Annotated in this window: 56 protein-coding genes and 1 pseudogene (2 of these 57 only partly in view); 20 read left to right on the top strand and 37 right to left on the bottom strand. The window is 60.2% G+C overall.

What is annotated here, in order from left to right; all coding sequences use genetic code 11:
- The 3 genes from HU739_RS11510 to HU739_RS11500 all read right to left on the bottom strand — a co-directional run.
- Positions 1 to 1,594: the 5' portion of a proline--tRNA ligase gene (locus HU739_RS11510; protein WP_186552411.1), read on the bottom strand. Its footprint begins 122 nt before the window's first position; the window shows 1,594 of its 1,716 coding nt (coding positions 1-1,594); it begins with the start codon at positions 1,592 to 1,594; the stop codon falls past the left edge of the window.
- A 129-nt stretch (positions 1,595 to 1,723) separates the two neighbouring features.
- A complete protein-coding gene (locus HU739_RS11505; RefSeq protein ID WP_186552412.1) occupies positions 1,724 to 3,283 on the bottom strand; it encodes an AmpG family muropeptide MFS transporter in 1,560 nt (519 codons plus the stop codon).
- A 43-nt stretch (positions 3,284 to 3,326) separates the two neighbouring features.
- A complete protein-coding gene (locus HU739_RS11500) occupies positions 3,327 to 3,680 on the bottom strand; it encodes an MGMT family protein (RefSeq protein WP_186552413.1) in 354 nt (117 codons plus the stop codon).
- Between the two features lie 166 nt (positions 3,681 to 3,846).
- On the opposite strand from HU739_RS11500, the gene HU739_RS11495 reads away from it, so the two are divergent.
- The gene (locus HU739_RS11495) at positions 3,847 to 4,854 is read left to right on the top strand and encodes a DUF481 domain-containing protein (RefSeq protein ID WP_186552414.1); all 1,008 of its coding nucleotides are present in this window, start codon (positions 3,847 to 3,849) and stop codon (positions 4,852 to 4,854) included.
- A gap of 116 nt (positions 4,855 to 4,970) precedes the next feature.
- On the opposite strand, the gene HU739_RS11490 is transcribed toward HU739_RS11495, so the two are convergent.
- Complete coding sequence (locus HU739_RS11490) at positions 4,971 to 5,180, bottom strand: cold-shock protein (RefSeq protein ID WP_002554837.1); 210 nt, start codon at positions 5,178 to 5,180, stop codon at positions 4,971 to 4,973.
- Between the two features lie 355 nt (positions 5,181 to 5,535).
- Here HU739_RS11490 and dcd point away from each other — a divergent pair, with 355 nt between their 5' ends.
- Together dcd and HU739_RS11480 are read left to right on the top strand one after the other, a co-directional pair.
- The gene (gene dcd / locus HU739_RS11485; RefSeq protein WP_007904652.1) at positions 5,536 to 6,102 is read left to right on the top strand and encodes a dCTP deaminase; all 567 of its coding nucleotides are present in this window, start codon (positions 5,536 to 5,538) and stop codon (positions 6,100 to 6,102) included.
- A 107-nt stretch (positions 6,103 to 6,209) separates the two neighbouring features.
- Complete coding sequence (locus tag HU739_RS11480; RefSeq protein WP_186552415.1) at positions 6,210 to 6,416, top strand: hypothetical protein; 207 nt, start codon at positions 6,210 to 6,212, stop codon at positions 6,414 to 6,416.
- Positions 6,417 to 6,461: 45 nt separating this feature from the next.
- On the opposite strand, the gene pdeM is transcribed toward HU739_RS11480, so the two are convergent.
- The 10 genes from pdeM to HU739_RS11430 form a co-directional block, all read right to left on the bottom strand.
- Positions 6,462 to 7,118, bottom strand: a complete 657-nt coding sequence (pdeM, locus tag HU739_RS11475) for a ligase-associated DNA damage response endonuclease PdeM (protein WP_186552416.1) — start codon at positions 7,116 to 7,118, stop codon at positions 6,462 to 6,464.
- Positions 7,115 to 9,604 carry a ligase-associated DNA damage response DEXH box helicase gene (locus HU739_RS11470; protein WP_186552417.1) on the bottom strand — a complete coding sequence of 830 codons (2,490 nt, stop codon included), beginning with the start codon at positions 9,602 to 9,604 and terminating at the stop codon, positions 7,115 to 7,117. The genes pdeM and HU739_RS11470 overlap by 4 nt, the downstream gene beginning before the upstream one ends.
- A gap of 187 nt (positions 9,605 to 9,791) precedes the next feature.
- Positions 9,792 to 10,556, bottom strand: coding sequence for an ABC transporter ATP-binding protein (locus HU739_RS11465; RefSeq protein WP_186552418.1), 765 nt, complete (start codon positions 10,554 to 10,556; stop codon positions 9,792 to 9,794).
- Between the two features lie 13 nt (positions 10,557 to 10,569).
- Positions 10,570 to 11,688 (bottom strand): succinylglutamate desuccinylase/aspartoacylase family protein, encoded by a 1,119-nt coding sequence (locus tag HU739_RS11460; protein WP_186552419.1) that lies wholly within the window; start codon positions 11,686 to 11,688, stop codon positions 10,570 to 10,572.
- 12 nt (positions 11,689 to 11,700) lie between these two features.
- Complete coding sequence (locus HU739_RS11455) at positions 11,701 to 12,411, bottom strand: ABC transporter permease (protein WP_186552420.1); 711 nt, start codon at positions 12,409 to 12,411, stop codon at positions 11,701 to 11,703.
- On the bottom strand, positions 12,408 to 13,136 hold the full coding sequence (locus HU739_RS11450) for an ABC transporter permease (RefSeq protein ID WP_186552421.1): 729 nt from the start codon (positions 13,134 to 13,136) through the stop codon (positions 12,408 to 12,410). The genes HU739_RS11455 and HU739_RS11450 overlap by 4 nt, the downstream gene beginning before the upstream one ends.
- 56 nt (positions 13,137 to 13,192) lie before the next feature.
- A complete protein-coding gene (locus HU739_RS11445) occupies positions 13,193 to 13,975 on the bottom strand; it encodes a transporter substrate-binding domain-containing protein (RefSeq protein WP_186552422.1) in 783 nt (260 codons plus the stop codon).
- 372 nt (positions 13,976 to 14,347) lie between these two features.
- Positions 14,348 to 16,036: an ATP-dependent DNA ligase gene (locus HU739_RS11440; RefSeq protein ID WP_186552423.1), complete on the bottom strand. Its 1,689-nt coding sequence runs from the start codon at positions 16,034 to 16,036 to the stop codon at positions 14,348 to 14,350.
- Positions 16,033 to 17,067, bottom strand: a complete 1,035-nt coding sequence (locus HU739_RS11435; protein ID WP_186552424.1) for a ligase-associated DNA damage response exonuclease — start codon at positions 17,065 to 17,067, stop codon at positions 16,033 to 16,035. The genes HU739_RS11440 and HU739_RS11435 overlap by 4 nt, the downstream gene beginning before the upstream one ends.
- Before the next feature lie 188 nt (positions 17,068 to 17,255).
- On the bottom strand, positions 17,256 to 19,706 hold the full coding sequence (locus HU739_RS11430; RefSeq protein WP_186552425.1) for a penicillin acylase family protein: 2,451 nt from the start codon (positions 19,704 to 19,706) through the stop codon (positions 17,256 to 17,258).
- Positions 19,707 to 19,905: 199 nt separating this feature from the next.
- Here HU739_RS11430 and HU739_RS11425 point away from each other — a divergent pair, with 199 nt between their 5' ends.
- The 3 genes and pseudogenes from HU739_RS11425 to HU739_RS11415 all read left to right on the top strand — a co-directional run.
- Positions 19,906 to 20,463 carry a cysteine hydrolase family protein gene (locus HU739_RS11425; protein ID WP_186552426.1) on the top strand — a complete coding sequence of 186 codons (558 nt, stop codon included), beginning with the start codon at positions 19,906 to 19,908 and terminating at the stop codon, positions 20,461 to 20,463.
- A 442-nt stretch (positions 20,464 to 20,905) separates the two neighbouring features.
- Positions 20,906 to 21,901 (top strand): IS110 family RNA-guided transposase, encoded by a 996-nt coding sequence (locus HU739_RS11420; protein ID WP_217844294.1) that lies wholly within the window; start codon positions 20,906 to 20,908, stop codon positions 21,899 to 21,901.
- A gap of 13 nt (positions 21,902 to 21,914) precedes the next feature.
- Positions 21,915 to 22,313 (top strand): annotated as a pseudogene (locus HU739_RS11415) (transposase); the annotation flags it as partial.
- Between the two features lie 369 nt (positions 22,314 to 22,682).
- Here the strand turns inward: HU739_RS11415 and HU739_RS11410 are convergent.
- The 4 genes from HU739_RS11410 to HU739_RS11395 form a co-directional block, all read right to left on the bottom strand.
- Positions 22,683 to 22,886, bottom strand: a complete 204-nt coding sequence (locus HU739_RS11410; RefSeq protein ID WP_003198420.1) for an SEC-C metal-binding domain-containing protein — start codon at positions 22,884 to 22,886, stop codon at positions 22,683 to 22,685.
- Entirely contained in the window at positions 22,883 to 23,377 is a 495-nt protein-coding gene (locus HU739_RS11405; RefSeq protein ID WP_186552032.1) for an LEA type 2 family protein, read from the bottom strand. The genes HU739_RS11410 and HU739_RS11405 overlap by 4 nt, the downstream gene beginning before the upstream one ends.
- Positions 23,378 to 23,499: 122 nt before the next feature.
- The gene (locus tag HU739_RS11400; RefSeq protein WP_186552031.1) at positions 23,500 to 23,976 is read right to left on the bottom strand and encodes a YchJ family protein; all 477 of its coding nucleotides are present in this window, start codon (positions 23,974 to 23,976) and stop codon (positions 23,500 to 23,502) included.
- Positions 23,977 to 23,980: 4 nt separating this feature from the next.
- Positions 23,981 to 24,478, bottom strand: a complete 498-nt coding sequence (locus tag HU739_RS11395; protein ID WP_186552030.1) for a DUF6231 family protein — start codon at positions 24,476 to 24,478, stop codon at positions 23,981 to 23,983.
- Between the two features lie 199 nt (positions 24,479 to 24,677).
- On the opposite strand from HU739_RS11395, the gene HU739_RS11390 reads away from it, so the two are divergent.
- From HU739_RS11390 to HU739_RS11375, 4 genes are all read left to right on the top strand, one after another.
- The gene (locus tag HU739_RS11390; protein WP_186552029.1) at positions 24,678 to 25,373 is read left to right on the top strand and encodes an OmpA family protein; all 696 of its coding nucleotides are present in this window, start codon (positions 24,678 to 24,680) and stop codon (positions 25,371 to 25,373) included.
- 90 nt (positions 25,374 to 25,463) lie between these two features.
- Complete coding sequence (locus tag HU739_RS11385; protein WP_186552028.1) at positions 25,464 to 26,186, top strand: OmpA family protein; 723 nt, start codon at positions 25,464 to 25,466, stop codon at positions 26,184 to 26,186.
- Positions 26,187 to 26,346: 160 nt separating this feature from the next.
- The gene (locus HU739_RS11380; protein WP_186552027.1) at positions 26,347 to 26,628 is read left to right on the top strand and encodes a DUF1145 domain-containing protein; all 282 of its coding nucleotides are present in this window, start codon (positions 26,347 to 26,349) and stop codon (positions 26,626 to 26,628) included.
- The gene (locus HU739_RS11375; protein WP_186552026.1) at positions 26,621 to 27,379 is read left to right on the top strand and encodes a collagen-like protein; all 759 of its coding nucleotides are present in this window, start codon (positions 26,621 to 26,623) and stop codon (positions 27,377 to 27,379) included. Before HU739_RS11380 ends, HU739_RS11375 begins: the two co-directional genes overlap by 8 nt.
- A gap of 170 nt (positions 27,380 to 27,549) precedes the next feature.
- On the opposite strand, the gene HU739_RS11370 is transcribed toward HU739_RS11375, so the two are convergent.
- Complete coding sequence (locus HU739_RS11370) at positions 27,550 to 28,014, bottom strand: CopD family protein (protein ID WP_186552025.1); 465 nt, start codon at positions 28,012 to 28,014, stop codon at positions 27,550 to 27,552.
- A 99-nt stretch (positions 28,015 to 28,113) separates the two neighbouring features.
- Between HU739_RS11370 and dinG the strand changes: the two genes are divergently transcribed.
- The 6 genes from dinG to HU739_RS11340 all read left to right on the top strand — a co-directional run bounded on the left by dinG (position 28,114) and on the right by HU739_RS11340 (position 36,720).
- Positions 28,114 to 30,258 carry an ATP-dependent DNA helicase DinG gene (gene dinG / locus HU739_RS11365; protein WP_186552024.1) on the top strand — a complete coding sequence of 715 codons (2,145 nt, stop codon included), beginning with the start codon at positions 28,114 to 28,116 and terminating at the stop codon, positions 30,256 to 30,258.
- A gap of 95 nt (positions 30,259 to 30,353) precedes the next feature.
- Positions 30,354 to 32,822, top strand: coding sequence for a beta-galactosidase (locus HU739_RS11360; RefSeq protein WP_186552023.1), 2,469 nt, complete (start codon positions 30,354 to 30,356; stop codon positions 32,820 to 32,822).
- 218 nt (positions 32,823 to 33,040) lie between these two features.
- Positions 33,041 to 34,186 (top strand): serine hydrolase domain-containing protein, encoded by a 1,146-nt coding sequence (locus tag HU739_RS11355; protein ID WP_186552022.1) that lies wholly within the window; start codon positions 33,041 to 33,043, stop codon positions 34,184 to 34,186.
- A gap of 113 nt (positions 34,187 to 34,299) precedes the next feature.
- On the top strand, positions 34,300 to 35,403 hold the full coding sequence (locus tag HU739_RS11350) for an OmpA family protein (protein ID WP_186552021.1): 1,104 nt from the start codon (positions 34,300 to 34,302) through the stop codon (positions 35,401 to 35,403).
- 24 nt (positions 35,404 to 35,427) lie between these two features.
- Positions 35,428 to 36,075 carry a pyridoxamine 5'-phosphate oxidase gene (pdxH, locus tag HU739_RS11345; protein ID WP_186552020.1) on the top strand — a complete coding sequence of 216 codons (648 nt, stop codon included), beginning with the start codon at positions 35,428 to 35,430 and terminating at the stop codon, positions 36,073 to 36,075.
- Positions 36,076 to 36,255: 180 nt separating this feature from the next.
- Positions 36,256 to 36,720: an outer membrane lipoprotein gene (locus HU739_RS11340; RefSeq protein ID WP_007969461.1), complete on the top strand. Its 465-nt coding sequence runs from the start codon at positions 36,256 to 36,258 to the stop codon at positions 36,718 to 36,720.
- Positions 36,721 to 36,783: 63 nt separating this feature from the next.
- Here HU739_RS11340 and HU739_RS11335 read toward each other — a convergent pair whose 3' ends face one another.
- The 5 genes from HU739_RS11335 to nhaA form a co-directional block, all read right to left on the bottom strand.
- Complete coding sequence (locus HU739_RS11335) at positions 36,784 to 37,041, bottom strand: DUF7683 domain-containing protein (RefSeq protein WP_225922830.1); 258 nt, start codon at positions 37,039 to 37,041, stop codon at positions 36,784 to 36,786.
- The gene (locus tag HU739_RS11330; protein WP_186552019.1) at positions 37,038 to 37,268 is read right to left on the bottom strand and encodes a DUF7683 domain-containing protein; all 231 of its coding nucleotides are present in this window, start codon (positions 37,266 to 37,268) and stop codon (positions 37,038 to 37,040) included. The genes HU739_RS11335 and HU739_RS11330 overlap by 4 nt, the downstream gene beginning before the upstream one ends.
- On the bottom strand, positions 37,265 to 38,452 hold the full coding sequence (locus HU739_RS11325; RefSeq protein ID WP_186552018.1) for a colicin E3/pyocin S6 family cytotoxin: 1,188 nt from the start codon (positions 38,450 to 38,452) through the stop codon (positions 37,265 to 37,267). Before HU739_RS11325 ends, HU739_RS11330 begins: the two co-directional genes overlap by 4 nt.
- 196 nt (positions 38,453 to 38,648) lie before the next feature.
- Entirely contained in the window at positions 38,649 to 38,918 is a 270-nt protein-coding gene (locus tag HU739_RS11320) for a hypothetical protein (protein ID WP_186552017.1), read from the bottom strand.
- Positions 38,919 to 39,038: 120 nt separating this feature from the next.
- Positions 39,039 to 40,226 carry a Na+/H+ antiporter NhaA gene (gene nhaA / locus HU739_RS11315; RefSeq protein WP_186552016.1) on the bottom strand — a complete coding sequence of 396 codons (1,188 nt, stop codon included), beginning with the start codon at positions 40,224 to 40,226 and terminating at the stop codon, positions 39,039 to 39,041.
- A 250-nt stretch (positions 40,227 to 40,476) separates the two neighbouring features.
- Here nhaA and HU739_RS11310 point away from each other — a divergent pair, with 250 nt between their 5' ends.
- A complete protein-coding gene (locus tag HU739_RS11310; RefSeq protein ID WP_186552015.1) occupies positions 40,477 to 41,571 on the top strand; it encodes a PLP-dependent cysteine synthase family protein in 1,095 nt (364 codons plus the stop codon).
- A gap of 116 nt (positions 41,572 to 41,687) precedes the next feature.
- Here the strand turns inward: HU739_RS11310 and HU739_RS11305 are convergent, their stop codons facing one another.
- The 3 genes from HU739_RS11305 to HU739_RS11295 form a co-directional block, all read right to left on the bottom strand.
- Complete coding sequence (locus HU739_RS11305) at positions 41,688 to 43,301, bottom strand: NAD(P)/FAD-dependent oxidoreductase (protein WP_186552014.1); 1,614 nt, start codon at positions 43,299 to 43,301, stop codon at positions 41,688 to 41,690.
- 96 nt (positions 43,302 to 43,397) lie between these two features.
- A complete protein-coding gene (locus HU739_RS11300) occupies positions 43,398 to 44,051 on the bottom strand; it encodes a COG3650 family protein (RefSeq protein ID WP_186552013.1) in 654 nt (217 codons plus the stop codon).
- A gap of 59 nt (positions 44,052 to 44,110) precedes the next feature.
- Positions 44,111 to 44,710, bottom strand: coding sequence for a short chain dehydrogenase (locus tag HU739_RS11295; protein ID WP_186552012.1), 600 nt, complete (start codon positions 44,708 to 44,710; stop codon positions 44,111 to 44,113).
- 104 nt (positions 44,711 to 44,814) lie between these two features.
- Here HU739_RS11295 and HU739_RS11290 point away from each other — a divergent pair, with 104 nt between their 5' ends.
- Positions 44,815 to 45,729, top strand: a complete 915-nt coding sequence (locus tag HU739_RS11290) for a LysR family transcriptional regulator (RefSeq protein WP_186552011.1) — start codon at positions 44,815 to 44,817, stop codon at positions 45,727 to 45,729.
- 108 nt (positions 45,730 to 45,837) lie between these two features.
- On the opposite strand, the gene HU739_RS11285 is transcribed toward HU739_RS11290, so the two are convergent.
- The 4 genes from HU739_RS11285 to HU739_RS11270 are packed head-to-tail and all read right to left on the bottom strand — an operon-like array spanning position 45,838 to position 48,284.
- Positions 45,838 to 46,314, bottom strand: a complete 477-nt coding sequence (locus HU739_RS11285) for a DoxX family protein (protein ID WP_186552010.1) — start codon at positions 46,312 to 46,314, stop codon at positions 45,838 to 45,840.
- Positions 46,311 to 47,069: an HvfC/BufC N-terminal domain-containing protein gene (locus HU739_RS11280; RefSeq protein WP_186552009.1), complete on the bottom strand. Its 759-nt coding sequence runs from the start codon at positions 47,067 to 47,069 to the stop codon at positions 46,311 to 46,313. The genes HU739_RS11285 and HU739_RS11280 overlap by 4 nt, the downstream gene beginning before the upstream one ends.
- Positions 47,066 to 47,953, bottom strand: a complete 888-nt coding sequence (gene bufB / locus HU739_RS11275; RefSeq protein ID WP_186552008.1) for an MNIO family bufferin maturase — start codon at positions 47,951 to 47,953, stop codon at positions 47,066 to 47,068. Before bufB ends, HU739_RS11280 begins: the two co-directional genes overlap by 4 nt.
- A 25-nt stretch (positions 47,954 to 47,978) precedes the next feature.
- Complete coding sequence (locus HU739_RS11270; protein ID WP_186552007.1) at positions 47,979 to 48,284, bottom strand: BufA1 family periplasmic bufferin-type metallophore; 306 nt, start codon at positions 48,282 to 48,284, stop codon at positions 47,979 to 47,981.
- Positions 48,285 to 48,850: 566 nt separating this feature from the next.
- Between HU739_RS11270 and acpP the strand changes: the two genes are divergently transcribed.
- Positions 48,851 to 49,090 (top strand): acyl carrier protein, encoded by a 240-nt coding sequence (gene acpP / locus HU739_RS11265; RefSeq protein WP_186552006.1) that lies wholly within the window; start codon positions 48,851 to 48,853, stop codon positions 49,088 to 49,090.
- A gap of 79 nt (positions 49,091 to 49,169) precedes the next feature.
- On the opposite strand, the gene HU739_RS11260 is transcribed toward acpP, so the two are convergent.
- The 5 genes from HU739_RS11260 to HU739_RS11240 all read right to left on the bottom strand — a co-directional run bounded on the left by HU739_RS11260 (position 49,170) and on the right by HU739_RS11240 (position 54,171).
- Positions 49,170 to 49,871: an ABC transporter ATP-binding protein gene (locus HU739_RS11260; protein ID WP_003222380.1), complete on the bottom strand. Its 702-nt coding sequence runs from the start codon at positions 49,869 to 49,871 to the stop codon at positions 49,170 to 49,172.
- A complete protein-coding gene (gene livG, locus HU739_RS11255) occupies positions 49,872 to 50,639 on the bottom strand; it encodes a high-affinity branched-chain amino acid ABC transporter ATP-binding protein LivG (protein WP_016771357.1) in 768 nt (255 codons plus the stop codon).
- Positions 50,636 to 51,892, bottom strand: coding sequence for a high-affinity branched-chain amino acid ABC transporter permease LivM (locus tag HU739_RS11250; protein WP_186552005.1), 1,257 nt, complete (start codon positions 51,890 to 51,892; stop codon positions 50,636 to 50,638). Before HU739_RS11250 ends, livG begins: the two co-directional genes overlap by 4 nt.
- A complete protein-coding gene (livH, locus tag HU739_RS11245) occupies positions 51,889 to 52,812 on the bottom strand; it encodes a high-affinity branched-chain amino acid ABC transporter permease LivH (RefSeq protein ID WP_186552004.1) in 924 nt (307 codons plus the stop codon). Before livH ends, HU739_RS11250 begins: the two co-directional genes overlap by 4 nt.
- Positions 52,813 to 53,043: 231 nt before the next feature.
- Complete coding sequence (locus HU739_RS11240; protein WP_186552003.1) at positions 53,044 to 54,171, bottom strand: branched-chain amino acid ABC transporter substrate-binding protein; 1,128 nt, start codon at positions 54,169 to 54,171, stop codon at positions 53,044 to 53,046.
- Positions 54,172 to 54,523: 352 nt separating this feature from the next.
- Between HU739_RS11240 and HU739_RS11235 the strand changes: the two genes are divergently transcribed.
- On the top strand, positions 54,524 to 54,829 hold the full coding sequence (locus HU739_RS11235) for a DUF2288 domain-containing protein (protein ID WP_186552002.1): 306 nt from the start codon (positions 54,524 to 54,526) through the stop codon (positions 54,827 to 54,829).
- A gap of 326 nt (positions 54,830 to 55,155) precedes the next feature.
- Here the strand turns inward: HU739_RS11235 and HU739_RS11230 are convergent, their stop codons facing one another.
- A protein-coding gene (locus HU739_RS11230; RefSeq protein WP_186552001.1) for a hypothetical protein crosses the window boundary here: on the bottom strand, positions 55,156 to 55,721 show its final stretch. The gene runs 1,633 nt beyond the window's last position; 566 of the gene's 2,199 nt are visible here — the last part of the coding sequence; its start codon lies beyond the right edge, outside the window; the stop codon is at positions 55,156 to 55,158.

Here is a 55,721-nt window from a genome sequence, read left to right as displayed (position 1 = left end):
CGATCCGGTGTGGAATGCCGATCAGCTCCATGTCCGCGAACTTGATGCCCGGGCTGGTTTTCTTGTCGCGATCGTCCAGCAGCACTTCGAAGCCGGCCGCCGTCAGTTCGGCGTACAGCTTGTCGGTGGCCTCGCGCACCTGTTCGGTTTCATAGCGCAGCGGGACCAGGGCAATCTGGAACGGCGCCAGGGTGTCGCTCCAGATGATGCCGTTTTCGTCGTTGTTCTGCTCGATGGCGGCAGCCACCACGCGCGACACGCCAATGCCGTAGCAGCCCATTTCCAGGGTCACCGGCTTGCCGTTCTCGCCCAGCACTTCGCACTTCATCGCCTTGCTGTACTTGTTGCCCAGCTGGAAGATGTGCCCGACTTCGATGCCGCGCTTGATTTCCAGCGTGCCCTTGCCGTCCGGGCTTGGGTCGCCGGCGACCACGTTGCGCAGGTCGGCGACGGTCGGAATCGGCAGATCACGCTCCCAGTTCACGCCGAAGTAGTGCTTGTCGTCGATGTTCGCGCCAATGCCGAAGTCGCTCATCATCTCCACCGAGCGATCGATGATGATCGGCAGCGGCAGGTTCAGCGGGCCGAGCGAGCCGGCGCCGGCGCCAATGGCGTCACGCAGTTCGGCATCCGACGCCATGACCAGCGGGCTGGCAACGCCTGGCTGGTTGGCCGCCTTGATCTCGTTCAGTTCGTGATCGCCACGAATCACCAGCGCGATCAGCTTGCCTTCTTCTTCAGCGTGGACGATCAGCGTCTTGATGGTCTTTTCAATCGGCAGATTGAATTTTTCCACCAGGGCCGCGATGGTTTTGGTATCCGGTGTGTCGACCAGGCGCAGTTCTTCGGTCGGTGCAGGGCGCGAGGTCTCGCGTGGCACCGCTTCGGCTTTTTCGATATTCGCCGCGTAGTCGGAACCGTTGCTGAAAACGATATCGTCTTCGCCGGACTCGGCCAGCACATGGAACTCGTGGGAGCCGGCGCCGCCGATCGAGCCGTTGTCGGCTTCAACCGGACGGAATTTCAGGCCCAGACGCGTGAACACGTTGCAGTACGCCTGATGCATGCGGTCATAGGTGACCTGCAGCGAGGCTTGATCGGCGTGAAACGAGTAGGCGTCCTTCATGATGAATTCGCGGCCGCGCATCAAACCGAAGCGTGGACGGATTTCATCGCGGAATTTGGTCTGGATCTGGTACAGGTTGATTGGCAGCTGTTTGTAGCTGCTCAACTCGTTGCGCATCAGATCGGTGATGACTTCTTCGTGGGTCGGGCCCGCGCAGAAATCGCGACCGTGGCGGTCTTTGATGCGCAGCAGCTCAGGGCCGTATTCTTCCCAACGCCCCGATTCCTGCCACAGCTCGGCCGGTTGGGTGCTCGGCATCAACACTTCCAGAGAACCGGCAGCGTTCATTTCTTCGCGAACGATGGCTTCGACCTTGCGCATGACTCGCAGGCCCATCGGCAGCCAGGTGTACAGGCCCGAGGCAAGCTTGCGGATCATGCCGGCGCGCAGCATCAGCTGATGGCTGATCACGACCGCATCGGAAGGCGTTTCTTTCTGTGTGGCGAGCAAAAATTGACTGGTGCGCATGGTTGGCCGTTGTCGGTTGCTATGACTGGAAATGACGCAGCAGTGTACCGGCGAGTGCTGCCGACGTACAGGCGTGCGGTCGGTGGGGCGGTACGACGGCAGGATTCCTCCCGCCGCCGATGAAACGTCTTACGACTCTTCGCTGACCGGGGCCGCGGCAGGCTCGGGCGTCGGCGTCGGGCCTTCGCGGCGGCTTTCCTGAAACCAGTGCAGCGCAATAAGGATCAGTGTCGGTACGCCGAGCAGTGCGGTGATAAGAAAGAAGCTGTGATAGCCGAATTTTTCCACCAGCACCCCGGAATAGCCACCCATCAGGCGTGGCAGCAGCAGCATGATCGAGCTGAGCAGGGCGTATTGCGTGGCGGAGAACTTCAGGTTGGTCAGGCTCGACAGGTAGGCGACGAACGCCGACGTGGCCAGGCCCGAGCTGAAGTTGTCGAGGGAAATGGTCACCACCAGCATTTGCAGGTTCGGGCCCATGTCGGCAAGCATCACAAACAACAGGTTGGTCCCCGCCGAGGCTACGCCGCCGATAAACAGAATCGGCAGGATGCCGAAACGCACGATCAACAGGCCGCCCATGCCAGCCCCGACAAGGGTCATGATCAGGCCGAAGATCTTGCTGACACTGGCGATCTGGTCCTTGGTGAAGCCCTGGTCGATGTAGAACACGTTGGCCATTACGCCCATCACCGTATCCGACATGCGATAGGTGGCGATCAGGCCCAGCAGCAGCAGGGCCTGCCAGCGATAACGCAGGATGAAGTCATTGATCGGTGTCAGCACCGGCGCCAATCCTCGCCGGCCCATGGCCGACAGGCACAGGCCGGTAAGCAGCGTATAGAGAATGGCGCGCAGGAAGGCGCGGTCTTCGAGCAGCAGGTCCAGAGGACTCATGTCGCCGAACAGCACGCCGGCGAAATCGGTGTTGTACAGCTGGGTGAACATCGCCGGTACCGACACCAGCAAAATGATCAGCACAAACACCGACATCAATTGGTGCATGAACGTGTAACGCCCGGCCTGCAACTGCGTGCGCAGCGGCACGGGCGGCTCACGCATGAACAGCGTGGTCAACAGTGCGGGCACCATCAAGGCGCCGAACAGGACATAAGTGCCGGTCCAGGCTGCGTGTTTATAGTTGAAACCGGTGGAGCCGAAACCTTCGGCGAAAAACAAGGCGCCGGCGGTGGCGAGCAGGGCGGCGACGCGGTAGCCGGACATGTAACTGGCGGCAAGGGCGGCCTGGCGGCTGTCGTCGGCGATTTCCAGGCGATAGGCGTCGACCGCAATATCCTGGGTGGCAGAGGCGAACGCGACGACGACGGCAATCGCGATCAGCCAGGACAAGTGTTTCTGTGGATCACAGAAGCCCATGCCGATCAGTCCGAGAATCACCAGCGCCTGCGAGAGCACCAGCCAAGAACGACGACGGCCCAGCTTGCCCAGCAACGGCAGGCGCCATTGGTCGAGCAGGGGCGACCAGACCCATTTGAACGCATAAGCCAGACCGATCAGGCTGGCATAGCCGATGGTTTCTCGGGCCACACCGGCTTCACGCAGCCAGACGGAAAGCGTTGAAAACACCAGCATGTACGGCAGGCCGGCAGCAAAACCGAGCAACAACAGCACGAGCGTCGAAGGACTGGCATAGGCGGCGAGCGCGGCGCGCCAGGTTTTACGGGGCATGGGCTGAAGTCTGCCTCAAAATTGCGAAAACAAAGCGCGCACTCTAACCGCTGTGCTCTACCGGACGCCAGCCATGACGCTGAATATCCACACGATTGTTCAGGACGGTAATGCCTTCCATGCGCAATCGCGCCCTTTGTTCATCGCCGGAAGGGCTGCCCACCGGCAGGCTGATCCGCCCACCGGCGCCCAGCACACGGTGCCAGGGCAGTCTGGTATCGCTCGGCAACTGGCTCAAGGTGCGGCCGACCCAGCGGGCGGCGCGTCCCAGCCCCGCCAGTTCAGCCAGTTGGCCGTAGCTGACCACTTTGCCTTCAGGCACTTGCGCGAGGGTCGAGTAGAGCGCCGTGCGTCGGATTTGCGCTTCGCTCTCGTGGGCATGGATCGCGTCTGTCACGGGCCGGGTTCCTGAGCATCGTCGTGATTGATGTCCCAAGGGTAATCCGTGATCGGGCAGATGAGAAATGAACTCAATAGAAATAGTCCGGTCAGTCCTTGTCATGGGCAGGATCCTGCGGATAATGCCGACTTTTTTTCGCCAACTCTGAGCCCCTGACCCGCTTATGTTCTCCAGAACCCTGTTGTGCCTCGCTGTTTGCAGCACGTCCACGCCCCTGCTTGCCGACACCGTCTGGTTGAAAAACGGCGACAAGCTGAGCGGCACTATCACGGTATTCGATGGCGGCAAGCTGTTGATCCAGACCAAATATGCCGGTGCGGTCGCGATTGACTGGAAAGAGGTCAAGACCCTCGATAGCGATCAGCACCTGCTGGTCAAGCAGGACGCCTACACCGGTGAAGTATCGAAGTCGCTCACCGCGGCGGATGACGGCAAAGTCACGCTGGCTAACGGTGATGCGCCGAAAACTGTCGAGCTGGCCAGCATTCAGCAGATTCTCAAGCCCAAGCCGATCGTTACCGACCTGGTGTGGAAGGGCAATGTCGACCTGGCGCTGGACTATCAGCGCGCGGAGAAGGACACCGACGACTACGATGTCGGCTTCAAGACTTCGGCGCGTCATGGCCGCTGGCGGCATACCGCTGAAGGCGAGTACAACCGCGAAGTACAGGATACGGAAACCACCACCAACAACTGGCGTGCCGAATACTCCCTCGACCGCTTCCTGACCGATCAGTGGTTCTGGCAAGGGCGCCTGAACTACAAGCGCGATCATATCGAAGAGCTGGCGCGCCAGCGTGTGGTCGGTACCGGTCCGGGCTACCAGTTCTGGGATGACGAGCTGGGCGCGTTCTCGCTGGGTTCGCTGCTCAACCGCACCGATTACGAATACCGCGATGGCAGCAAGGACAACTTCTATTCCGTTGCCATGAAATGGGATTACAACCGCTACCTGATTGGCAAGAAGGTTGAGTTCTTCACCAACGGTGAGGTCGGCAAGCCATTGTCGGGTGTAGCTGATTACGCGCTGGACGCCGAGTTGGGGCTGCGTTACAAGGTCACTGACTGGGCATCGCTGAACCTCAAGGCCGAGCGCGACATTATCAGCGGCACCAACGATGCGGATTTGAACAAGACGCGCTACACCGCTGGGTTTGGCGTGGCCTGGTAAAGCACAAACATAAAATCGCAGCCTTTCGCGCTGCGATTTTTTTGCCTGAACAAAACAGGCGCCCACAAAAAAGCCCCGCTTTTAAGGGCGGGGCTTTTTTCTAAAGACGCTACAAGTTAGATAACTTGTACTTCTTCAGCTTGCATGCCTTTCTGACCGCGGGTAGCGATGAAAGAAACCTGTTGGCCTTCTTTCAGGCTTTTGAAGCCGTCGGATTGGATAGCTTTGAAGTGAACGAACAGGTCGTCACCGGATTGTGGGGTGATGAAGCCGAAGCCTTTTTCATCGTTGAACCACTTAACGGTACCGGTTTGGCGATTAGACATGGTGTAACTCCTTGAACAAAGATAACTGCGACTCAGGAAGAACCCTGGCCGAGACTGAGTGCAAAGAGCAGGAAAAATTCTTGTAGATGGTTGGATCGAAATTCAACATATCGTGTAGAGATTCTCAGTGACACAAGCAACACAGTGACGCCACCTTAACCCTTTTTCAGGAACGTGCCAATGGTTCTTGCGAAGGTTTCTCCGATTTCGGGATCGACGGTCTGCCAGTTCGTCGCCAGAACGCGTAATTACGGGGTGTTCGCCGAGAATTGCGATGTGCACTTTGAACGCAGCGGCGCGCCCGGTAAGATGCCGGACAGAATTTTTCCACCTCGCTATTCAGGACAAACCCGCCATGAGCATCAAATCGGACAAGTGGATTCGCCGCATGGCGCAGGAACACGGCATGATCGAACCGTTCGTCGAGCGCCAGGTGCGCGGCAGCGATGACAGCCGGGTGATTTCCTACGGCGTGTCGAGCTACGGCTACGATGTGCGCTGCACTAACCACTTCAAGGTGTTCACCAACATCAACTCCGCCATTGTCGACCCGAAAAATTTCGACGCCGGCAGCTTCGTCGACATTCACAGCGATGTCTGCATCATTCCGCCGAACTCCTTCGCGCTGGCCAGCACCGTTGAATACTTCCGCATTCCGCGCAATGTGCTGACCATCTGCCTGGGTAAAAGCACCTACGCGCGTTGCGGCATCATCGTCAACGTCACCCCGCTCGAGCCTGAGTGGGAAGGTCACGTGACCCTGGAATTCTCCAACACCACCAACCTGCCGGCGAAGATCTACGCCAATGAAGGCGTGGCGCAGATGCTCTTCCTCGAGTCCGATGAGGAATGCGAAGTGTCCTACAAGGATCGTGGCGGCAAGTACCAGGGCCAGCGTGGCGTGACATTGCCGCGTACCTGATTTGCCATCCGACGGGCGTCGGGAATTCTTTGGCGGGCAGACACTCTATGGGGTGTACTGCCCGTTTTTGTTACAGACAAATACGGGCCTTCAATGAGGAGTGCCCTATGAAGATCGATCCGCGAATCAGCGCTGAACTGGCAAGGCTTGAGCCCAATCAGATAGGCGTCCTGGCCTGGTCGTTATTGGCGAATCCGTCTTTGAACCTGTCTGGCGTGCCGGGTCAGCCCGATCCCGATACTCCCAACGAACAGCCGACCGAACCGGGTGAACCGACACTGCCGGACGAACCGCCTCCGGCGCCTGTCGCCTGATTTGCCTGTAGGTCGATGGCTCGTCTATCGAGGTCGGTGAGGACTTCAGTTGACGGGCCATATTTCGTTGTCACCGATGACAAAAATCCTGCAGGTGTCGTCCCGCTCGACCGCATAGCCGCCAGTGAACGCGCCGAAGGCCGGTAGCAGGCTGACCTGTTCGCCCAGCCTGAAGCACGCCAGTCTTAGCCGTTGCCGTCCCTTGCCATGCAAGTGATAAACGGGGTGTACGTGCCCGGCGAGGACGTGTCGCTCCGGATGCGGGTCCGGCTCGTGCTGTAAGGCGAACGGCCCCAGCAGCATGGGCTCGGGCACCACACGAATGTTCAGCGAGGCCGGTGGATCGCCGGCGCGCTTGTCGTGATTGCCGCGAATCAGCGTCATCGGCAACGCGGTGTGCCGAGCTCGCCATTCGGCTAATGCGCTCAGCGTGGCCGGCGCATGCGAGCCAGGGCCATGGAGAAAATCCCCTAGGAAGATCAACTGGCGGCACGGCAGCCTCGCCAGCAGCGCGTCGATCACCGCGATATTGCTCGCAGTGGTGCCATGCGGCACTGGCTGACCAAGGCTGCGATAGGCCGCTGCTTTGCCAAAATGCACGTCGGCAATCAGCAGGGCCTCCTGCGCTGGCCAGTACAACGCCTTCTCCGGCAGCAGCCACAATTCTTCGCCTGCCAGACGCACCGGGTACGCCGCGCTCATGCTGACTGCGCCTTGTCAGCGGTTTTTTCCAGATCTCCAACCATTCTTCTGATCCTGTCCGCGAGTTTTTCCGAACTCATGCTTTCGCGCATCCGCTCCACCAGCAGGGGGAATCCCAGCGGGGTAGGACGTTTAACCTGATGCACGTCCAGTTTCATCCGCTTGATGCGTTCCAATGTCTGTTCCAGGCGAAGAATATCCAGCTCTTCGCGCAGGACTTCTTCCCCGGCCTGCGCCAGCAGCAAGTTGTCGGCGTCGTATTGTTTGAACACTTCGAAGAACAAGCCGCTCGACGCTTGCACTTGGCGGGTGCTTTTCGGTGCACCGGGATAACCGGCGAACACCAGTCCGGCAATGCGCGCAATTTCGCGAAAACGGCGCAGCGCCAACTCGCCAGCATTGAGGCTGGCCAGCACATCCAGCAACAGGTCATCGGCGTTGAACAGTCGTGCGTCGAGATGCGTCGCCCAATCCAGCGGCGTGGCGCTGAGCAGTTCCAGCCCGTAATCATTCACCGCTATCGAAAAGGTCACCGGCTGGCGCTGGCTGACCCGCCATGCCAGCAGACTCGCCAGGCCCAAATGCACCTGGCGCCCGGCAAACGGGTAGAGGAAAAGGTGCCAGCCCTCGCGGGATTTCAGCACCTCGGCCAGCAGATTCTCGCTGGTAGGCAAGCCGGACCAACGCATCTGTGTTTCCAGCAGCGGTCGCAGCGCCTGCATTTCCGGGCCGGCAAACTCACCACGGGCTGCCGCGCTGAAACGCGCGACCACCGCTTCGGCCAGTTCATTGGATAACGGCATGCGACCGCCATTCCAGCGCGGCACCGCGGCTTTTTTCGCGGTGCTGCGCTTGACGTAGGCGGTCATGTTCTCCACCCGTACCAGTTCCAGCAGGCGGCCAGCGAAGAGGAAGCCATCGCCGGGTTTGAGTCGAGCGATGAAGCCTTCCTCGACACTGCCCAACTGTTTACCCCCACCCCCCTTGCTCCAGAACTTCAGATTGATGCTCGCGTCGCTGACAATGGTGCCGATGCTCATTCGGTGGCGTCGCGCCAGACGAGCATCCGGCACCCGCCAGACGCCATGTTCATCCGGCTCGACCCGGCGGTAATCCGGGTAAGCCGTCAGCGACATCCCGCCATGGCGTACGAAAGCCAGCGCCCAGGCCCAGTCGGCAGGTGTCAGGTCGCGGTAGGCCCAGGCGCCACGGACTTGTTTGTACAAATCTTGAGGAATAAACCCACCGCCAAGGGCCATGCTGACCAAATGTTGCACCAGTACATCCAGAGGCTTTTCCGGCGACAGGCGCGGTTCGATGCGGCGTTGCTCGACGGCATCACGAGCCGCGACCGCTTCGATCAGCTCCAGGCTGTGGGTCGGCACCAGCGTCACGCGCGACGTGCGTCCCGGTGCATGGCCGGAGCGCCCGGCGCGCTGCATCAAACGCGCGACGCCTTTGGCCGAGCCAATCTGCAACACGCGCTCGACCGGCAAGAAATCCACACCCAAGTCCAGGCTTGAGGTACACACCACGGCTTTCAATTGACCATTCTTCAGGGCCTGTTCGACCCAGTCACGGGTCTGGCGCGACAGCGAACTGTGGTGCAAGGCTATCAGCCCGGCCCAATCCGGCCGCGCTTCAAGCAGTGCCTGATACCAGATTTCCGATTGCGCCCGGGTGTTGGTGAACACCAGGCTGCTGGCGCAAGCGTCCAGTTCGGCGACCACCTGCGGCAGCATCTTCAGACCGATATGCCCGGCCCAGGGAAAACGCTCGATGGCCGGCGGGAGAAGGGTGTCGACCAGCAGGTTTTTTTCGCTTTTGCCCTGAACACTGATGCCGCCGCCCTGTGGGATCAGCACTTGCTCGGCGTGGGATTGATTACCGAGGGTGGCGGACACGCCCCAAACGATCAGTTCCGGCTGCCAATGCCGCAGGCGGGCGAGGGCCAGTTGCAATTGCACGCCGCGTTTGTTGCCGAGCAATTCGTGCCATTCATCCACGACGATCATGCGCAGGGTCGACAACGCGGTGCGCGCATCGGCGCGGGCCAGTAGCAGAGTCAGGCTTTCCGGGGTGGTGATCAGCGTCGTCGGCAGACGTCGGCCCTGGCGGGCGCGTTCGCTGCTGCTGGTATCGCCGGTGCGCAGGCCGATGGACCACGGAATCTGTAAATCATCCACCGGGATTTGCAGCGCGCGGGCGGTATCGGCGGCGAGGGCGCGCATCGGCGTGATCCACAGCACCGTCAACGGCTCGGCCGGCGGTTTGCGTTTGCGCGGTGTAGCCTCGGGCGGTTGCAGGCGGGCGAAGCGGTTGAGCGCGGCAAACCACACCGCATAGGTTTTACCGGCGCCGGTGCTGGCGTGGAGCAACCCGGATTCGCCGTTTTTCACCGCCGCCCACACCTGTTTCTGAAAGGCAAACGGCTTCCAGTCGCGGGCGTTGAACCAGATTTTTGCGTGGTCGGGGGATCTCGCCATGCCGGCTGCGTGCGCTCTGGAGGGGTTGTTTCAGAGACAGCGAAGCGGGGGGGCAAGTTTAACTTTTTGGCTCGCCCCGCCCCCTGTAGGAGAGCCTGCTCGCGATAGCGTCATCACATCCAGCATTGATGTGACTGACATACCACTATCGCGAGCAGGCTCACTCCTACAGGGAATGTGTATGGCGTTATTTCAGGTTTCCGCTCAGGAATTGCTTCAGGCGTTCGCTTTTCGGATTGCCCAGCACTTCTTCCGGCGCACCTTCTTCTTCCACCAGGCCCTGATGCAGAAACAGCACCTGGCTGGACACCTTGCGCGCAAAGCTCATCTCGTGCGTGACCATGATCATCGTCCGGCCTTCCTCGGCCAAGCCTTGAATCACTTTCAACACCTCACCCACCAATTCCGGATCGAGCGCCGAGGTCGGTTCATCGAACAGCATCACTTCCGGCTCCATCGCCAGCGCCCGGGCAATGGCCACGCGTTGCTGCTGACCACCGGAAAGAAAGGCCGGGTATTGATCGGCAACCCGTGCCTGCAAGCCGACCTTGTCCAGATACCGGCGGGCGCGGTCCTCGGCCTCCTGTTTGCTGCAGCCCAGCACCCGGCGTGGGGCCATGGTGATGTTTTCCAGCACGGTCATGTGGCTCCACAGGTTGAAATGCTGGAACACCATCGCCAGCCGTGTGCGCAGGCGTTGCAGTTCATCGGCATCCGCCACGTGCATGCCGTGGCGATCGGTGACCATGCGGATCGCCTGGCCGTCGAGGCTCATGGCGCCGTCGTTGGGTTGTTCGAGAAAGTTGATGCAGCGCAAAAAGGTGCTTTTGCCCGAGCCGCTGGCGCCGATCAGGCTGATCACGTCGCCGGTTCTGGCCTTGAGCGAAACGCCTTTGAGCACCTGATGATCGCCATAGCTTTTGTGCAGGCCTTCAACGGTCAGTTTGTACATGGGACGAGCATCCTCAAGGCGAAAGTAGGTAACCGCTGCGATAGGCTTCGGCGCCTGCGACGTGGGCGATGACCATGCCGGCAGTGGCCATGCGCCGCAGCGAGCGCGCATACAGCAGGCCGGCGGCGGTGCAGTGAATGGGGGTGACCTTGTCGTGGATCGGGTCGATGATTTCGGCAATCTGCTGTCCGGCTTCCAGGTATTGGCCGGGCGCCGCGCAGTACACCAGCAGGCCGCCGACCGGTGTGGTCACAGGTTCCACGCCGGCCAGCGGCGTGGCCGGGGATGGCAGCGGTGGTTGCGGTTTGGTTTCGCCGACGATGGCGTCGAACTGCACCAGATAATCGATCAGTGCCTGGCAGTCGCGACTGGCCATCGGATGGTTGACGTCACCCTGACCGCGCAACTCGACGGTGACCGAGAAACTGCCCAGCGGAATGTCGAACTGCTCGGCAAAACGTTCTTTCAGTTGCCACCACAGCAGGGTGAAGCATTCGTCAAACGACTGGCCGCCGGAATCGGTGGCCAGCAGGCTCGCCCGAGACTCGATGTAGCGCGCCAGAGGTTCGACCTGCGGCCACGCTTCAGGCGTGGTGTAAAGATGCACCACCGATTCGAAGTCGCAGTGCAAGTCCAGCACCATGTCGGCGTCGCAGGCCAGCCGTTGCAGGGTCAGGCGCTGAGACTGTAATTGCGTCGTCGGGGTCTGTCGGGCGAGCGCGTGGCGCAGGCTGGCGCGAATCAGTTCGAGGTTGTGCTGCGGGTCGTCGTTCAGTTGACCTTCGATGGCGTTGCCGATCTCTTCACTGAGGTCGACGAACCAGCGATTGAAGTTCTGCCCGCTCTCCAGCTCATAGCGGCCCAGCGGCACATCCATCAGCACTTGTTCGAGGCCGACCGGGTTGGCTACCGGCACCAGCACGATCTCGCTACGCAGGCGGCCGGCCGCTTCCAGCTCCGCCAGGCGTTGCTTGAGGTGCCAGGCGACGAGCATGCCCGGCAGTTCGTCGGCATGCAGCGAGGACTGGATATAAACCTTGCCCTTGGCCTGCTCCGGGCCGAAGTGGAAGCTGTGAATCTGCCGTGCGGTCCCCGGCAGCGGGGCCAGCAAGTCATGAATCTTGTGGCGCATTACAAAAGAGTCCTAGTGAGTCGGGCCGAGGAAGGCCAGCCAGCGGCGTTCGGCGAGGCGGAACAGGCCGACCAGGGCGAAGGTGATGGTCAGGTAGATCAGCGCGGCGATGCCGAACGACTGAAACGTCAGGAAGGTCGCCGAATTGGCGTCCCGAGCGACTTTCAGGATGTCGGGGATGGTCGCGGTGAAAGCCACCGTGGTCGAGTGCAGCATCAGAATCACTTCGTTGCTGTAATAAGGCAACGAGCGGCGCAGCGCCGACGGCATGATCACGTAGGCATACAATTTCCAGCCGGTCAGGCCGTACGCCTTGGCCGCTTCGACTTCGCCGTGGTTCATGCTGCGAATCGCTCCGGCGAAAATCTCCGTGGTGTACGCGCAGGTGTTGAGGGCGAAGGCGAGGATCGTGCAGTTCATCGCATCGCGAAAGAAACTGTCGAGGATCGGCTGTTCGCGCACGGAGGCAAGGCTGTAGATCCCCGTGTAGCAGATCAGCAACTGGATATAGAGCGGCGTGCCGCGGAACAGGTAGGTGTAGAACTGCACCGGCCAGCGAACATAGAAGTGCGGCGAGACGCGGGCGATCGACAGCGGAATCGAGACGATAAAGCCGATGCAGATCGAGGCGGTCAGCAGCCACATCGTCATCGCCAGGCCGGTGATGTTCTGGCCGTCGGTATAAAGGAAGGCTTTCCAGTATTCCTGCAAGAGTTCGATCATCGCACGGCCTCCCGGGCGCCGGCAGCGTAGCGGCGTTCGAGCCAGCGCAGAATGAAGTTCGAGGCGCTGGTGATCAGCAGATAGATCAACGCCGCAAGGACCAGAAAGTAAAACAGCTGATAGGTACTTTTGCCGGCGTCCTGCGCAGCCTTGACCAGATCGGCCAGGCCGATGATCGACACCAGCGCGGTGGCCTTGAGCATGACCATCCAGTTATTGCCGATGCCCGGCAGGGCGAAGCGCATCATTTGCGGGAACACCACGAAGCGAAAGCGCTGGCCGCGTTTAAGACCATAAGCGGTGGCCGCTTCGACCTGACCACGGGGCACGGCGAGGATGGCCCCGCGGAAGGTTTCGGTGAAGTAGGCGCCATAGATGAAGCCCAGCGTCAGCACGCCGGCGCTGAACGGGTCAATCTCGATGTATTCCCATTCCATGTAATCGGTCAGCGTGGTCAGCCAGGTTTGCAGGCTGTAGAAAATCAGCAGCATCAGTACCAGGTCCGGCACGCCGCGAATCAGCGTGGTGTAGAGCTGGGCGGGCAGGCGCACCAGTTTGACTTTCGACAGTTTGGCACTGGCGCCGAGCAGACCGAGCAACACGGCCACCAGCAGCGACATCGCCGATAATTTGATGGTCATCCAGGTGCCTTGCAGCAGCAACGGGCCGAAGCCGTGCAGACTGAAGGAGGCAAGCCCCAGACTTTGCAGAAGGGTTTCGAACATAAATCAGCAACCTGAGCGGATGGAAAAGGCGCCCATCGTGGATGGGCGCCGGAGCATTATTTGCCGCTGTACAAATTCAGATCGCCAAAGTGTTTCTTTTGAATCTCGGCGTACTTGCCGTCGTCGTGTAACGCTTTGATACCTTTATCCAAAAGTGCTTTCAGCTCAGTGTTACCTTTCTTGATACCGATCGCGGTTTTCGACGGCAGCAATTCGCTGTCCACTGGCTGGCTGATTTCATAATCGGCGCCTTTTGGCGACTTCAAAAAGCCCAGCTCGGCTTGCAACATGTCCTGGATGCCTGCGTCGAGACGGCCGGAGGTCAGGTCGGAATACACCTGATCCTGGTTCTGGTAGGCCTGGGTTTTCACGCCGGCCTTGTCCAGCACGGCTTTGGCGTAGGCTTCCTGAATGGTGCCCTGCTCATAACCGACCGTTTTGCCCTTCAGCGAGGCGGCATCAGCGGTGATGCCGGAGCCCTTCTTGAATACGTACGCGGTCGGGCCGGAAAACAACTCGTTGGAGAAGTCGATGACTTTTTCGCGGGCCGGGGTCACGGTCATCGACGAGATCACACCGTCGAATTTGTTGGCCTTGAGGCCCGGAATCATGCCGTCGAAGTCGCTTTCGACCCACTTGCACTTGACCTTCAATTCGGCGCAGATCGCGTTGCCCAGGTCAATGTCGAACCCGACCAGGCTGCCGTCGGCCGCTTTCGACTCGAACGGTGCGTACGAAGGGTCGACGCCAAAGCGCAGCTCTTTGTATTCCTTGGCCAGCGCGGAGCCGGCGGCCATGCACAACGCCAGTGCAGAAAGGGTCAGCAATGCTTTTTTCATTATTCAATCCCTAAGAACCAATATGAGCGCTTGTGGCGCAGAATTATTGTTACTGCAACGCTTACGACCTAGAGAAAGTAGCAATTTCCGAACCAGAGTCCCGAACAAGTGTTTTAAAAGGTTGAGCGGGGAGGCAGGAGGACGATTGAATGCCCGGAAACGGGCGTTGCGATTTCGGTGCACCGCTTTGGATCAAGCGCGAAGCAGAGGGTAGTCAGTAAACTGTGGCGAGGGGATTTATCCCCGATCGACTGCGCAGCAGGCGCCAAAAACTGAGTGCACGATTTCAGGGGGACATTGCTGGGGGCCGCTGCGCAGCCCATCGGGGATAAATCCCCTCGCCACAGGGTTCTGCGTTGTCTCGAGAACCAATCAGGCCAACAGGTCCTGCAGGGTAGCGAGGCTGTCGGCTTCTTCCACGGTTTTGTCCTTGCGCCAGCGCAGCATCCGCGGGAAACGCACGGCGATTCCGCTCTTGTGCCGGCGCGAAAGGGCGATGCCTTCGAAGCCCAATTCGAACACCAGGCTGGGTTTCACGCTGCTCACCGGACCGAATTTCTCCACCGTCGTTTTGCGCACGATGCTGTCGACCTGGCGCATTTCTTCGTCGGTCAGGCCCGAATACGCCTTGGCAAACGGCACCAGCGTGCGTTGGCTCGACTCCGGCGGGCCGTCCCACACGGCAAAAGTGTAATCGCTGTACAGACTGGCGCGGCGGCCATGCCCGCGCTGGGCATAGATCAATACCGCATCGACACTGAACGGGTCGACCTTCCACTTCCACCACACGCCCATGTCCTTGGTCCGACCGACGCCATACAACGAATCGCGCGCCTTGAGCATCATGCCCTCGACCCCCAGTTTGCGCGACGCTTCGCGCTGGCGACCGAGGTCGAACCAGTCTGTGCCGGTCAGCACTGGCGAGGGCAGCAGCACCGGGCTGTTGCAGCGGGCGATCACCTGCTCCAGTTGCGCACGACGTTTGACTTGAGGCTGGTTGCGCCAGTCTTCGCCTTGCCATTCCAACAGGTCGTAGGCAAGCACCACCACCGGCACTTCATCGAGGATTTTCTTGTCGAGGGTCTTGCGGCCGATGCGTTGTTGCAGCAGGGCGAAGGGCTGCACCGCCGGCGGCTCGCTGGATTGCGGGTCGAAGGCATCTTCGGTGGTTGGATGGGTGCTTTTCCACACGACGATTTCGCCGTCGATCACCGTGCCGTCGGGCAAACCGTGCACCAGCACATCGAACTCAGGGAAACGCTCGGTCACCAGCTCTTCACCGCGCGACCACACCCACAATTTGCCGTCACGCTTGACCACTTGGGCGCGGATGCCATCCCACTTCCATTCCACCTGCCAGTCGCTGGCGGGCCCGAGCAACGCGTCGAACTCCTCGACTGGTTGCGACAAGGCGTGGGCGAGAAAAAAGGGGTAGGGCTGACCGCCACGTTGGGCATGCTCGTCGGCGGATTCCGCGGCGATCAGTTTCAGATAACTGGCGGCGCTGGGCCGGTTCGACAGATCGGTGTAACCGACCAGACGCTGGGCCACGCGTTTGCTGTCCAGCCCGGCCATCGACGCCAGCGCGCGGGTGACCAGCAGTTTCGATACTCCGACGCGGAAGCTGCCGGTGATCAGTTTGATGCACAGCATCAGGCTGGGCCGGTCCAGTTGCGCCCACAACGCCGGCAGTTGCCGCGCCAGGTATTCAGGGCTTTCGCCGCGCAGTGGCAGCAGTTTGTCTTCGATCCATTCGGCGAGACCGGCCTCGGAGCTGTGCGAATTCTCCGGCAGCACAAGAGAAATGGTCTCGGCCAGATCGCCGACCGCTTGATAGCTCTCTTCGAACAACCATGGCTGCAGCCCGGACACCTCGACGGCCAGCTCGCGCAGAATACGCACCGGCACCAACTGCCGTGGGCGCCCACCGGACAAGAAATACACCGCCCACCCGGCATCTTCCGGTGCAGCCTGGGCGAAGTACGCCTGCATCGCCGCCAGTTTGGCGTTGCTGGACGTGGTCGCGTCGAGTTCGGCGTACAACTCGGCGAAAGCTTTCATGCGGACGTCTCGGTAACGGTGGGCTCGACGGCGATGTTGTCCTCTTCGTCATCGCCGTATTCGGTGTTGAAGCCTTGTGCGTCCAGACCCTGTTCGCGCAGGTGACGCACGAGCACGCCGATCGAACCGTGCGTGACCATCACCCGTTCTGCGCCGGTCTGGTTGATCGCCCAGAGCAGGCCGGGCCAGTCGGCGTGATCAGATAAGACAAAGCCGCGATCCACACCACGCCGCCGACGAGTACCGCGCAGGCGCATCCAGCCGCTGGCGAAGGCATCGCTGAAATCGCCGAAACGGCGCATCCAGCTACTGCCGCCCGCCGAGGGCGGGGCAATAACCAGGGCCTGACGCATCATCGGGTCGGTTTTTTTCACATCGCCGGCGTAAAGGGTTTGCGGCAGATACACGCCGGCTTCGCGATAAACCCGGTTGAGCGGTTCCACCGCACCGTGGCTAAGGATCGGCCCGAGGCTTTCGTCGATGCCGTGGAGAATCCGCTGGGCCTTGCCGAACGAGTAGCAGAACAACACGCTGGCCTTGCCGGCGGCGATATTGGCGGCCCACCACTGATTGATTTCGTCGAAAATCTGCGCCTGCGGTTGCCAGCGGTAGATCGGCAGGCCGAAGGTCGATTCGGTGATGAAGGTGTGGCAGCGCACCGGTTCGAATGGCGCGCAGGTGCCGTCCGGCTCGACCTTGTAATCCCCCGACGCGACCCAGACTTCGCCACCATATTCCAGGCGCACCTGCGCCGAACCGAGCACATGGCCGGCCGGATGAAAACTCAGGGTGACACCTTGATGGCTCAGGCGCTGACCGTAATCAAGGGTTTGCAGATTGATGTCCTGGCCCAGCCGTGCGCGCAGAATGCCTTCGCTGGCGCTGCTGGCGAGGTAATGCTGATTGCCGCTGCGCGCGTGATCGCCGTGGGCATGGGTGATCACCGAACGTTCGACCGGCCGCCACGGATCGATATAGAAATCCCCGGCGGGGCAGTACAGACCTTCGGGTCGGGCAATAACAAGATCCATGTCGTGACCGCAATGGGGGGCTTGTTAAATATGAGGCTGGGGTGAGGCGGGAAGTTCGATTGGTTTTCCGGGACGACTCAAGCCCCTGTAGGAGTGAGCCTGCTCGCGATGGCGCTGTGTCTGACGCTTCAATTTGGCGGTCGGATCGCTATCGCGAGCAGGCTCACTCCTACAGGGGAGCTGTTGATCTATTTACCGGGAGTCAGGGTCAAACGACTCTTGCCATACACCCGATCAAAGTTCTGCGGCTGCATCGGCAGACCGATGTACTGCCCCTTCAGCCACGCATCGATACCATTCAGGTAGTTCGGACTCAGCGGATTGCCCGATTGCCCCGTACCGTTCTGCGCCATCAGCGGTTCGCTCTGGCCGAAGTCGACGATAAAACGCATCGACGGCGCCCGCGTTGTGGCGAAATCCTGACCCCAGGCAAACGCCGAGGCGTTCAGCGTGGTGTGATCGCCACCCGCTGCCAGCGGCCCGCGCACGGTCTGGCCGTTGCTGTTTTTCCAGGCGTAGCTGTGCAATTTGCCCCACTGCCAGGCACGGTGATCGCCGCCCAATTGACTGTCACCTGCGGTGATCGCCGCCGCCAGGCTGCGGGCCAGAATCACGCTTTTGTCTTCCTTCTGCGGCGTGCGAACGTCGTCCCAGAACGGACTGTCCTCGCGGCCAAGCAGATGATCGGCCTGCGCCGCATAAGACAGATCGCCGCTGGCGATAAAGGCTTTCCACGCCGGGCTGGACTCAGGCCCCAGTTCGTCGAGGAAGATCTGCTTCATGCTTTCCTGCAGAAACAATTCATAAAGCGCCGCATCCGCCGAGGTCGGGCTGAGCTTGCCATCGAACGCCATCAAGCGCGTGAAGGCTTCGCGGGCCTTGCTGCGCTCGGCTTCTGGCAGGCCATCAATGGCCTGTTTCAGCGGCTGCTTCATGCCTGGAGCTTCGAAGACTTTTTTCAGCTTGGCGGCGAAAGTAGTGGTTTGGTCGTACTGCATCGCGATGACGCTGCGGCTGTCATGCTTGCCGCTGCCGGCCAGTTCGGCCAGGCGTTCGCCACGCTCCGGTGCCGCCCAGGATTTCGACAGCTGCATGCCGTAACCGTCCGGGATGACGCGCTGGTTGGCCGTGCCGAGCCAGCCTTGGGCCGGGTCCTGATCGTAGGGGTGCAGCATCGGGTCGGCGTAACCGTCCCAGTCGTAACGACCGTCCCAGCCCGGCGAGGGCAGCAGGCCTTCGCCTTCGCGGCGGTTGGGGAAACGTCCGGTGACTTGCCAGCCGATATTGCTCGCATCGGCGAACACCAGGTTCAGCGTGATGGCGCGGATCTCGCGGCTCGCGTCGGAAGCACGCTCGACGTTTTGCGCGCGTGTCAGGTCGAAGAACGCGTCGAGGGTTTTGTCATCGGTGAAACTCGGCATCTGCAAGGCCAGGCCGAAACCGCTGCCTTGCGCCGCTGCCTGCGCACTGTTGAGCAGCGCGCCATGGCGAGTTTCGTACACCGCTTCGCGAATCGGCCGCTGGCCTTTGACGAAATAGGTTTCGTTGCGCACGCCCAGCGGCTGCCATTTGCCGTTGACCTCGTAGGTCAGGCTGCTGCCCTGACGACGGATTTTTTCCAGAAACAGGTCCTGGTTATCACCGAGTACGCTGCTCATGCTCCAGGCGACTTTACCGTTGAAGCCGCCGAGGACCATTGGCAAACCGGCAATCGTCACGCCCGCCGCCTGATATTTCGGTGCGCGGATCTGCACGAAGCTCCACAGCGACGGCGCGGCCAGCGGCCCATGGGCGTCGCTGGCCAGCAGGCTCTTGCCGCTGCGGCTGCGTTGCGGGGCGATCGCCCAGTTGTTCGCAGTCGGCGTGCCGAGCAGGTTCAGCGCCGACAGTTGTTGGCTGGCGTTGCTCAGTTCGCTCAAACCGGGGATTTGCCCGTTGAGCTTGACGCCTTGCAGTTTGTCGGCCTCGGCCAGTGGCAGATTTTCGTCCGGTGCGGACGGCGACAGCCAGGCGAGTTTGTCGCTGGTCACGGTTTGCGTCAGCACCAGCGAGGCAATTTCCTCGGGCAGGTTGGCCGACTGGCTGAAGTTCAGCAGGGCGAAAATCAGCGCCGAATCTTCCGGCTTCCAGTATTCCGGCTTGTAGCCGCTGGCGGCGAGGTCGCCCGGCAGCTTGTCGGCGTAGCGGAACAGATAGGCATTGACGCCCCGCGCATAGACTTCGAAGAAGCGCTTGAGCCGTGGCGACGACGCCTTGTACAGCTCGCCGGCGCTTTTCTTCAGGTTGACGGCGCGCATGTAACGGTCGGCATCGAGCATCGAGGCGCCGGACATCTCCGCCAGCCGGCCCTGCGCCAACAGCCGCAGGGTGACCATCTGGTTGATGCGGTCGCTGGCGTGGACGTAGCCGAGACTGAACAGCGCGTCATGGAAACTGTTGCTTTCGATCAACGGCATGCCCATGGCATTGCGTCGCACCGACACGTTCTGCGCCAGACCCTTGAGCGGCTGCACGCCGGCGGTCGGTGGCAGGCTGTCCTGAGCATTCCAGGTCTGGCACCCGGACAGGCCCAAAACACCGGCCACTGCTGCGGCAACGCCGAACCGGGGAAGAAAATGTGTGAGGGCTGGCGAGGCCATGGCGAAGCTCCTGCGGGGGTATAAGGCTGGGGGCGCAATAAAGCCGCTACGTTAGTGAGCGGGCGAGGGCTGCGCAAGCGGGGCGAGCGGTTATTTGTGCAGTTGTCGGCTGATCGGTCAGAGGCTTTGCAGTTGCCTGTGGGAAAGCTGAGATGTTGAACTACGGAAAACCCCAAGACCTTGCATGAGAAAAATCGCCATGGAACTGCAGGCCAGCGCCGCACTGATCATCATCGACCAGCAGAAGGGCATTCTGCATCCGCGCCTGGGCCGTCGGAATAACCCTCACGCTGAAGAAAACATGCTGGAACTGTTGGCGCTGTGGCGCCGGACCGGGCGACCGGTGATTCATGTGCAGCATTTATCGCGCTCGGCGGATTCAGTGTTTTGGCCAGAGCAGTCCGGGGTGGACTTTCAGCCGCGGTTTATGCCGCAGGACGGCGAATGGCTGATCCAGAAAGCCGTGCCAGATGCATTTTGTGCGACGCGTCTGGAAGGGCGGTTGCGCGAAGCGGGGATCGGGCAAGTGGTGATCGTCGGTGTGGCCACAAACAATTCGGTGGAATCGACGGCGCGTACCGCGGGCAATCTGGGGTTCGACGCGTGGGTGGCGGAGGATGCGTGTTTTACCTTCGACAAGGCCGATTATTTCGGCACACCGCGTACCGCTGAAGAGGTGCACGCAATGTCGTTGGGGAATCTGCATGGGGAGTATGCGACGGTGGTCGATTGTGCACGGATTCTGGCGGCGGGTTGAATGTTCTTGGTGAATGTGCCTGCCTCTTCGCGAGCAGGCTCGCTCCCACATTGGAGCGCGTTTCGTCAGAAGGAACGCGGTCCCCTGTAGGAGTGAGCCTGCTCGCGATAGCGGTAGATCAGGCGACATCAATATCGGATGTGCCGGCCTCATCGCGAGCAAGCTCACTCCTTGTATGTTGCCCACACACCAGCATGAAATGAGATCTAAGCTCGCTGGTGCGACATACGAAGATGTGTTTCTGGGGGAGACCGATCACTCCTGAAGGCAGGACTTGCTCCTGACCTTGTCTGTAGAGAGGTCCCCCCGCCTCATTGCCCACCACGAAGAGTATCGAGAAGCCGACAAGTCGGACTTCGCATTACAAGGTTGCAGTGGCATGAAGTTCGAGGTCAGGGGAACCAGGAAGCATTTTTAACCCAGTTCTCTTGGAGTTGAAAGCATGAACATGCACGTCGGTTTGGATGTGGGATCTCGCACTACAGCGATGGGCTGGCGCAATGGCGGCCGTTTTGCAGGTCAGTGCAATATCGAGCAGACGCCGGCGGGTCGTAAGGCCGCTGTCAGCAAGTTGCTTGAACTCAAGCCTCTATCAGTGGTGATGGAAGCCACCGGCATCTACTACCTGGACTTGGCCATGGAGCTCGCTGCGGCGGGTTTGCCAGTCTCGGTTATCAATCCGAAGAGTTTTCACAACTTTGCAAAGCTGATGCTGAAAAACAGCAAAACGGACGCGATCGATGCCCAGTTATTAGCTGAATACGGCGAACGAATGAGCCCAAGGTTGTGGACGCCGCCCACTTCAATACAGCTTGAGCTGCGCGCTATTGGCCGACACATCAATCGTTTGACGTGTCATCGCACCCGCGCCAAGAACGAGCTGCATGCGCTCAAAGCCACTCAAACAACTCTTCTGATGCTGATTGAAGACGAAGAGGAAGCCATCAAGGCCTTTGACAAAAGAATCGAGCGTTTCCGACTTGCGGGTCGGGCATTGATCGACAACTGCCCAACCTTGAGCGCCCAGTTCGGGCACATGATCGCCGCCCCGGGAATGGGTGAGATTTCTGTATTTGCGGCGCTGGCTGAGCTGACTACTTTACCGGTGACGCTCAAGTCAGCGCAGGTCAGCCGCCACGCGGGGCTCGATGTCCGGCTTACGCAATCAGGAACCAGCATTGATAAGCCCGGCCGGATAAGTAAGGGCGGCAATGCCTATTTGCGCTCAGCAATGTACATGCCTGCGCTGACCGCCATACGTTGCGACCCGAACGTGAAAGCGTTTTACGAAGCGTTAGTGGCTCGAGGAAAGAGAAAGATGCAGGCTATCGTCGCAGTCATGCGCAAATATCTGACCGGACTCTGGGCCTGCATGCAGGCTGGCGAAGACTTCGATACGACCAAGCTTTTTAGCGGTAAACACCTCCAAAAAGCTTGACCGTAAACAGAGTATCGCCGCCCCGGGAATGGGTGAGATTTCTGTATTTGCGGCGCTGGCTGAGCTGACTACTTTACCGGTGACGCTCAAGTCAGCGCAGGTCAGCCGCCACGCGGGGCTCGATGTCCGGCTTACGCAATCAGGAACCAGCATTGATAAGCCCGGCCGGATAAGTAAGGGCGGCAATGCCTATTTGCGCTCAGCAATGTACATGCCTGCGCTGACCGCCATACGTTGCGACCCGAACGTGAAAGCGTTTTACGAAGCGTTAGTGGCTCGAGGAAAGAGAAAGATGCAGGCTATCGTCGCAGTCATGCGCAAATATCTGACCGGACTCTGGGCCTGCATGCAGGCTGGCGAAGACTTCGATACGACCAAGCTTTTTAGCGGTAAACACCTCCAAAAAGCTTGACCGTAAACAGAGTATCTACAGGGGATCGCATTTCAACTGAAGGAACGCGGTTGTCATGTGGGAGTGAGCCTGCTCGCGATAGCGGTAGATCAGGCGACATCAATATCGGATGTGCCGGCCTCATCGCGAGCAAGCTCACTCCTACAGGGGATCGCATTTCAACTGAAGGAACGCGGTTGTCATGTGGGAGTGAGCCTGCTCGCGATAGCGGTAGATCAGGCGACATCAATATCGGATGTGCCGGCCTCATCGCGAGCAGGCTCACTCCTACAGGGGATCGCATTTCAACTGAAGGAACGCGCCTTGCTGTGGGAGCGAGCCTGCTCGCGAAGGCGGCCTGTCAGGCGAAGGAGATCTTCGCCCAGGGCATCAAGCGCCGTGGCACTTCTTGAATTTCTTGCCGTTGCCGCACGGGCAAGGGTCGTTGCGGCCGACGTCTTTCAGGGCGTTGCGCACCGGTTCCTGGTGGGCATGGCCGCAGTTCGGGCCGTGTACATGGCCGTGGTCATGGTCGTGATGATGGTCATGATCGTGGTTGCAATCAGGGCCATGGACATGAGGTTGTTGAGTCATCGGTGTTGCTCCGGAATTAAATCGGCGGGGATTATCACGCCATTGCGCTCAAGGTGCACGTAGTGGGCGATGAATAAACCGGTTTCCATCTCCCCCTGCAATCGATAGGGAATTTGCTGATTGGGGTTTTTCAGCATTTTCACCACGTCTTTGACTTTCGGCCACAGGTTGGTGCGAATCGGCACCTTGAAATAAGCGCTGCGCTTCGGTCCGACGGTAAACCAGTGTTCATGCTCGCCCTCGGCCAACAGGATATCAGCCAGATGAATGCGGTATTCCAGCCCGCGCACCGTCAGGTCACTGTCGTTGGGGTTATCGAGGCGAAAGTGCAGGATGAATTTCTGCTCGAGCAGCTTGGCGCGCACCACTTCGACGTTCACCAGATGCACGGCGGGCTCGACGCTGTCATCACTGAACCACGAGGCACAGCCGCCGAGGTTGAGGATCAGCATGAGGAACAAAAGATGGAATGTGCGTCGACGACCAAGCATGGTTGTACTCCCTTTGTTGCCAGTCTAGACGCTAGAAGATCGCAGCCTTCGGCAGCTCCTACAGAGGGAACGCAAATGCTGTGTAGGAGCTGCCGCAGGCTGCGATCTTTTGATCTTGTCCTTTAAACGCCGAAGTAACCTGCGCAGCACTTCTTGAACTTTTGTCCGCTGCCGCAAAGGCAACTGTCATTGCGCCCCAACTTCACCGGCACTGTCGGGTCGATGAAATACCAGCGCCCGGCGTTCTGCACGAACGAAGAACGCTCGCGATGACTGTGCTCGCCCTGGCTGTCGTGCCAGCGCGCAGTGAAGGTGACAAAGGCGTGTTCCGGCTGGCCGCCGAAGACCTCCGAACCTTCCACCTCAAGGCCCAGCCAGGTACTTTGCGCGCTCCATTCGCTGATCGATTGCTTGTTCAGCCCGGCCTGTTGGGCGGGCAGGGTGGTCGCCACCAGATAATCGATCAGCCCCAGCACATAAGCGCTGTAGCGCGAACGCATCAAGGCCTCGGCGCAAGGCGCCGGATGGCCTTCGTGATAATGGCCGCAGCAGGCCTCCAGCAGATTGCCGCTGCCGCACGGGCAAATGGCTGTACTCATTGCATTACCACCAGTATTTGCCGAAGTTTTCCGGATTGGCCCAGAACCGCGAGTTGAGCCAGTCAGGGACTTGTTTGTAGTCAAGCAGATCGTAGGTGAACAGGGTCAGCATCTGGTCGTCGCGTTGAAAGCGTTCGCTCGCTTGCAGCGCCAGCGAATAGAAGTCGGTCTCCTGCCAGCCACTGGCCGCCAGGTCGGCCAGCACGGCGATGCGGCTGGCGTTGAGATTACGAATACCGCCCAACAGATTCAGGCCGTCGCGCTTGGGTAAATGTTCCAGGCAATCGACCACCAGTGCGAGGTCGAAGCGCTGCGCCGCCAGTTCGGTGGGCAGCGCACCGGGCGTGACGTGGGCGACCACGCTGTTGGGGTGCGCATCCTTGAACGCGCTCAGGGCCGGGAATTCGCTGGCGCCGATCAATAACAGTCGAGCCGGGGCGTAGCGGTCCAGCAAAGCGGCCAACGCCTGTTGCGGCGTGCGTGAAGAAATGGCGACGTTCATCGAAGCTCCTCAGTCAGACCGCCAAGACTAGCCTGCCAGACTGCGCCGGCAAAGCGTCCGCTAGCGTGGTTTTTCATTAAAAGAGGCAAACGCCTGTGAACACGGTCGCAAACAGCGGTGGCCTATTGCTGGCGGAGATTAAAACTCCGGTCTTTACTCCCTGAATCGGTTTTAAGCCGATCCCTCAGGAGAAAACTAGATGAGCATAGTTCGGACAGCATTACCCTTGGTTCTGCTAACCAGTGTGTTGACTGGTTGCGCAGGTTTGCAGAAAACCGACTGGCCGACCTGTGCGGCGGTCGGCGGTGTGGTCGGTGCCGGTCTCGGCGCGACGGAAAGTGCGGCGTGGGCCGGCTACGGTGCGTTGCTGGTCGGCGGTACGGCAGCGGCCTATTGCTGGGTGCATGGCGATGGCGACGAAGACGGCGATGGTGTGCCGGACAGTCGCGACAAGTGCCCGGGCACGCCTAAGGGTGTGCAGGTCGATGCCGACGGCTGCCCACCGCCGACGCCTGCGCCAGTGGTTGAAGAAGCGGTAGTGGTCAAGGAAGAGACGATTGTCATCCGTGATGTGCACTTCCAGTTCGACAAAGCCACCCTGACCGGTCCCGACAAGCAAGTGCTCGACAAAGTCGCCACGCGCCTGAAGCAGGAATCTTCCACTGCGCAATTGACCGTGACCGGTCATACCGACAGCGTGGGCAGCGATGCCTACAACCAGAAACTGTCGGATCGTCGCGCGCATTCGGTGGTGGAATACCTGATCCAGCAAGGTGTGCCGCGCGCCAGCTTCGTTTCGGTGTCGGGCCTGGGTGAAAGCCAGCCGGTGGCGGATAACAAGTCTGCCGACGGCCGCGCACAGAACCGTCGTACCGAAATCAAAATCGTCCGTTGAAACCTCTCGCGTCCGCGGCTTGTGCAGTCGCGGATGCGGGTCTTTACTCCTGTGTAACCGGTATGGGCCGGTGACACAGGAGCTTTCACCATGACTGTTTTCGCAAGGTCCGTCTTGCCGGTGCTGCTGCTTGGCAGCTTGCTTACCGGTTGCGCCACGCACAGCGATGGCACTGCACCCCTCAATCAACGTACATGGCCGATCTGCAGTCTGTTGGGCGGACTGGTCGGCGGTGGGCTTGGCGCTATCGAAAGTGCGGGCTGGGCCGGCGGCGGCGCAGCGCTGGGCATCGTCACCGGCGGATTGATCTGTTACGCCCAGGATGGCGATGAAGACAGCGACGGCGTGTTCGATCGCCGCGACCGTTGCCCGGATACGCCGGAAAATACCGAAGTCGATCACCGCGGTTGCCCGTTGCCGCAATATCCGGTCGCTGAGAAACCGGCCGAGCCAGCACCGCAAAGTGAAGTGATCACTTTGAGCGATGCGGGCAACGTGCTGTTCGATTTCGACAAGTCTGACCTGACGCCAGCGGCGAAAGCCCAGCTCGACACCCTGATGGACAAGCTGCGCAATGCCGATGTGGTCAGCGTCAAAGTGATTGGCCATACCGACAGCAAAGGTTCGGATGCCTACAACCAGGGGTTGTCGGAGCGTCGCGCGAGCAGCGTGGCGGCTTATCTGCTCAGTCAGGGCCTGGCGCCGGACAAACTGACCAGCGAAGGTCGCGGTGAAAGTGAACCGGCGGCCGATAACGCGTCTGACGAAGGACGCGCGCAAAATCGCCGCGTGGAACTCCATATCAATCGTTAGGACGGGTCTGTAGTCCGCAGGCTAGAGCTGCCGGGGAGATATCGTCGACCCGGCAGCCGTTTGGCCGGCATTTGCAGATTTTTCGTTTTCCCCTCTGGCTTATCCCCCGCAGAAGCCGTTACTGTGCGCGCAAAGAATAATTCGCAACACGGGGGCGCGTATGAAACTGTTTTGGGGGCTGGGCCGTTTACTGACCCTGCTGTTCTGCGGCGTGGTGCTGGTCAATCAACTGGTGCCGTTTGTCCATCCGCTGCACCTGCTGGTCAATCTGGCCGGTGGTCTGTTGTTGCTGATCCATGTGCTCGAAGTGCTGCTGTGCAATCGCAGCCTCAAGGGCCGCCCCCATCCCTGGCGCGACCGTGGCCGCATCCTGCTGTTCGGCGTTTTCCATTTGCAAACCCTCCCGGCCCCGGCCGCTCCGCAGGCTTCTTCCCATGCGTAAACTCTGCTTGCTCGTTGCATTCATCAGCCCCCTGGCCTGTGCTCAGGTCGTCAGCGTTGAAACCAATTCCTTGATGCGCCTGCCCAACACGGCCAGCACCTTGCAGTTGGAGAAGCTGGAGGTCGCCGATTACGGCACTCTGCTGATCCCCTCGAACGTGACGGAACTGAACGTCGATGAACTGCGTCTGGGCCATGAGGCGCGTATCGCCATTGTTCCGGCTGAGCAGGCGCTGGAGGTGAGAGTCAAGCGTGCCGAATTGAGCGATGGCAGCCAGATCACTGCCCGAGGGGCACCGGGCACCTATGAAAAAGCCGCGCGTGCCGGACGCAATCTGAATCTGCAATTCAAGGCGCTGAACGCGCCGCTGCTGTCAATCGACGCGCGGGGCGGCACCGGTGCGCCGGGTTTCGTCGGGCTTGACGGTGGCAACGGCGAAGATCCGGGCTGCACGTATGGTTCGGCCGGTCACGGTGCCGATGGCGGTGACGGCAGCGACGGGCAACCGGGCGCTCCGGGTGCACTGGTACGCCTTGAAATACCGCGCGATTTCCCGGCGGATCTGATCAAGGTCAATGTCGCCGGCGGTGCCGGTGGCCCCGCGGGTGTGGGCGGCAAGGCTGGCAAGGGTGGCAAGTCCAAGGGCTGCCTGGTGTACCGCGCCGATGGCGGCAAGAACGGCAAGGCGGGGGCGGATGGACAGCCCGGGCCGGTGGGCGCGGCTGGGGCTGTGACTGTGCAGCGCCTCTAAAGAACAGCACTTTCAATCTGTGGCGAGGGAGCTTGCTCCCGCTGGGGCGGGCAGCGGCCCTGAAATCAGACAGCGCGCCCCTTCCGGTTAAACTCGGCAACTGATTTGGGTTGCTTCGCAACCCGGCGGGAGCAAGCTCCCTCGCCACAGTCAGTGTTTGTCTCGACACCTCAGAACATGGGCCGCGCCGCAGCCACTGCCACCAGCACCAACCCGACAAGCAGATTAAGCCCCACCACCCGCCGTATCCGACCCAGCACTGCCGCGCCCGCCGGCCAGTCCTTCGCGTCCACCGCTTTGCGCAGTTCCGGCAACATCAGCCCCTGAATGCGGATAAACAGTGCGGTCATCACCACATACAAACCGATCATGACCTGCACGTACTTCGGCGCGGTTTCGAACCCGACCTGCTGCAGATGCAGCATGCCCACGCCGCTGATCGGAAGCAGAATCACCGCGACCCAGACCCAGCGGAAGAAACCTTGAAACACTTCCACCCACAGGGTCAGGCGAGCGGGGCCGTCGAGGGCCTTCACAGCCGCAGGGCGCAATACCATCCAGGCGAAAAACATGCCGCCGACCCAGACCAGCGCGGCGAGGACATGCAGGGGATAAACGAGGCTAAAAGGTGTCATTGGGTTACTCCGTTCTGCGCAGGATCGATTCGCGGGGTATGATAGCCGCCGAACCAAACTACTGAAAATTTATCCAGCGTTTTTAGCGCCCGACACTCAATGATCAGCACTGAACTCAAAACCACGATCCAGGGCGCCTATTCGCGTTTTCTAGAGGCCAAGAGCCTCAAACCGCGTTACGGCCAGCGCCTGATGATCGCCGAGATCGCCAAAGTCCTCGGGGATATCGACACCGACGACGAAGGCCGGCGCAGTGGCGACCCGGCGATAGTCGCGGTGGAGGCCGGCACCGGTACCGGCAAGACTGTCGCCTACAGCCTGGCGGCGATCCCCACGGCGAAACTGGCGGGCAAGCGTCTGGTGATTGCCACCGCGACCGTCGCCCTGCAGGAACAGATCGTCTACAAGGATTTGCCCGACCTGATGCGCAACAGCGGGCTGAATTTCAGCTTTGCCCTGGCCAAGGGGCGTGGCCGCTACATGTGCCTGTCCAAGCTCGACATGCTGCTGCAGGAAGGCCACGCGCAGACGGCCACCGCGCAGCTGTTCGAAGAAGAAGGCTTCAAGATCGAGGTGGATGAAGCCAGTCAGAAGCTGTTCACCAGCATGATCGAGAAACTCGCCGGCAATAAGTGGGACGGCGACCGCGACAGCTGGCCGAACGCGCTGGAGGACGCCGATTGGGCGCGCCTGACCACCGATCACAGCCAGTGCACCAACCGCCATTGCCCGAACTTCGGCCAGTGCGCCTTCTACAAGGCCCGCGAAGGCATGGGCAAGGTTGACGTGATCGTGACTAACCACGACATGGTCCTCGCTGACCTGGCCTTGGGCGGCGGTGCGGTGCTGCCGGACCCTCGCGATACCATTTACGTGTTCGACGAAGGCCACCATCTGCCGGACAAGGCCATCGGCCATTTCGCCCATTACACGCGCCTGCGTTCCACCGCCGACTGGCTGGAAACCACCGCCAAGAACCTCACCAAACTGCTGGCCCAGCACCCGCTGCCCGGCGATCTCGGCAAGTTGATCGAGCAGGTGCCGGAGCTGGCGCGAGAGATCAAGACCCAGCAGCAGTTCATGTTCAGCGCCTGCGAGCAGATCGCCGATTTCAAGCCCGGTGAAGACGTCGAGGGGCGCGAGCGCCCGCGCCATCGCTTTGTGGGTGGGGTGATTCCCGAACATATGCGCGAGATGGGCATCGAGCTGAAAAAAGGCTATTCGCGCCTCAACGATCTGTTCACGCGTCTGACCGACCTGCTCAAGGAAGGCATGGACGGCGAGGTCAACATCGGCATCGCCAGCAATCAGGCCGAAGAATGGTATCCACTGTTCGGCAGCCTGTTGTCGCGTGCCTCCGGCAACTGGGAACTGTGGACCGCATTTACCGCCGAAGACCCGGAAGACAGCCCGCCGATGGCGCGTTGGCTGACCCTGGCGGAAAGCGGTTCGCTGTTCGACATCGAAGTCAATGCCAGTCCGATTCTGGCGGCGGAAACCTTGCGCCGCAGCTTGTGGAACGTCGCTTACGGTTGTCTGGTGACTTCGGCGACGCTGACGGCGCTAGGCACGTTCGACCGTTTCCGCATGCGCGCCGGCCTGCCGAAAAAAGCCGTCACGGCGGTGGTGCCCAGCCCGTTCCATCACGCCGATGCCGGTGTGTTGCGCGTGCCGGATCTGAAGGCCGACCCGCGCGATGCCGCCGCCCACACGGCGGCGATTATCCGGGAGCTGCCCGATCTGGTCGAAGGTTCGCGCGGCACGCTGGTGCTGTTCTCCTCGCGCAAGCAAATGCAGGACGTGTTCGACGGCCTCGACCGTGACTGGCGCAAGCAAGTGTTCATTCAAGGCAACCTGTCGAAACAGGAAACCCTGAACAAGCACAAGGCGCGGGTCGATGGCGGTGATTCCAGCGTGCTGTTCGGCCTGGCCAGTTTCGCCGAAGGCGTCGACTTGCCGGGGGCTTACTGCGAACACGTGGTCATCGCCAAGATCCCGTTCTCGGTGCCGGACGATCCGGTCGAAGCTGCGTTGTCGGAGTGGATCGAAGCCCGTGGCGGCAATCCGTTCATGGAAATCTCCGTGCCCGATGCCTCGCTGAAACTGGTCCAGGCCTGCGGCCGTCTGCTGCGTACCGAAGAAGACCGCGGCACCATCACCTTGCTCGATCGACGTCTGGTCACCCAGCGCTACGGCAAGGCGATCCTCAACGCATTGCCGCCTTTCCGTCGTGAAATATCCTGAGGCACCGGTGGGCCGTTTGGCCCGCCGCGCTGTCTATCTCTCTACCATCGCTTTTCCATTGGCCTTTGTTGGTCGTCAGGGAGAACTCCGTTCTTATGATCCGCCGTTCGTTGCCTGCCGTATTTGCCCTGATCTTTGCTGCGCCGTTGCTCGCGGCGCCTGCCGGCCAGCAGACGCTGTTCAATTTTGTCCGTCCTGCCGATGTGGTCAAAGTCGCGACTGAAAACGCCGATCTGCCGCAAGCCAATGCCGAACAGACCCCCGAAGGCGAAGTGCTGCGCCGCGTGATCTTCAATCCGGCCGCCCGCCCGACCTTGCGTCTGACGCCGCAGACCGGCGCGTGGGACTGGTCGCAGTCCGGCATGATGACCCTGCGTTTGCAGAGTGCAATGAACTGGGCGGTGACGGTCTATGTGCAGATCCAGAGCAACGATGGCCGCACCCTGGTCAGCCGCGTCGATCTGCCGGCCGGCCCCGCGCAAACCTTGCTGGTGCCACTGGTGGCCTCGACGCCGCTGAGTCAGGGCATGAAGGCCGGCCCGCCAATGCCGATGACCGTCGATGGCCAGCGCATCCTCCTGGCCAGCAGCACGGGCGAAATCGACCGCAGCCAGGTGGTCTCGGTCAGTCTGTCGATGGATCAGCCGAAGGTTGCGCAAAGCCTGCTGCTTGAGCGTTTCGGCGTGCAGGACGGCGGATCGGTCACGCAGGCGGTGTACGGCAATCTGGTCGACGCTTACGGGCAATCGACCCGTGGCCAATGGCCGGAAAAGATCAGCAATGACGAACAACTGAAATCCGCCGCCAGCAAAGAACAGCGACAACTGAACACTTGGCTGGCCGAGCGCGACAAGTCATCGCTGGACACGTTCGGTGGCTGGAGCAAAGGCCCGGCGTTCAAGGCCAGCGGGTTCTTCCGCACGGAAAAGCGCGATGGCCGTTGGTATCTGGTGACCCCTGAAGGCCACCCGTTTTACTCGCTGGGCGTCAACACCGTCAGCCCGCAGGTCAACCAGACCTACGTGGCCGGGCGCGAATACATGTTCGAGTCCCTGCCCAAGCAAGGCGAGCCGTTGGCCGCGCAGTTTGGCGAAGGCGACAACCGTGGCGGCAACGGTGCCGATCAGGGCCGTGGCTACGGCAGCGGTCGCTGGTATGACTTCTATGGCGCCAACCTGCAACGCCTGTACGGTGAACCGTGCAAACCTGACAGCGACCACAAGGCCGGTATTGCCGAAGCGGCAAAGGCGGGCGCGTCTGAAACCGGTTCGGTTCAGGCGGCTGAATCGGTAGCGGTGCCTGCCGAGCCGAAGCCAGGAATTGCCGAAGCAGCGCAGACAGACGCGGTGCAAGCGTCCGCCGAGAATGCCGTTGCGTGCAAGGCCACGTTTGATGAAACGCGGTGGACTACCCACACCCTCGATCGCCTGCAGGCCTGGGGTTTCAATACTGTCGGCAACTGGAGCGCGCCGTCGCTGGCTGACGCCGAACGCGTGCCGTACACCATGCCGCTGTCGATTGTCGGCGACTACACCAGCATCAGCACCGGCAACGATTGGTGGGGCGCCATGCCTGACCCGTTCGATCCGCGTTTTGCCATGGCCACCGAACGCGCCGTGGCGATTGCGGCACGCGATCACCGCGATGATCCGTGGCTGATCGGCTACTACGCCGACAACGAACTGGCCTGGGCCGGCCCCGGCGACGACGCGAAGTCGCGCTACGCACTGGCCTACGGCACGCTGAAAATGACCACCGATGTGCCGGCCAAGCGCGCGTTTCTCAAGCAGTTGCGGGACAAGTACCGCAATCAGGCCGGGTTGTCGAAGGCGTGGGGGGTAGACGTACCGGCATGGGAACTCATGGAAGACCCGGGCTTCGAGCCACCGCTGCCGAACCCGGAGCACCCGGAAATCGAGGCCGATTTCAAATACTTCCAGAAGGTCTTCGCCGACACTTATTTCAAGACGATTTCCGACGCGCTGAAATGGCACGCACCGAACCATCTGTTGCTCGGTGGCCGCTTCGCCGTCAGTACCCCGGAAGCGGTGGCCTCCTGCGCGCAGTATTGCGATGTGCTGAGCTTCAATATGTACACCCTGAAACCCCAGGACGGTTATGACTTCGCAGCGCTGAGGGCCTTGGACAAACCGGTGCTGATCAGCGAGTTCAACTTCGGCTCGACCGATCGCGGCCCGTTCTGGGGCGGTCCGACGCAACTTTCCCGGGAAGAGGATCGTGGCCCGGCCTATGCCAATTTCCTTAAACAGGCCTTGAGTGAACCGTCGATAGTCGGCGTGCACTGGTTCCAGTATCTCGACCAACCGGTGACCGGGCGTTTGCTCGATGGCGAGAACGGCCATTTTGGTCTGGTCGGGATCACCGATCTGCCCTATCAAGGCTTCGTCGAGACGGTGCGCAAAAGCAATCTGCAAGCGCTTGAGCAATTGGGCAAGGAGGCGCAGAAAGCGCCGGTGCATGAGGCTGAAGGCGGGCGAAAAGGCGAGGCGGGTAAAAACGCCGGCGCAGGCCATGCCGGGGGGCATTCGGGAAATGGCCACTAGGCTTTGAACCGCGTTATCGTTCTTCGCGAGCAAGCCCGCTCCCACACGGGTCTCGGTAGCATTAGAGTTCCCCTGTGGGAGCGAGCCTGCTCGCGAAGGCGTCAGCCGCCTCACCGAAATATCTGAAATAACCGTCTGGCCCGCGCCTGTTCCCAAATCCCTCAAGGGCTGGAACAATGCGGGCCACTTTGTAGAGCGTTTGCGCGGGGGAGTTGCGGGTGCAGATTCAGGGTCATTACGAGCTTCAATTCGAAGCGGTGCGCGAAGCTTTCGCGGCACTGTTCGACGATCCCCAGGAACGCGGCGCAGCCTTGTGCATAAAGGTCGGCGGAGAAACCGTCCTTGATCTCTGGTCCGGTACCGCCGACAAGGACGGCACCGAGGCCTGGCACAGCGACACCATCGCCAACCTGTTCTCGTGCACCAAGACTTTCACCGCGGTCACTGCGCTGCAACTGGTCGCCGAAGGCAAGTTGCAACTCGACGCCCCGGTGGCTCGCTATTGGCCGGAGTTCGCCGCTGCCGGCAAAGAATCCGTAACCCTGCGCCAATTGCTCTGCCATCAGGCCGGCCTGCCGGCGCTGCGCGAATTGCTCCCCCCCGAAGCCCTTTACGACTGGCAAACCATGGTCGACGCCCTCGCGGCCGAAGCACCGTGGTGGACTCCGGGCACCGGTCACGGTTATGCCGCGATCACCTACGGCTGGCTGGTCGGCGAATTGCTGCGCCGCGCCGACGGTCGTGGGCCGGGCGAATCGATTGTCGCTCGGGTCGCCAAACCGTTGGGCCTGGATTTCCATGTGGGCCTGGCCGACGAAGAGTTTCATCGCGTCGCGCACATCGCTCGGGGCAAGGGCAACGCCGGCGACGCCGCGGCTCAGCGCCTGCTGCAAGTGACCATGCGCGAACCGACTGCCATGACCACCCGTGCCTTCACCAATCCGCCGTCAGTGCTGACCAGCACCAACAAGCCGGAATGGCGACGCATGCAGCAACCGGCGGCGAACGGCCACGGTAACGCGCGCAGCCTCGCCGGGTTCTACGCGGGCCTGCTCGACGGCAGCCTGCTCGAAAGCGAAATGCTCGAGGAGCTGACCCGCGAGCACAGCCTCGGCGACGACAAGACCTTGCTCACCCGCACCCGTTTCGGCCTCGGTTGCATGCTCGACCAACCGGACGTGGCCAACGCCACCTACGGCCTCGGTCCGCGTGCGTTCGGCCATCCGGGCGCGGGCGGCTCGATCGGTTTTGCTGATCCTGAGCATGATGTCGCGTTCGGTTTCGTGACAAATACCTTGGGGCCTTACGTTTTGATGGATCCGCGTGCGCAAAAGCTGGCGCGGGTGCTTGCCACTTGTCTGTAAAGCTTCAACAGAGGTTCCAGGGTCGGAACCTCGAAGGGATTTTCGATTCAAAACGGCTGTTTATCCGGGCGAAAGTGCTCTGATTTTTCATTACTTCATCTTGTGGATTTTCAATGTCAGCTAAAAAGACCCTCGCCCTGGCCCTGTGTGTAGCGATCACCGGTTGCGCACAGACCCCGAAAAACGATGCGGACGGCGGCAGTTGGTGGCCGTTCGGTTCTACCGACAACGTAGCCGCCAAGGAGCCTGCACCGGCCCCGGCCCCGTTGAAACCTGCAGCGACCGCGCCCGTCGCCAAGGCCGAGAGCAGCAACCCGTGGTACTGGCCGTTCGGTTCCAGCGATGAGGCGACCAAGGCTGACCTGAAAGCCGAGGTCAAACCTGAAGCCAAACCCGCCGCCGTCGCCAAGGCCGACGCCGAGTCCAATGGCAAATGGTGGTGGCCGTTCGGCGGCAAGGATCAGCCAACCGCCAAAGCCGTGCCGATGCCGGATCCGAAAGTCACGCAGGCCTGGCTCGACGATTACGAGCCGCGTCTGCGTGAGGCGGTGAAGGACAGCAACCTGCAACTCGAACGTCGCGACAACGTACTGGTGGTGACGGCGCCGGTCGAAGGCTCGTTCAACCCGGACCGCCCGGCGATGTTGTTGCCGGTCACCCTCGGCCCGTTCACCCGCGTGGCGAAAATCCTCGAAGCTGACCCGAAGACCGCCGTGCTGGTGCTCGGTCACAGCGACACCAGCGGTGCCGCGCCGGCCAACATCAAACTCAGTCAGGAACGTGCGCAATCGGTGGCGGCGATCTTCCGCCTCAGCGGCTTGCAGCGTGATCGCCTGATGCTGCGTGGCATGGGTTCCGAAGCGCCGCGCGCGGCTAACGACAGCGTGGAAGGGCGTGCGCTAAACCGCCGTGTCGAATTGCTGGTGACCCCGCAAAACACCATGGTTGCGCTGCTGAGCAAATACAACATGCCAGCACCGAAGCCAGTGACCCTGGTGGCTGCGCAAGACGTCAAGCCAGCGGCGAAACCGGCCACTCCAGCGCCTGCCGCGAAGAAAGCCGCCGTCCCTGCGACCAAGAAGGCCCCAGCCAAGAAAGCCGCCGCCAAGGCTCCAGCGAAAAAGGCCCCGGCCAAGGCTCCGGCGAAGAAGACAGCACCAGCCAAAGCCGCCGCGACCGACAAGAAAGTCGCCGCGACCGACGCCGCCAAGCAGTAATCCGCTAACGAAAAGGAATGCGCCGTGACCCAGTCTCTGGCCGATATGCGTCGTGATTACACCCGGGATGGCTTGACCGAGGCGCAAGCCCCGGCCGAGCCGTTTGCGCTGTTCCACCAGTGGTTTGCCGACGCGGTGAAAACCGAGCAGGCGCCGGTGGAAGCCAACGCCATGACCCTGGCCACGGTCGATGCGGCTGGACGTCCGCATTGCCGCATTCTGCTGCTCAAGGGCCTGGACGCGCAGGGCTTCACCTTTTTCACCAACTACGACAGCGCCAAGGGCCAGCACCTGGCGGCCAACCCTTTCGCCGCCATGACGTTCTTCTGGCCAACCCTGGAACGTCAGGTGCGCATCGAAGGTCGCGTGGTGAAAGTTACGCCGCAAGAGTCCGATGCGTATTATCAGGTGCGTCCGCTGGGCAGCCGTCTCGGTGCCTGGGCATCGCCGCAGAGCCGGGTCATCAACGGCCGTGGCGAGCTGGAAGACTTGCTCAAGGCCACCGAACAACGCTTCAGCGACACCCAGCCGCACTGCCCGGAACATTGGGGCGGTTACCGCCTGCTCCCCGAGCGTATCGAGTTCTGGCAGGGCCGTCCGAGTCGCCTGCACGATCGCCTCAACTACCGCGTCCAGGGCGCCGACTGGATTCTTGAACGCCTGGCACCCTGAGCAGTCTACCGAGCGGGATAAAGAGTGGCGGCGCAGGATCGCTGATTTAGCGCTACTTTAAGTGGACGCTCGCAGGCATCTGTACCCAGCCTGAATGGAAGCCAATTTATCCGGATGGTGTCGTGACAGGCGCCAAGCCACGGAGTTTAATGAACACAATGTTCTTTTGGAGTTGATGCTATGCGTAAGTCTGTTCTGCTGGTTGCTTCCTTTTCCACGATGGCGATGTTGCTGACCGGCTGCCAATCGAGCCTGACCGGTGACTCCTACTCCCGTGACGAAGCGCGTCGCGTGCAGACGATTCGCATGGGCACCATCGAATCCCTGCGACCGGTGAAAATCGAAGGCACCAAAACCCCGATCGGTGGCGCAGCAGGCGCGGTGGTCGGCGGCGTTGGCGGCAGCGCCATCGGCGGCGGCAAGGGCAGCATCGTCGCTGCAGTCATCGGCGCCGTGGCTGGCGGCCTCATCGGTTCGGCCACCGAAGAAGGCCTGACCCGCACCCAGGGCGTGGAAATCACCGTCCGCGAAGACGACGGCAGCATGCGTGCCTACGTGCAGCAGGTTCAGGAAAATGAAGTATTCCGCGTTGGCGAGCGGGTGCGGATTTCGACCGTTGGCGGAACCAGCCGCGTTTCGCATTAAGCGGGAAGCAGGTTAAAGAAAACCCCGATCAGGTGACTGGTCGGGGTTTTTTCTTGGAACTACCTACTCGCTTCCATGACAGCCCAGTTGAAAATCGTAAGCCGAGTCGTAAAAAGCTCGACCGATCAAAGCTTCCAACTGCTTTATTTGCTCTTGGTCGAGGTCATATCCATAGATTTCGTCTTCTGGGTTGCTCCAACGCATGATTGTTCTTAGCCGCTCAATGTTGCCATGCGGAACGGGTACTTCGAAAACCAGTTCAGCAGTGCGTTTGTCAAATGCCTCGACGGTATGATTCAGTTTGCAGTAGCCATAAATCATTCGGCGCAAACCAGTTGAACGATGTGATTTACGTCCAGCAGTTTTTGTCCCGTCCATTTCTCCAATGTTTTGATTTGTTCTTCAGTCAGATCATCGCCATCAAATTCATCTTCAGGCTTATGCCAGTTCATCAACTCCTTCAATGCTTCCTTATGGCATGCCTCGATTTCGACCGTTCGGAGTAAATTCTCAGTCTTTCGATCAAAGACCTCTACTACGTGTTTCATTTTTCAACCCTCCTGGTTGAATCGGCTGGTTTCGTTTGTTCCCCTGTTTGCGGGTCGTATTCTCCAAGATGTTTTCCTTGTTTGGTGTGCATCTCAACCTTGCCATGCTGAGAATCCCATTCGTAAATCTTTCCCGATGAATCTTTCCAACGTCTGCGCTTTTTTCCTCCACCGCGAACGGAGGTTTTCAAAGGCGCAGGTTTTACATCTGGAAAGGCCGGCAGCGAAACCGGAGCGGGGTGGTATGAGAAATCTCCAGGAACGTTCAGGACGATGTAAACCGGTTTACCGCCTGAGCTTATCGGAAACACCAGAATGAAATCTTTGTACTCCGGCGGATAAACCGGATTTACCAGAATCCCTTCCGCCGCTTTCGTCGGTGGATACACCCAGATATGCGGTGCTTGCGGTGCGGCCTCCAGCGCTGGAATGCCGAGTATGTCCGAGCCATCCACGGCTGGCGTCCAGAGCAGTTCGATGCCTTCACCCAGATCCGCAACGAACCGGTCACCGCGAGGGCTGAACTGCACGACATCGACCATTTCCCAGTCGCGATTCTTGCCGGTGTAGAAACCGTAACCCTTGAGGCTGCCATCGACCTGTTGCTCGACCCGCAGGCGCACGCGGGTTCGGGCTTGTTTGAGTGTGTTCAGTTGCTCGTCGGTATAGAGCGCGCTGTCGCCCAGGTTTGACGGAATCAAAAGCGCAACGAGGCCCACCAAAGACGCAGCGGCTGCGCTTGATGCGAGCGCCGGCAGCGCTTCGAAAGCCGAACCTGCCAGGGCCAGACTGCCGAACCCGATCGGGATGGCGTTGGCGCTGATTTTCTTGAGAGGAATGCCGCCGCTTTCGTCGGCTTCGCGAGCGCCCAGCAGGATCAGGTCGCCGTAATCCTTCAGGCTATCGGTCGGCACCATGCCCGAAGGGTTGCTGTAATCGATGATCGCATCCGGCAATTTGCAGGATTTGGCGAATACACAGCCGGCACGCACGGCTTCAGGTTTTTTCGCAGCCACTTCACGGCTACGCTCGAAAGCCTCCTGCCGCGCCAACATCGCATCGTAGGCGTTTTGCCCGGCTTCGCGCTCGGCCAGTTCGGCGGCCGTCATATACCGCCAGGTAACGTGATGCCCGTCGCCCGCCGGTGGGTTTTGCACCCTGGGGATGTCCTTGTTACGCGCCACTGATCGTCCCTTCGTTCACCATCGACAGCCCTTGGAAAGGGGCTGCACGACGTTATCGAAGCGGGGAAAGCGTGGCTGTAGGACGCGTCGCTAAAGACGTGGGGATTGTTCGATAAGAGCGGAGGCGACGCATTGAGGTGAGGGCGACCGCTTCACATTGATCGCTCGAAGTCGGCTTGGCCTGAAGCAGAAAGCCTCAGTCAAATGTCGATTGGGGGTACTTTTTGATGCGCAAACGGGTGCCACTTTTAAGTTTGCCAAAGGCACCGGCCGAGCGCAAAACGACGGAGGTCTCTTTAGTCACTTCGAGTAATAGATCATCTCTAACCACGAGTATCGCTGCGCCATTTGCGAGCGCAATGCGATAGGCATGGCTGAAGGCCTTAGAGGCGAGGGCCGGTATTCGCGACTCCTGCGCGGCAATCTGATCGTCTGTCATGATGCGTTTTGGTGAATTGCGCGACATGAAATACTCCCAACGCTGCGCTGAGTAGATGATCGACGTCCACAATAATCAGCACATTTGCAAGGTTTATAGCCAAGCCCCTCGTCTGTTGAGGGGCTATGACGTTAGCCACAATAAACCTCAGGAAGTTTGTGTCGTACCCCTGCGACTCGCCACCGCCGTCACCACATACCCAATCACCGCCGCCAGAATCGAGCCGGTAAGAATGCCCATTCGGTCCATGCCGGCGTAATCGCTCACGCCCGGTTCAAAAGCCAGCGAGCCGACGAACAGGCTCATGGTGAAGCCGATGCCGCAGAGGATTGCCACGCCGAGGATCTGGCCCCAGTTGGCGCCTTGGGGCAGGGCGGCGATGCCGATCTTCACCGCCAGCCAGGTCAGGCCGAAGACGCCGATGGTTTTGCCCAGCAGCAGGCCAATGGCGATGCCCATCGGTACGTCGTGGGTGAAGCTTTCGACGGTGACGCCGCTCAGCGACAGGCCGGCGTTGGCGAAGGCGAACAGCGGCAGAATGCCGTAGGCGACCCATGGGTGCAGCGCGTGTTCGAGGGTCAGCAGTGGCGACGGTTCGGCGTTTTTCGTGCGCAGCGGAATGCAGAAGGCCAGGGTCACGCCGGCCAGCGTGGCATGGACGCCGCTCTTGAGTACACAGACCCAGAGGATCAGGCCGATGATCATGTACGGCCCGAGCTTGACCACGCCGAGCCGGTTCATCGCCACCAGCGCGGCAATGCAGGCCGCTGCCAGGCCCAGGGACAGGGTCGACAATTCGCCGGAGTAGAAAATCGCGATGATCACGATGGCACCGAGGTCATCGATGATCGCCAGCGTCATCAGGAACAGCTTCAGCGATACCGGCACGCGCTTGCCGAGCAGGGCCAGCACGCCGAGGGCGAAGGCGATGTCGGTGGCGGTCGGGATCGCCCAGCCGCTAAGGGCAGCGGGGTTGTCGCGGTTGAGGAACCAATAGATCAGCGCCGGCACCAGCATGCCGCCGATGGCCGCTGCACCGGGCAGGACAATCTGCGAGGGCTTGGACAGCTGGCCGTCGAGCACCTCGCGTTTGACCTCCAGACCGATGAGCAGGAAGAACATCGCCATCAGGCCATCGTTGATCCACAGCAGCAGGGGCTTGGCGATTTTCAACGCACCGATCTGCGCCACCACCGGGGTGTCGAGCAGGCCGGTGTACAGCCACGACAGTGGTGAGTTGTTGATAATCAGCGCGAGGATGGCTGCGGCGATCAATAACAGACCGCTGGCAGCTTCCAACTGAAAGAAACGCGTGAAAGTGCTACGCAGAGGCAAGGTCGCTCTCCATCGAATAGTCAAAAGGTGCAACACCCTAACCCGTACCGTTAGTTGTTAAAACAAAAGTTATATTCTTTTTTGTTATATAGCGTTACAAGCCGTCTAGCCCCGGCCACGCTGAGCCTAGCAGTTGCCTGACATATTGAGACTCAGCTGTATCTTTGCGGGCTATAGGTTTTTTCCTAAGCTGACGGACAAGCCTTTCGAGGAGTTCAACCTCCTGCCTGATCCAACGAGAACCCAAACCATGAGCGACAACCGACAGTGGGCCCGCGAAGCCATCCGCATCATCGAAGCGGACTTCCAGCGCAGCGCCGACACCCACCTGATTCCCTTGCCGCTGCCGGGTTTTGCGGGCATCGAACTGTATTTCAAGGACGAGTCCAGCCATCCGACCGGAAGCCTCAAGCATCGCCTGGCGCGTTCGCTGTTCCTCTATGCGCTGTGTAACGGCTGGCTGAAGCCTGGCGCGCCGGTGATCGAGGCATCCAGCGGCTCGACGGCGATTTCCGAGGCGTACTTCGCCCGCATGCTTGGCCTGCCGTTCATTGCGGTGATGCCGGCGACCACATCGAAAGAGAAGATTGCCCAGATCGCCTTTTACGGCGGCCAAAGCCATCTGGTGAACGATCCGACGCAGATCTACGCCGAGTCCGAGCGTCTGGCACGCGAGCACGGCGGGCATTTCATCGACCAGTTCACCTACGCCGAGCGCGCCACCGACTGGCGAGCGAACAACAACATTGCCGAGTCCATCTTTCAGCAGATGCGCTATGAAAAACACCCGGAACCGAGCTGGCTGATTTCCAGCCCGGGCACCGGCGGCACCACCGCGACCCTCGGTCGTTACGTGCGCTATCGCCAGCACTGCACCCGCGTGCTGTGCGCCGACGCCGAGCGTTCGGTGTTCTTCGATTTTTACCAGACAGGCGACGCCAGCCTGCGACTCGACTGCGGCTCACGCATTGAAGGCATCGGCCGGCCGCGGGTGGAGGCGTCGTTTTTGCCCAAGGTGATCGATGCGATGGTCAAGGTGCCGGATGCCTTGTCCCTGGCCGCCATGCACTATCTGGCGCAGCGCCTCGGGCGGCATGTCGGTGGATCGAGCGGGACCAATCTGATCGGCGCGCTGATGGCGGCGCAGCAGATGAAAGCGGCGGGAGAGTCGGGGTCGATCGTGGCGATTCTGTGCGATGGCGGCGAACGGTATGCGGATACGTATTACGACCAGAAATGGTTGAAGGCGCAGGGGTATGAGCTAAGCGATTTGATCGAAGCGGTGGCGGCGAGTGCCGAGCGCGGGGAGGCGCTGCCGCCTTCGGTGCTGCGCGCCAATATCTGACACACCGAAATCAAATGTAGGAGTGAGCCTGCTCGCGATAGCGCAATAATATTCAGCATCGATGTTGACTGAATCACCGCTATCGCGAGCAGGCTCACTCCTACAAGGGTTATGTATCAGTCAGTGAGACCGAGGAAATCCCGGGCCACTGCCTCGGCAATCCGGATCCCGTCCACGCCCGCCGAAAGAATCCCGCCGGCATAGCCTGCGCCTTCGCCGGCCGGGAACAGGCCCTTGACGTTCATGCTCTGCAGCGACTCGTTACGCGTGATGCGCAGCGGCGAGGAGGTGCGTGTCTCGATCCCGGTCAGTACCGCATCGTGCAGCGAGTAGCCGCGAATCTGCTTTTCGAACGCCGGCAACGCTTCACGAATCGCTTCGATCGCGAAGTCCGGCAGCGCCAACGCCAGGTCGCCCAGGGCGACGCCCGGTTTGTACGACGGCTCGACTTCACCCAGTTCGGTCGAAGGAATGTCGTTGATGAAGTCGCCGACCAGTTGCGCCGGGGCTTTGTAGTCGCTGCCGCCAAGGATGAAGGCGTGGGACTCCAGACGTTCCTGCAACTCGATCCCGGCGAGCGGGCCGCCCGGATAATCGACTTCCGGGGTGATGCCAACGACGATGCCGGAGTTGGCATTGCGCTCGTTACGCGAGTATTGGCTCATGCCGTTGGTGACCACGCGGTTCGGCTCGGACGTCGCCGCCACCACAGTGCCGCCCGGGCACATGCAGAAGCTGTAGACCGAGCGGCCGTTCTTGGCGTGGTGTACCAGTTTGTAGTCGGCAGCGCCCAGTTTCGGGTGGCCGGCGTATTTGCCCAGTCGCGCACGGTCGATCAGCGATTGCGGGTGTTCGATGCGGAAACCCACCGAAAACGGCTTGGCTTCCATGAACACACCACGGCTGTGGAGCATGCGGAAGGTGTCGCGGGCGCTGTGGCCGAGGGCCAGGACCACGTGTTTCGAATGCAGGGTTTCGCCGCTGGCCAGTTGCACGCCGACCAGTTGGCCGTCTTCGATCAACACGTCGGTGACGCGCTCCTGAAAACGTACTTCACCGCCCATCTCACGGATCTGCTCGCGCATGTTTTCGACCATGCCGGTCAGGCGGAACGTACCGATGTGCGGCTTGCTGACGTAGAGGATTTCTTCCGGCGCGCCGGCCTTGACGAATTCGTGCAGGACTTTGCGACCGAGAAACTTAGGGTCCTTGATCTGGCTATACAGCTTGCCGTCGGAAAACGTCCCCGCGCCGCCTTCGCCGAATTGCACATTGGACTCGGGGTTGAGCACGCTTTTGCGCCACAGTCCCCAGGTGTCCTTGGTGCGCTGGCGCACTTCGGTGCCGCGCTCGAGGATGATCGGCTTGAAGCCCATTTGCGCCAGCAGCAACCCGGCGAAGATCCCGCACGGGCCGAAACCGACGACAATCGGCCGCTGGCCCGGATCGCTCGGTGCCTGACCGACGAATTTGTAGCTGACATCCGGCGCCACATTGACGTTACGGTCGTCGGCGAACTTGCCCAACACCTTGGCCTCGTCGCGTACGTTGAGGTCGATGGTGTAGATGAAGCACAGTTCGGAGGACTTTTTGCGCGCGTCGTAGCTGCGCTTGAACAAGGTGAAATCGAGCAAGTCATCGCTGGCGATGCCCAAGCGTTGCACGATGGCGGCGCGCAGGTCTTCTTCGGGATGGTCGATTGGCAGCTTGAGTTCAGTGATTCGTAACATGGCGGGGATCCGGATTCGCGGGGCGCACAACTGCGCCAGGGCGTTTGAAGGCGGCGATTATAAGCCGCCGCGACCGGATCCGTGGGGGAAAAACGATCAGTCGTTACGCGCGCCGCCGAAATAGCCGCAACCGCGCTGCACCTGACCGTCGATACGCAGTTCTGCGCTCATGTGCTGCACGCTGCCGGTGCTGCTGTCGACGCAACGCTGCGGCGCGACCCACAATTCGATGCGCTGGTCGTTGGCTTCGCTGCTCAGATTGAAGCGGCCGTCGCCCAGTTGTTCTTCCACATACGGCACGGCGAGCGGCGGCTGGCCCTCGCGGTCGATGACCATGCCTTTGCCGCTGACCTTCACATTCCATTCCGGGCCATGGCCGGCGGCACGCAGGATCAGCAGTTTGAAATTGGGGTCATCGCACGCCGTGCCCGAGCGTTCGACGCGATACAACTGGCTCAGGTCGAGGCGATCACCAGATACCTTGCCGCGCACATCGGCAAACAGTTTGCCCTGCTCGTCGGCGAGGATCGCAGCCTCTTGCAGGATACTGGTGCCGCCGCTGTCATTGACCACCAGTTGGCGCTGATCCTGACATGGCTGGAACACCAGTTTGCCGTCAGCGGCGGTCAACTGCCCCTGCATCCGCGTCTGCCCGGCATGTGAAACGCTTTCGCGCTGGCCGTCGAACAATTGGCAGGCGGCAAACATCGGCAGCAGGGCAACGAGGACTAACGAACGGGCGACACGCATCTTTGGTTCTCCAGACAAGTGTCGCCACGTTACGCAGCCTGACCGTTCATCACAAGGGCTTAGCCCACGTGAAGCGTCTGACCTGTCTGCAGGCCTTCGACACTCTTGGCGTAGGCCAACGCGACTTCCGCCGCAGGAACCGGCTTGAAGCCGCGGAAATAAGGCGCGTATTTGCCCAGGGCTTCGGTTAGAACAGTCGGGCTGACCGAGTTCACCCGCAGGCCGCGTGGCAGTTCAATGGCGGCTGCGCGCACGAAGCTGTCGAGGGCGCCATTGACCAAGGCTGCCGATGCACCGCTGCGAATCGGATCATGGCTGAGTACGCCGGTGGTGAAGGTGAACGAGGCGCCGTCGTTGGCAAATTCGCGACCGATCAGCAGCAAGTTGACCTGACCCATCAGCTTGTCTTTCAGGCCGAGGGCGAAGCTGTCTTCAGTCATCTCGTCCAGTGCTGCGAAGGTGACGTTGCCCGCCGTGCAGACCAGCGCATCGAATTTGCCGGTCTGTTCGAACAGCTCGCGGATTGATGCGCTGTCGCTGATATCCACCCGCAAGTCGCCGCTGTTGCGGCCGATGCGAATGACTTCGTGACGTTGCGACAATTCTTTGTCCACCGCCGAACCGATGGTGCCGTTGGCGCCTATCAACAGAATCTTCATCGAGCTGTACCCCAAGTGATTGAACGAGGCTTCAGTCTAGAGTGGTTTTTCCTGCGGATAAGCGCACTAATAGGCAACCTTTGGTTTTCAAATGGAAACAATCGATGAGCGAAATGGATGATCTCGCCGCGTTCGCCGTGCTGATCGAGGCGGGTAGCTTTACGTTGGCGGCGCAACAACTGGGTTGCAGCAAGGGCCAGTTGTCCAAGCGCATCAGTCAGCTCGAAGCGCAGTTCAGCGTGGTTTTGCTGCAACGCACGACCCGGCGACTGAGTCTCACGGCAGCGGGTGCGGCGTTGTTACCGCAGGCTCAGGCGCTGGTGGTTCAGGTCGAACGCGCCCGACAGGCCGTGGCGCGCTTGAAAGACGACATGGCCGGTCCGGTGCGCATGACCGTTCCGGTGTCGCTGGGTGAAACCTTCTTCGATGGCTTGTTGCTCGAGTTTTCGCAGCAATATCCCGAGGTGCAGATCGAACTGGAGCTGAACAACAGTTACCGCGATCTGTCCCGCGACGGTTTTGATCTGGCGATCCGCGCCGAGGTGGCCAATGATGATCGGCTGGTGGCCAAACCCCTGCTGGCCTGGCATGAAATGACCTGCGCCAGCCCGGCCTATCTCGAACGTTTCGGCGAACCGGCGACACCGCAGGCACTGGCCGAACACCGCTGCTTGCTCAACAGCCACTACAGTGGGCGAGAGGAGTGGCTGTACCACCAGCAGCACGAATTGCTGCGGGTGCGGGTGTCGGGTCCTTTCGCCAGCAACCATTACAACTTGCTGAAAAAAGCCGCGTTGTCCGGTGCAGGCATTGCGCGATTGCCGTCGTACCTGTTGCAAACGGAACTGGCTGACGGCCGCTTGCGCTGGTTGCTGCGCGATTTCCAGACGCGGCGCATGCCGATGTATCTGGTGCATCCGTATCAGGGCGGATTGCCGAAACGCACGCAGGTGCTGGCGGATTATTTGATGGGCTGGTTCAAGCGCAGTGGCGAGGCGCTGGATCGACTCCAGCGCTGAAAGCAATCTTTTTGTAGGAGTGAGCCTGCTCGCGATAGCGGTGGATCAGTAAAAAATTGATCGACTGACACACCGCTATCGCGAGCAGGCTCACTCCTACAATTCAGGTCAGCCTTGGAATCGGCGGGCAATCAGATTATCTATCGACAATCGGCCTGGCCCGGTCGTCATCAAGTACAGCAACACCGCCGCCCAGGTGCCATGAGTCGGATAAGCATCCGGATAGACAAACAGCTGAATGACCAAGGTCATGCCGAGCAATGCGAGCGCCGAAAACCGTGTGGCCAAGCCGATCAGAATCAGCACGGGGAAAGCATGCTCGGCGAACGCCGCCATGTGTGCCGCGATCTCGGGTGACAACAGCGGCAGGTTGTATTCGCTCTGGAACAGCGGAATCGTCGAATCAGCCAAACGAGGCCAGCCCAATTCAAAGGTGCCGTCGATCAGGTCGATGGCCAGTCCTTCGACCTTGGTTTGGCCGGACTTCCAGAACACGGCGGCGATCGAGAAGCGGGCGATGAAAGCGATCAGGCTGTGCGGGATTTTTTCCAGCAGCGCGACGGCCCGCAGGATGAAAATGTTCATGGCAATTCCTTGTGAGTCAGGCGAGCGATGGCGTTGTGTGCAATCAGCACGGCAAGGGTCTGTGCGAGGTCGAAGGGCGGGCTGTTTTCCACCGCCGCGAGCAGTGGCTGACCCTTGAGCAGGTGACGGATAAACATCGTGGCGCCGGCTTCAACGGCAAACACTTCCACGTCCAGTCCGTTGCGCAGGACCATGGCGTGCTGACCCTGATTGAGGCCAATCCCCGCCAGGGTCTGCGCCTGCTGATGTGCGGCCCAGATTGCGACCACCGCGTAGGCGGAATCGAGTGTGTGCACGGACGGATGAAGCCTCAGATACAGATCGCTCAAGGCCCGCGGGCTGGCGAGGGCGGCGCTGATGTCGTCGGGCCGGACGGGCTGCGCATCCGCGGCGTGATAGGCGAGGGTGCGCAGATGCTCAAGGCGTGCAACATCGGCGACATAAGGTACGCCGGCGATCGGTTCGAAGCCGGCGATGAAGTCGGCAAATCCGTCGCCGTAACGGCTCATCAGCGGACTCTGCGGTGGCTGGCGTTGAACAAACACGCCTGCCATGGCGCGGAAGAATTCTTCGCCGACCAACTGCACCACCACCGGATAACTCTCAGCCAAGGCGTTGACCAACGAACTGTGCACGTTATTGCGATACACCGCGAAACGGCTGGCAGGGTCGGCACCGTTGTGGCTGCACAAGCCATCCGGACACGGCCGTTTTACGTCGAGCAGCGCGGCGGCGAAGGCCGCTTGCCGGCTCATGGTGCACCCTCCGCCTGGCGCAACAACGCCTCGGCCTGTTGCGCTTCGGCGAGCAACACGTCGAAGGCTGGCACCTGGTTGTCGCGTTCGATCAGGGTCGGCACCGGGCCGATGCGCGCGAGCACTTGTCGATACAGGCGCCAGACTGCCTGATCGACCGGCGCCCCGTGGTCGTCGATCAGCAAGCGGTCGCCGAGGTTGTCGCAATCTTCAGCGAAACCGGCCATATGAATCTCGCCGACGGCGTGCAGCGGCAATGCGTCGAGATAGGCCAGCGGATCACGCTGATGGTTGACGCACGACACGTAGACATTGTTGACGTCGAGCAGCAAGCCGCAGCCACTGCGCCGGATCACTTCGCTGATGAAGTCCGTCTCGTCGAGGGTTGAATCCCGAAATGCCAGATAGGTCGCCGGGTTCTCCAGCAACATCGGGCGTTTCAGAGTGTTCTGCACCTGATCGATGTGCGCGCAGACGCGATTCAGCGTTGGCGTGTCATAGGCCAGTGGCAGCAGATCGTTGAGAAACACCGGGCCATGGCTCGACCAGGCCAGGTGTTCGGAAAAGGATTGTGGTTGATAGCGCTCGATCAGCTCGGCGAGGCGTTGGAGATGCCCGGTATCGAGCGGACCTTCGCCACCGATCGACAGCCCCACGCCATGCAATGACAACGGGTACTGTTCGCGGATCAAACCGAGGAAATGATGAAACGGGCCGCCGGCCACCATGTAGTTTTCGGCGTGGACCTCGAAGAAACCGAGGTCGGGGATGGAGCCGAGCACTTCAAGGAAGTGCCCGGTCTTGAGCCCCAGCCCGGCACGGGCGGGGAGCTCGGTGCGAGCTGCCTGAGTGCGCGGCAGGGACGGTTCGTGATGACTGAACATGGGCGTCACTCAGGCAGACCAACGATCAGGACTTGGCTTTAAAGGCTTCGAGCTGACCGAAACCGCTCGGCGAGGTTTTGCTTTCGGTGGTGATGCAGGTGCCTTTCGGAACGAGCTTCCAGGCGTTGGCCTGATAGTCCATTTTCGCCGTGCCGGCACAGGTGGTGCCTGCACCTGCGGCGCAATCATTCTTGCCTTTCAGCGCCACGCCGAAGCATTTTTCCATGTTGGCATCGGCGGCTTGTGCAGTGGAGACAGTGGCGATGCTCAGAGCGGAACCGAGGGCCAGAACCAGGGCGGTGGCGGACAGGGTACGGGTAGTCGCAGTCATGATGTTTCTCCAGATTTATCAGGGTTTCTGCAAGCGGTTTGCGCTTGCTTGTCCCTCTAGAGAAAGCTCACAGCGATGCGTTACAGCGGGCGCAAAACTTTTCCGGAATTTTTCCTGACACGGTTATCCCGTGTGGGAGCGGGCTTGCTCGCGAAAGCGGTGAATCATTCGACATCTTCGTTAACTGACACACTGCTTTCGCGAGCAAGCCCGCTCCCACAGAGATTCCTTGGGGGCGCCAAATATCTCGAATAACTTGGCTGAAACTTTCAGGCTCCGATCAATTATTTGAAGGAAGAATGGCAGTGTAATAAAAGAATTTTTTATCGCCGATGCGTCTAAAAAACTGTCATTTATAACAGTGGTCAGTATTTTTCAAGTGGTTATATTCAAATCTGGTCAGTCATCTACTAGGAAGAATATTTATGACGCTTATTTCAAAGATTAAGAAATGAACCTCTATCATTGGTCCTTGTTACGCTATGGAGCCTGTCAAGAAGCGGTACTGAAGCGGGAGTTTGCAAGGAAATAAAGAGTGGCATCGGACGAGAATTAAGGAGCATCGAATGGCTACTGTAGAAGAGCGGGTAAAGGAAATTGTTTCAGGAAGTCTTGGCATAGATCCGGTGGACGTTGTAGGTCCAGCCGATTTTTCAGCCGATTTAGGAGCGGACTCCTTGGCTGTGGTTGAGTTGGTTATGGCGTTGGAGGACGAGTTTGATGTAAAGATTCTAGGCGACGCTGCCGAAGACATCGCAACTGTTCAACAAGCCATCGACTACATTAAAGCGCAGATTGGCTCATGACTATTAAGTCGAACGTTGGTTTAACTTCGCTTTAAAATTAAAAACGGCCCGAAGGCCGTTTTTAATTTAGCGATATCCCTCAACCGCCCAAATACGCCTCGCGCACTTTCGGATCGGTCAGCAGCGCTTCACCGGTGCCTTGCATGACCACGCGGCCGTTCTCCAGCACGTAGGCGCGGTCGGCGATTTTCAGCGCCTGGTTGGCGTTCTGCTCGACCAGGAACACGGTCACACCGTCCTTGCGCAGCTGTTCGATGATGTCGAAGATCTGCTGGATGATGATCGGCGCCAGGCCCAGCGACGGCTCGTCGAGCAGCAACAGTTTCGGCTTGCTCATCAGCGCACGGCCGATGGCGAGCATTTGCTGTTCGCCGCCGGACATGGTGCCGCCGCGCTGGTTGAAGCGTTCTTTCAGGCGTGGGAAAAGTCCGAGGACCTTGTCCATCTGTTCTTGATAGTCGCCCTTGTCGGTGAAAAATCCGCCCATGGACAGGTTTTCTTCCACAGTCAGACGGGCAAACACTCGACGACCTTCCGGGACCACGGCAATGCTCTTGCGCATGATCTGCGACGAGTCCTGGCCGACCAGTTCCTCACCCATGTAGCGGATGCTGCCGCTGTGCGCCTGCGGTGAACCGCACAGCGTCATCAGCAGCGTGGATTTGCCGGCACCGTTGGCGCCGATCAGCGTGACGATCTCGCCCTGACGGACTTCGACATTGACGCTGTGCAGGGCCTGGATCTTGCCGTAGAAGGTGGAAACGTTTTCGAACTGCAGCATTTACGCTTCCCCCAGGTAGGCTTTGATCACTTCAGGATTGTCGCGGATCTGTTCCGGCGTACCGTCGGCCAGTGGCGTGCCCTGGTTGATCACGACGATGTGGTCGGAAATGCTCATGACCAGTTTCATGTCGTGCTCGATCAGCAGCACGGTGACGTTGTGCTCTTCACGCAGCACGCCGATCAACGCCTTGAGGTCTTCGGTTTCCTTCGGGTTCAGGCCGGCGGCCGGTTCGTCGAGCATGAGAATCCGCGGGCGGGTCATCATGCAGCGAGCGATTTCCAGACGCCGTTGCTGGCCGTAGGCGAGGGTGCCGGCGGTACGATTGGCGAACTCTTTGAGGTTGACCTTTTCCAGCCAGTACTCGGCAAACTCCATGGCCTCGCGCTCGCTTTTGCGGAACGCCGGGGTCTTGAACAGGCCGGACAGGAAGTTGGTGTTCAGGTGACGGTGCTGGGCGATCAACAGGTTCTCGACCGCCGTCATGTCCTTGAACAAACGCACGTTCTGGAACGTACGCACCACGCCTTTGAGGGCGATCTTGTGGCCCGGCAGGCCCTGGATCGGCTCGCCGTCGAGCAGGATGCTGCCGCCGGTAGGCTGATAGAAACCGGTCAGGCAGTTGAACACGGTGGTTTTGCCGGCGCCGTTCGGCCCGATCAGCGCAACAACCTGTTTCTCTTTGACGGTCAGCGCCACGCCGTTGACCGCCAGCAAGCCGCCGAAGCGCATGCTTAGATTTTCGACTTTAAGGATCTCGCGGCTCATTTGCGCAACTCCATGTGTGGGCGTTGCATCGGCAGCAGACCTTGTGGACGCCAGATCATCATCAACACCATCAGCGCGCCGAACATCAACATGCGGTACTCGCTGAACTCACGCATCATTTCCGGCAACAGGATCATCACGATCGCCGCCAGGATCACGCCCAACTGCGAGCCCATCCCGCCCAACACGACGATGGCGAGGATGATCGCCGACTCGATGAAGGTAAACGACTCGGGCGTCACCAGACCCTGACGCGCGGCGAAGAAGCTGCCGGCGAAACCGGCAAACGCGGCGCCCAGGGTGAACGCGGAAAGCTTGATCACTGTCGGGTTCAGACCCAGCGCACGGCAGGCGATTTCATCTTCACGCAGCGCTTCCCAGGCACGGCCGATCGGCATGCGCAGCAAACGGTTGATGACGAACAGCGCTGCCAGCGCCAGCAACAGGGCAACGAGGTAGAGGAAGATCACCTTGTTGATCGAGTTGTATTGCAGGCCGAAATACTCATGGAACGTCTGCAGGCCTTCGGCCGCTTTACGCTCGAAGGTCAGGCCGAAGAACGTCGGTTTCTCGATGTTGCTGATGCCGTTCGGGCCGCCGGTGATGTCCGTCAGGTTACGCAGGAACAGACGGATGATCTCGCCGAAACCCAAGGTCACGATCGCCAGATAGTCGCCGCGCAGACGCAATACCGGGAAGCCCAGCAGGAAGCCGAACGTCGCCGCCATCAGGCCGGCAATCGGCAGGCAGATCCAGAAACTCAGGCCGTAATAATGCGACAGCAGCGCGTAGCTGTAGGCGCCGACGGCGTAAAAACCGACGTAACCCAGGTCAAGCAGACCGGCCAGACCGACGACGATGTTCAGACCGAGGCCGAGCATCACGTAGATCAGGATCAGCGTGGCGATATCCACCGCGCCACGGGAGCCGAAGAACGGCCACACCAGCGCCAGCACAATCAGCCCAATGATGAAATAACGCTGGGTAGAGGGCAGGGTCAGGAAGTTGCTGGCCTTGGCCGGAATCAGCGGCATGCCCGGCGAAGAACGCCAGGCCTTGCTGATCTGCTGGTTGAACAGCACGCGCAAAAACATCAGCACCGAGCAGATCGCGATGGTCGCGAGTACCGCAGGGCTGGTGTTGTGCACTTCCAGATTGATGCCGACGATGGTCAGTTTGAGACCGAGTACCGGGTAGGCCACAGCCCACACCAGCAAGGCACTGAACAGTGCCTGTTTAAGATTCCTAGTCATACTTTCTCAACCTCCGGACGGCCCAGAATGCCGGTCGGACGGAACAACAGCACCAGAACCAGCAAGCCGAACGCCACGACGTCCTTGTACTGGTCGCCGAAGATATCGGCACCGAACGCTTCCGCTACACCCAGCACCAACCCGCCGAGCATGGCCCCTGGGATGCTGCCGATGCCGCCCAGTACCGCAGCGGTGAAGGCCTTGAGGCCGACGAGGAAACCGGCGTTGGGGTTGATCACGCCGTATTGCATGCTCAGCAGGACCGCCGCAACGGCAGCCAGCGCAGCACCGATGACGAAGGTCAGGGCGATGATGTTGTTGGTGTTGATGCCGAGCAGGTTGGCCATCTTGATGTCCTCGGCACAGGCGCGGCAGGCGCGGCCCAGGCGGGAACGGGAGATGAACAGGGTCAGGCCGAGCATGGCGATCAGGGTAACCACGAACACCACGATCTGCATGTAGGAAATCAGCACTTCTTGTGCGCCACCTGGACCGAAGGCGAAGTTGCCCGGGATCAGGTTGGGGATAGCTTTGTCCTTGGAGTCTTGCGCCAGCAGAACGGTGTTCTGCAGGAAGATCGACATACCGATGGCGGAAATCAGCGGGATCAGACGGTTGCTGCCACGCAGGGGGCGGTAGGCGATCCGTTCGATGCTGTAACCGTAGGAACTGGTGACGACGATGCTGGCGATGAACGCCGCGGTCATCAACAGCGGGACACTGTCGAGTCCCATCATGGTCAGCCCGGCAATGGCGATGAACGCCACGTAGGAGCCGATCATGTACACCTCGCCGTGGGCGAAGTTGATCATTCCAATGATGCCGTAAACCATCGTGTAGCCGATGGCGATCAGGGCATACATGCTGCCAACGTTGAGGCCGTTAACCAGCTGTTGGAAGAAGTGATAGATGTCAGGCATTACAGCGCTCCTAAAAACCTGATACGCATTTCACTGGTGGAGTCATTTTCCCGCCCGGCCCCGTGGATCTTTATCCACTTCGAATCCGGGTTTTGCCAGCGAACCGCTGATGACGGTTTTGAGATTTTCAGGTGGGGAGACTGGCGGATCACGCCAGCGCGGCCCAATACGTTCGTAAAACAAAGCCCACGGCACGCCGTGGGCTTTATTGGCAGTCAGTCAGGCAAGGCCTTACTGAGGCGAAACTTCGGTTTTAGGTTTGCCGTTGTGCCACTCGTAGACCACAAATTTGAAGTCTTTCAGGTCGCCCTTGTCGTCGAAGCTCAGCTCGCCAGTCGGAGTTTTGAACGAACCGGCGTGAATGGCTTCAGCCACTTTGGTTGCGTCTTCGGACTTGGCAGCCTTGATGCCTTCGGCAATCACGGTCACAGCCGAGTAGGACGGGAACACGAACGGACCGCTCGGGTCTTCCTTCTTGGCTTTGAATGCGTCAGCCAGGGCGACGTTGGCCGGATCCTGGTCGAAGGATTTCGGCAGGGTCACCAGCAGGCCTTCGGATGCGTCCTTGGCGATCTGGGTGATCGAGTCGTTACCCACGCCTTCCGGACCCATGAAGCGGGCTTTCAGGCCTTTTTCCTGAGCCTGGCGCAGGATCAGGCCCAGCTCCGGGTGGTAGCCGCCGTAGTAGACGAAGTCGACGCCGGCTTGCTTGAGCTTGGCGATGATCGCCGAGAAGTCTTTGTCGCCGGCGTTGACGCCTTCGAACACGGCAACCTTGGTGCCTTTCTTCTCGAGGGTCGATTTGACGGCGGTGGCGATGCCTTCACCGTATTGCTGTTTGTCGTGCAGCACGCCAACCACTTTCGGTTTGACGTGATCGGCGATGTAGTTACCGGCGGCAGGGCCCTGCGCGCTGTCCAGACCGATAGTACGGAAGATCATTTTGTAGCCACGGGCGGTGATGTCCGGGCTGGTGGCGGCCGGGGTGATCATGATCACGCCTTCGTCTTCGTAGATGTCCGAAGCCGGCTGAGTGGAGCTGGAGCACAGGTGACCGACCACGAACTTGACGCCGTCGTTGACGACCTTGTTCGCTACCGCAACCGCTTGTTTCGGATCGCAGGCATCGTCGTATTCAACGGCTTGCAGTTGCTTGCCGTCGACGCCGCCCTTGGCGTTGATCTGCTCGATGGCCATTTTGGCGCCACTGAACTGCATGTCGCCGTACTGGGCTACTGGACCGGTCTTGGGACCTGCGATACCGATCTTGATGGTGTCAGCTGCGAACGAATGGCTGGCAACCCCGGCCAGAACCATAGCGGCAAACAGTTTGGAAATCTGCTTAGTAGCCTTAGTCATAGTGCTCCACTCTTACTGTTGTATTTTTTAGAGTTCTGGCGCCGCAGCAGCAGAACCGGGACAGATATCTTTGCGATACCCTCCGGAAATGCCCCCGGCAACTGTACCGGTACAGTGTAGAGCGCCGCTTGTTCAACTGGGAAGCAGGCGTCACGGGGCAAAACTTGGGGGTGTCGCATTTTTGAATGAAAAAGACAGAATCGCGGCGGGGCATTCGTAGGCATATAGCCTAAACAGCAGCATTCCCTGGCGTTCCTGCTCTTTTCGTTCGGTGCAGCCATTTGCAACCGGGTTTTTCTGACGGACCACCAACGTTTATGATTCGCGTCGATTTCTTTTCCGGACAGTTCCCATGAATCAAGAACCTAGCACCCTCTATGCCAAGCTGCTTGGTGAAACGGCATCTATCACCTGGAAGGAGCTGGAGCCGTTCTTCGCCAAGGGTGCCCTATTGTGGGTCGACCCTGACCTGGATTTGATCGCCGCTGCCGAGGCCGTGGCATCGGATGAAGGCGAGAAAGTCGCGGCCTGGCTGGCCGACGACAAGGTCGCCAAGCTGTCTGAAACGCGGGCGCTGGATATCTTCGAGCGTGATCCACAGCTCTGGGCGGTGGTGGTTTCGCCGTGGATTCTGATCCAGGAAAGGGCGGCGACTTGATTGATTGCACCTTTTTGGTGCTTGCCTTGTCGCGCCGCAAGTGTGTAGCGGAGTAGCGTGATGGCACGTTGCCGTAGAGAAACACCACGCATCACGGTGACGTAAACGTAACGGGAACAGTTTATTAAGCGGCTTTAGGGCCGCTTAATTGTTTCTGGATGTTGGTTCAGCAAGATTTGATCGTTCCCGCGCTCCGCGTGGGAATGCAGCCGGGACGCTCTGCGTCCCAATGCGGACGCAGAGCGTCCATTGATGCATTCCCACGCAGAGCGTGGGAACGATCATGGGGACGAGCCTGCTCGCGAATGGGGCGACTCGGTGCCGGATCAGACCGAATAAGTCTTGCCGGTATGGTTATTCAGCGAAATAACCTTGGTCTTGCCAATCCGGTGACGGTAGATCTCACGCAGGTACTTGATCGACTTCTTCACGCAATCGCGGGACAAACGAATGTCGTTGATCGAGACAAACTTGTCTTTGTCGTTGATCAGCTCGCGGTATTTCTTCTCGTACATCGGTTTGATCGCGTACCAGTTGGTATCGAGGATCTTCGCCGGATTCTCGAATTCGTTCAGCAATTCGTCGATGCGGTCTTCGTCAAAATCTTCTTGAACGATGAAGTCGAGAATCGAGTTGTCCAGTGTCTCGTCGAAGCGGTACGGATTCTTCGCGAAGCAGCGCTTGATGAACGCCACGATCAGGGTCAGGAAGTCGTCCGACAGGCACGGGCTCTTGGCGATCAGGGTGGTCAGCGACAGGTTGGCCGAAGCGCCGATCACCAACGCGTAACGCTTGAGCGTGGTGTTGGGGAACAGGCTGTTGAGGTGGGTTTTCAACCGGTTCAGGTCCATGTAGGACAGCTTGTAGTCTTTCGGCAGTGAGACGATCGAGA

Source organism: Pseudomonas hamedanensis (genome assembly GCF_014268595.2).
Lineage (GTDB): Bacteria > Pseudomonadota > Gammaproteobacteria > Pseudomonadales > Pseudomonadaceae > Aquipseudomonas > Aquipseudomonas hamedanensis.
This window is presented reverse-complemented; position numbering and strand designations above follow the sequence as displayed.

Coding starts and splice junctions, on each gene's coding strand:
- HU739_RS11505 (WP_186552412.1), bottom strand. CDS start 3,283: ATGCCCCGTAAAACCTGGCGCGCCGCGCTCGCCGCCTATGCCAGTCCT.
- HU739_RS11495 (WP_186552414.1), top strand. CDS start 3,847: ATGTTCTCCAGAACCCTGTTGTGCCTCGCTGTTTGCAGCACGTCCACG.
- HU739_RS11490 (WP_002554837.1), bottom strand. CDS start 5,180: ATGTCTAATCGCCAAACCGGTACCGTTAAGTGGTTCAACGATGAAAAA.
- dcd (WP_007904652.1), top strand. CDS start 5,536: ATGAGCATCAAATCGGACAAGTGGATTCGCCGCATGGCGCAGGAACAC.
- HU739_RS11480 (WP_186552415.1), top strand. CDS start 6,210: ATGAAGATCGATCCGCGAATCAGCGCTGAACTGGCAAGGCTTGAGCCC.
- pdeM (WP_186552416.1), bottom strand. CDS start 7,118: ATGAGCGCGGCGTACCCGGTGCGTCTGGCAGGCGAAGAATTGTGGCTG.
- HU739_RS11470 (WP_186552417.1), bottom strand. CDS start 9,604: ATGGCGAGATCCCCCGACCACGCAAAAATCTGGTTCAACGCCCGCGAC.
- HU739_RS11465 (WP_186552418.1), bottom strand. CDS start 10,556: ATGTACAAACTGACCGTTGAAGGCCTGCACAAAAGCTATGGCGATCAT.
- HU739_RS11460 (WP_186552419.1), bottom strand. CDS start 11,688: ATGCGCCACAAGATTCATGACTTGCTGGCCCCGCTGCCGGGGACCGCA.
- HU739_RS11455 (WP_186552420.1), bottom strand. CDS start 12,411: ATGATCGAACTCTTGCAGGAATACTGGAAAGCCTTCCTTTATACCGAC.
- HU739_RS11450 (WP_186552421.1), bottom strand. CDS start 13,136: ATGTTCGAAACCCTTCTGCAAAGTCTGGGGCTTGCCTCCTTCAGTCTG.
- HU739_RS11445 (WP_186552422.1), bottom strand. CDS start 13,975: ATGAAAAAAGCATTGCTGACCCTTTCTGCACTGGCGTTGTGCATGGCC.
- HU739_RS11440 (WP_186552423.1), bottom strand. CDS start 16,036: ATGAAAGCTTTCGCCGAGTTGTACGCCGAACTCGACGCGACCACGTCC.
- HU739_RS11435 (WP_186552424.1), bottom strand. CDS start 17,067: ATGGATCTTGTTATTGCCCGACCCGAAGGTCTGTACTGCCCCGCCGGG.
- HU739_RS11430 (WP_186552425.1), bottom strand. CDS start 19,706: ATGGCCTCGCCAGCCCTCACACATTTTCTTCCCCGGTTCGGCGTTGCC.
- HU739_RS11425 (WP_186552426.1), top strand. CDS start 19,906: ATGGAACTGCAGGCCAGCGCCGCACTGATCATCATCGACCAGCAGAAG.
- HU739_RS11420 (WP_217844294.1), top strand. CDS start 20,906: ATGAACATGCACGTCGGTTTGGATGTGGGATCTCGCACTACAGCGATG.
- HU739_RS11410 (WP_003198420.1), bottom strand. CDS start 22,886: ATGACTCAACAACCTCATGTCCATGGCCCTGATTGCAACCACGATCAT.
- HU739_RS11405 (WP_186552032.1), bottom strand. CDS start 23,377: ATGCTTGGTCGTCGACGCACATTCCATCTTTTGTTCCTCATGCTGATC.
- HU739_RS11400 (WP_186552031.1), bottom strand. CDS start 23,976: ATGAGTACAGCCATTTGCCCGTGCGGCAGCGGCAATCTGCTGGAGGCC.
- HU739_RS11395 (WP_186552030.1), bottom strand. CDS start 24,478: ATGAACGTCGCCATTTCTTCACGCACGCCGCAACAGGCGTTGGCCGCT.
- HU739_RS11390 (WP_186552029.1), top strand. CDS start 24,678: ATGAGCATAGTTCGGACAGCATTACCCTTGGTTCTGCTAACCAGTGTG.
- HU739_RS11385 (WP_186552028.1), top strand. CDS start 25,464: ATGACTGTTTTCGCAAGGTCCGTCTTGCCGGTGCTGCTGCTTGGCAGC.
- HU739_RS11380 (WP_186552027.1), top strand. CDS start 26,347: ATGAAACTGTTTTGGGGGCTGGGCCGTTTACTGACCCTGCTGTTCTGC.
- HU739_RS11375 (WP_186552026.1), top strand. CDS start 26,621: ATGCGTAAACTCTGCTTGCTCGTTGCATTCATCAGCCCCCTGGCCTGT.
- HU739_RS11370 (WP_186552025.1), bottom strand. CDS start 28,014: ATGACACCTTTTAGCCTCGTTTATCCCCTGCATGTCCTCGCCGCGCTG.
- dinG (WP_186552024.1), top strand. CDS start 28,114: ATGATCAGCACTGAACTCAAAACCACGATCCAGGGCGCCTATTCGCGT.
- HU739_RS11360 (WP_186552023.1), top strand. CDS start 30,354: ATGATCCGCCGTTCGTTGCCTGCCGTATTTGCCCTGATCTTTGCTGCG.
- HU739_RS11350 (WP_186552021.1), top strand. CDS start 34,300: ATGTCAGCTAAAAAGACCCTCGCCCTGGCCCTGTGTGTAGCGATCACC.
- HU739_RS11340 (WP_007969461.1), top strand. CDS start 36,256: ATGCGTAAGTCTGTTCTGCTGGTTGCTTCCTTTTCCACGATGGCGATG.
- HU739_RS11335 (WP_225922830.1), bottom strand. CDS start 37,041: ATGATTTATGGCTACTGCAAACTGAATCATACCGTCGAGGCATTTGAC.
- HU739_RS11330 (WP_186552019.1), bottom strand. CDS start 37,268: ATGAAACACGTAGTAGAGGTCTTTGATCGAAAGACTGAGAATTTACTC.
- HU739_RS11320 (WP_186552017.1), bottom strand. CDS start 38,918: ATGTCGCGCAATTCACCAAAACGCATCATGACAGACGATCAGATTGCC.
- HU739_RS11310 (WP_186552015.1), top strand. CDS start 40,477: ATGAGCGACAACCGACAGTGGGCCCGCGAAGCCATCCGCATCATCGAA.
- HU739_RS11305 (WP_186552014.1), bottom strand. CDS start 43,301: ATGTTACGAATCACTGAACTCAAGCTGCCAATCGACCATCCCGAAGAA.
- HU739_RS11300 (WP_186552013.1), bottom strand. CDS start 44,051: ATGCGTGTCGCCCGTTCGTTAGTCCTCGTTGCCCTGCTGCCGATGTTT.
- HU739_RS11295 (WP_186552012.1), bottom strand. CDS start 44,710: ATGAAGATTCTGTTGATAGGCGCCAACGGCACCATCGGTTCGGCGGTG.
- HU739_RS11290 (WP_186552011.1), top strand. CDS start 44,815: ATGAGCGAAATGGATGATCTCGCCGCGTTCGCCGTGCTGATCGAGGCG.
- HU739_RS11285 (WP_186552010.1), bottom strand. CDS start 46,314: ATGAACATTTTCATCCTGCGGGCCGTCGCGCTGCTGGAAAAAATCCCG.
- HU739_RS11280 (WP_186552009.1), bottom strand. CDS start 47,069: ATGAGCCGGCAAGCGGCCTTCGCCGCCGCGCTGCTCGACGTAAAACGG.
- bufB (WP_186552008.1), bottom strand. CDS start 47,953: ATGTTCAGTCATCACGAACCGTCCCTGCCGCGCACTCAGGCAGCTCGC.
- HU739_RS11270 (WP_186552007.1), bottom strand. CDS start 48,284: ATGACTGCGACTACCCGTACCCTGTCCGCCACCGCCCTGGTTCTGGCC.
- acpP (WP_186552006.1), top strand. CDS start 48,851: ATGGCTACTGTAGAAGAGCGGGTAAAGGAAATTGTTTCAGGAAGTCTT.
- HU739_RS11260 (WP_003222380.1), bottom strand. CDS start 49,871: ATGCTGCAGTTCGAAAACGTTTCCACCTTCTACGGCAAGATCCAGGCC.
- livG (WP_016771357.1), bottom strand. CDS start 50,639: ATGAGCCGCGAGATCCTTAAAGTCGAAAATCTAAGCATGCGCTTCGGC.
- HU739_RS11250 (WP_186552005.1), bottom strand. CDS start 51,892: ATGACTAGGAATCTTAAACAGGCACTGTTCAGTGCCTTGCTGGTGTGG.
- livH (WP_186552004.1), bottom strand. CDS start 52,812: ATGCCTGACATCTATCACTTCTTCCAACAGCTGGTTAACGGCCTCAAC.
- HU739_RS11240 (WP_186552003.1), bottom strand. CDS start 54,171: ATGACTAAGGCTACTAAGCAGATTTCCAAACTGTTTGCCGCTATGGTT.
- HU739_RS11235 (WP_186552002.1), top strand. CDS start 54,524: ATGAATCAAGAACCTAGCACCCTCTATGCCAAGCTGCTTGGTGAAACG.